49 protein-coding genes and 2 pseudogenes (1 of these 51 running past the window's edge) are annotated in these 57,671 nt (G+C 53.7%); 14 read left to right on the top strand and 37 right to left on the bottom strand.

Features of this window, described 5'->3' with window-relative positions; genetic code table 11:
• The 9 genes from J1D76_RS13165 to J1D76_RS13125 form a co-directional block, all read right to left on the bottom strand.
• A protein-coding gene (locus J1D76_RS13165) for an acyl-CoA thioesterase (RefSeq protein WP_421138725.1) crosses the window boundary here: on the bottom strand, positions 1-814 show its 5' portion. It extends 68 nt beyond the left edge of the window; the window shows 814 of its 882 coding nt (coding positions 1-814); it begins with the start codon at positions 812-814; the stop codon falls past the left edge of the window.
• Between the two features lie 37 nt (positions 815-851).
• Positions 852-1,697 carry an SDR family oxidoreductase gene (locus tag J1D76_RS13160; RefSeq protein WP_421138724.1) on the bottom strand — a complete coding sequence of 282 codons (846 nt, stop codon included), beginning with the start codon at positions 1,695-1,697 and terminating at the stop codon, positions 852-854.
• A gap of 42 nt (positions 1,698-1,739) precedes the next feature.
• Positions 1,740-2,087 (bottom strand): hypothetical protein, encoded by a 348-nt coding sequence (locus tag J1D76_RS13155; protein WP_421138723.1) that lies wholly within the window; start codon positions 2,085-2,087, stop codon positions 1,740-1,742.
• A gap of 15 nt (positions 2,088-2,102) precedes the next feature.
• Positions 2,103-3,164, bottom strand: coding sequence for an acyl-CoA dehydrogenase family protein (locus J1D76_RS13150; RefSeq protein ID WP_421138722.1), 1,062 nt, complete (start codon positions 3,162-3,164; stop codon positions 2,103-2,105).
• The gene (locus J1D76_RS13145; RefSeq protein ID WP_421138721.1) at positions 3,161-4,366 is read right to left on the bottom strand and encodes an acyl-CoA dehydrogenase family protein; all 1,206 of its coding nucleotides are present in this window, start codon (positions 4,364-4,366) and stop codon (positions 3,161-3,163) included. Before J1D76_RS13145 ends, J1D76_RS13150 begins: the two co-directional genes overlap by 4 nt.
• Before the next feature lie 12 nt (positions 4,367-4,378).
• Positions 4,379-5,671 carry an FAS1-like dehydratase domain-containing protein gene (locus J1D76_RS13140; protein ID WP_421138720.1) on the bottom strand — a complete coding sequence of 431 codons (1,293 nt, stop codon included), beginning with the start codon at positions 5,669-5,671 and terminating at the stop codon, positions 4,379-4,381.
• 32 nt (positions 5,672-5,703) lie between these two features.
• Complete coding sequence (locus J1D76_RS13135; RefSeq protein ID WP_421138719.1) at positions 5,704-6,540, bottom strand: enoyl-CoA hydratase; 837 nt, start codon at positions 6,538-6,540, stop codon at positions 5,704-5,706.
• On the bottom strand, positions 6,537-8,066 hold the full coding sequence (locus J1D76_RS13130) for a class I adenylate-forming enzyme family protein (RefSeq protein WP_421138718.1): 1,530 nt from the start codon (positions 8,064-8,066) through the stop codon (positions 6,537-6,539). Before J1D76_RS13130 ends, J1D76_RS13135 begins: the two co-directional genes overlap by 4 nt.
• 340 nt (positions 8,067-8,406) lie before the next feature.
• The gene (locus tag J1D76_RS13125) at positions 8,407-9,219 is read right to left on the bottom strand and encodes a FadR/GntR family transcriptional regulator (protein WP_421138717.1); all 813 of its coding nucleotides are present in this window, start codon (positions 9,217-9,219) and stop codon (positions 8,407-8,409) included.
• 269 nt (positions 9,220-9,488) lie between these two features.
• On the opposite strand from J1D76_RS13125, the gene J1D76_RS13120 reads away from it, so the two are divergent.
• Positions 9,489-10,595 carry an acyl-CoA dehydrogenase family protein gene (locus J1D76_RS13120; protein ID WP_421138716.1) on the top strand — a complete coding sequence of 369 codons (1,107 nt, stop codon included), beginning with the start codon at positions 9,489-9,491 and terminating at the stop codon, positions 10,593-10,595.
• 9 nt (positions 10,596-10,604) lie between these two features.
• Positions 10,605-11,792: an acyl-CoA dehydrogenase family protein gene (locus tag J1D76_RS13115; RefSeq protein WP_421138715.1), complete on the top strand. Its 1,188-nt coding sequence runs from the start codon at positions 10,605-10,607 to the stop codon at positions 11,790-11,792.
• Positions 11,793-11,954: 162 nt separating this feature from the next.
• Here the strand turns inward: J1D76_RS13115 and J1D76_RS13110 are convergent, their stop codons facing one another.
• The 6 genes from J1D76_RS13110 to J1D76_RS13085 all read right to left on the bottom strand — a co-directional run bounded on the left by J1D76_RS13110 (position 11,955) and on the right by J1D76_RS13085 (position 22,435).
• Complete coding sequence (locus J1D76_RS13110) at positions 11,955-13,319, bottom strand: aldehyde dehydrogenase family protein (RefSeq protein WP_421138714.1); 1,365 nt, start codon at positions 13,317-13,319, stop codon at positions 11,955-11,957.
• A gap of 272 nt (positions 13,320-13,591) precedes the next feature.
• A complete protein-coding gene (locus tag J1D76_RS13105; protein WP_421138713.1) occupies positions 13,592-14,701 on the bottom strand; it encodes an NAD(P)-dependent alcohol dehydrogenase in 1,110 nt (369 codons plus the stop codon).
• A gap of 59 nt (positions 14,702-14,760) precedes the next feature.
• Positions 14,761-16,119, bottom strand: a complete 1,359-nt coding sequence (locus J1D76_RS13100) for a DUF1329 domain-containing protein (protein WP_421138712.1) — start codon at positions 16,117-16,119, stop codon at positions 14,761-14,763.
• 250 nt (positions 16,120-16,369) lie between these two features.
• A complete protein-coding gene (locus J1D76_RS13095; protein WP_421138711.1) occupies positions 16,370-17,551 on the bottom strand; it encodes a multidrug effflux MFS transporter in 1,182 nt (393 codons plus the stop codon).
• A gap of 63 nt (positions 17,552-17,614) precedes the next feature.
• Positions 17,615-19,987: an enoyl-CoA hydratase-related protein gene (locus J1D76_RS13090; protein ID WP_421138710.1), complete on the bottom strand. Its 2,373-nt coding sequence runs from the start codon at positions 19,985-19,987 to the stop codon at positions 17,615-17,617.
• Positions 19,988-20,005: 18 nt separating this feature from the next.
• Positions 20,006-22,435: a CaiB/BaiF CoA transferase family protein gene (locus J1D76_RS13085; protein ID WP_421138709.1), complete on the bottom strand. Its 2,430-nt coding sequence runs from the start codon at positions 22,433-22,435 to the stop codon at positions 20,006-20,008.
• Positions 22,436-22,683: 248 nt separating this feature from the next.
• Between J1D76_RS13085 and J1D76_RS13080 the strand changes: the two genes are divergently transcribed.
• On the top strand, positions 22,684-24,102 hold the full coding sequence (locus J1D76_RS13080) for an MFS transporter (protein ID WP_421138708.1): 1,419 nt from the start codon (positions 22,684-22,686) through the stop codon (positions 24,100-24,102).
• A gap of 301 nt (positions 24,103-24,403) precedes the next feature.
• Here J1D76_RS13080 and J1D76_RS13075 read toward each other — a convergent pair whose 3' ends face one another.
• Entirely contained in the window at positions 24,404-25,201 is a 798-nt protein-coding gene (locus tag J1D76_RS13075; RefSeq protein ID WP_421138707.1) for a FadR/GntR family transcriptional regulator, read from the bottom strand.
• A gap of 94 nt (positions 25,202-25,295) precedes the next feature.
• Entirely contained in the window at positions 25,296-25,949 is a 654-nt protein-coding gene (locus J1D76_RS13070; RefSeq protein WP_421138706.1) for a TetR/AcrR family transcriptional regulator, read from the bottom strand.
• 1,288 nt (positions 25,950-27,237) lie between these two features.
• Here J1D76_RS13070 and J1D76_RS13065 point away from each other — a divergent pair.
• From J1D76_RS13065 to J1D76_RS13055, 3 genes are all read left to right on the top strand, one after another.
• On the top strand, positions 27,238-28,143 hold the full coding sequence (locus tag J1D76_RS13065; protein ID WP_421138705.1) for a LysR substrate-binding domain-containing protein: 906 nt from the start codon (positions 27,238-27,240) through the stop codon (positions 28,141-28,143).
• A gap of 115 nt (positions 28,144-28,258) precedes the next feature.
• Positions 28,259-29,440 carry a M20 aminoacylase family protein gene (locus tag J1D76_RS13060; protein ID WP_421138704.1) on the top strand — a complete coding sequence of 394 codons (1,182 nt, stop codon included), beginning with the start codon at positions 28,259-28,261 and terminating at the stop codon, positions 29,438-29,440.
• 49 nt (positions 29,441-29,489) lie between these two features.
• Positions 29,490-30,815 carry an MFS transporter gene (locus tag J1D76_RS13055; protein WP_421138703.1) on the top strand — a complete coding sequence of 442 codons (1,326 nt, stop codon included), beginning with the start codon at positions 29,490-29,492 and terminating at the stop codon, positions 30,813-30,815.
• A 1,487-nt stretch (positions 30,816-32,302) separates the two neighbouring features.
• Here J1D76_RS13055 and J1D76_RS13050 read toward each other — a convergent pair.
• Positions 32,303-32,725 carry a VOC family protein gene (locus J1D76_RS13050; protein ID WP_421138702.1) on the bottom strand — a complete coding sequence of 141 codons (423 nt, stop codon included), beginning with the start codon at positions 32,723-32,725 and terminating at the stop codon, positions 32,303-32,305.
• Positions 32,726-33,277: 552 nt separating this feature from the next.
• A complete protein-coding gene (ltrA, locus tag J1D76_RS13045; RefSeq protein ID WP_421138833.1) occupies positions 33,278-34,372 on the bottom strand; it encodes a group II intron reverse transcriptase/maturase in 1,095 nt (364 codons plus the stop codon).
• Between the two features lie 39 nt (positions 34,373-34,411).
• Here ltrA and J1D76_RS13040 point away from each other — a divergent pair.
• Positions 34,412-34,807: pseudogene (locus tag J1D76_RS13040) on the top strand (IS66 family transposase); the annotation flags it as partial.
• 33 nt (positions 34,808-34,840) lie between these two features.
• Here J1D76_RS13040 and J1D76_RS13035 read toward each other — a convergent pair.
• The gene (locus J1D76_RS13035; protein ID WP_421138701.1) at positions 34,841-35,008 is read right to left on the bottom strand and encodes a transposase; all 168 of its coding nucleotides are present in this window, start codon (positions 35,006-35,008) and stop codon (positions 34,841-34,843) included.
• 549 nt (positions 35,009-35,557) lie between these two features.
• Between J1D76_RS13035 and J1D76_RS13030 the strand changes: the two genes are divergently transcribed.
• Complete coding sequence (locus J1D76_RS13030) at positions 35,558-36,097, top strand: TetR/AcrR family transcriptional regulator C-terminal domain-containing protein (protein ID WP_421138700.1); 540 nt, start codon at positions 35,558-35,560, stop codon at positions 36,095-36,097.
• A 316-nt stretch (positions 36,098-36,413) separates the two neighbouring features.
• Here J1D76_RS13030 and J1D76_RS13025 read toward each other — a convergent pair whose 3' ends face one another.
• A complete protein-coding gene (locus J1D76_RS13025; RefSeq protein WP_421138699.1) occupies positions 36,414-37,910 on the bottom strand; it encodes a Fic family protein in 1,497 nt (498 codons plus the stop codon).
• Positions 37,911-38,242: 332 nt separating this feature from the next.
• Between J1D76_RS13025 and J1D76_RS13020 the strand changes: the two genes are divergently transcribed.
• Positions 38,243-38,692 (top strand): antitoxin Xre/MbcA/ParS toxin-binding domain-containing protein, encoded by a 450-nt coding sequence (locus J1D76_RS13020; RefSeq protein ID WP_421138698.1) that lies wholly within the window; start codon positions 38,243-38,245, stop codon positions 38,690-38,692.
• Between the two features lie 11 nt (positions 38,693-38,703).
• Here J1D76_RS13020 and J1D76_RS13015 read toward each other — a convergent pair.
• From J1D76_RS13015 to J1D76_RS12980, 8 genes and pseudogenes are all read right to left on the bottom strand, one after another.
• A pseudogene (locus J1D76_RS13015) lies at positions 38,704-38,988 on the bottom strand (inositol monophosphatase); the annotation flags it as partial.
• A 27-nt stretch (positions 38,989-39,015) separates the two neighbouring features.
• Entirely contained in the window at positions 39,016-39,489 is a 474-nt protein-coding gene (locus tag J1D76_RS13010) for a transposase domain-containing protein (protein ID WP_421138832.1), read from the bottom strand.
• A gap of 167 nt (positions 39,490-39,656) precedes the next feature.
• A complete protein-coding gene (gene tnpB / locus J1D76_RS13005; protein ID WP_421138697.1) occupies positions 39,657-39,992 on the bottom strand; it encodes an IS66 family insertion sequence element accessory protein TnpB in 336 nt (111 codons plus the stop codon).
• Positions 39,989-40,321 carry an IS66-like element accessory protein TnpA gene (gene tnpA / locus J1D76_RS13000; protein WP_421138696.1) on the bottom strand — a complete coding sequence of 111 codons (333 nt, stop codon included), beginning with the start codon at positions 40,319-40,321 and terminating at the stop codon, positions 39,989-39,991. Before tnpA ends, tnpB begins: the two co-directional genes overlap by 4 nt.
• A gap of 99 nt (positions 40,322-40,420) precedes the next feature.
• A complete protein-coding gene (locus J1D76_RS12995) occupies positions 40,421-40,810 on the bottom strand; it encodes an inositol monophosphatase family protein (RefSeq protein WP_421138831.1) in 390 nt (129 codons plus the stop codon).
• A complete protein-coding gene (locus J1D76_RS12990; protein ID WP_421138695.1) occupies positions 40,759-40,974 on the bottom strand; it encodes a hypothetical protein in 216 nt (71 codons plus the stop codon). Before J1D76_RS12990 ends, J1D76_RS12995 begins: the two co-directional genes overlap by 52 nt.
• A gap of 309 nt (positions 40,975-41,283) precedes the next feature.
• Positions 41,284-42,108, bottom strand: a complete 825-nt coding sequence (locus tag J1D76_RS12985; protein ID WP_421138694.1) for an inositol monophosphatase family protein — start codon at positions 42,106-42,108, stop codon at positions 41,284-41,286.
• Between the two features lie 282 nt (positions 42,109-42,390).
• Positions 42,391-42,540, bottom strand: coding sequence for a hypothetical protein (locus tag J1D76_RS12980; protein ID WP_421138693.1), 150 nt, complete (start codon positions 42,538-42,540; stop codon positions 42,391-42,393).
• Between the two features lie 838 nt (positions 42,541-43,378).
• Here J1D76_RS12980 and J1D76_RS12975 point away from each other — a divergent pair.
• Positions 43,379-43,753 carry a hypothetical protein gene (locus J1D76_RS12975; RefSeq protein WP_421138692.1) on the top strand — a complete coding sequence of 125 codons (375 nt, stop codon included), beginning with the start codon at positions 43,379-43,381 and terminating at the stop codon, positions 43,751-43,753.
• 614 nt (positions 43,754-44,367) lie between these two features.
• Here J1D76_RS12975 and J1D76_RS12970 read toward each other — a convergent pair.
• Positions 44,368-44,628, bottom strand: a complete 261-nt coding sequence (locus J1D76_RS12970) for a hypothetical protein (protein ID WP_421138691.1) — start codon at positions 44,626-44,628, stop codon at positions 44,368-44,370.
• Between the two features lie 747 nt (positions 44,629-45,375).
• On the opposite strand from J1D76_RS12970, the gene J1D76_RS12965 reads away from it, so the two are divergent.
• Positions 45,376-45,645: a helix-turn-helix domain-containing protein gene (locus J1D76_RS12965; protein ID WP_421138690.1), complete on the top strand. Its 270-nt coding sequence runs from the start codon at positions 45,376-45,378 to the stop codon at positions 45,643-45,645.
• Between the two features lie 478 nt (positions 45,646-46,123).
• Here J1D76_RS12965 and J1D76_RS12960 read toward each other — a convergent pair whose 3' ends face one another.
• From J1D76_RS12960 to J1D76_RS12935, 6 genes are all read right to left on the bottom strand, one after another.
• Entirely contained in the window at positions 46,124-46,549 is a 426-nt protein-coding gene (locus tag J1D76_RS12960) for a hypothetical protein (protein WP_421138689.1), read from the bottom strand.
• Positions 46,550-46,552: 3 nt separating this feature from the next.
• Entirely contained in the window at positions 46,553-48,535 is a 1,983-nt protein-coding gene (locus tag J1D76_RS12955) for an integrase (protein ID WP_421138688.1), read from the bottom strand.
• Entirely contained in the window at positions 48,528-50,096 is a 1,569-nt protein-coding gene (locus J1D76_RS12950; protein ID WP_421138687.1) for a site-specific integrase, read from the bottom strand. Before J1D76_RS12950 ends, J1D76_RS12955 begins: the two co-directional genes overlap by 8 nt.
• Positions 50,089-51,327 carry a tyrosine-type recombinase/integrase gene (locus tag J1D76_RS12945; RefSeq protein ID WP_421138686.1) on the bottom strand — a complete coding sequence of 413 codons (1,239 nt, stop codon included), beginning with the start codon at positions 51,325-51,327 and terminating at the stop codon, positions 50,089-50,091. Before J1D76_RS12945 ends, J1D76_RS12950 begins: the two co-directional genes overlap by 8 nt.
• A gap of 142 nt (positions 51,328-51,469) precedes the next feature.
• Entirely contained in the window at positions 51,470-52,255 is a 786-nt protein-coding gene (locus J1D76_RS12940; protein ID WP_421138685.1) for a sulfite exporter TauE/SafE family protein, read from the bottom strand.
• Positions 52,256-52,470: 215 nt separating this feature from the next.
• Positions 52,471-53,220: a hypothetical protein gene (locus J1D76_RS12935; protein ID WP_421138830.1), complete on the bottom strand. Its 750-nt coding sequence runs from the start codon at positions 53,218-53,220 to the stop codon at positions 52,471-52,473.
• Positions 53,221-53,429: 209 nt separating this feature from the next.
• On the opposite strand from J1D76_RS12935, the gene J1D76_RS12930 reads away from it, so the two are divergent.
• Complete coding sequence (locus J1D76_RS12930) at positions 53,430-53,936, top strand: aldo/keto reductase (protein ID WP_421138684.1); 507 nt, start codon at positions 53,430-53,432, stop codon at positions 53,934-53,936.
• 29 nt (positions 53,937-53,965) lie between these two features.
• Positions 53,966-54,436 carry a DUF1810 domain-containing protein gene (locus J1D76_RS12925; RefSeq protein ID WP_421138683.1) on the top strand — a complete coding sequence of 157 codons (471 nt, stop codon included), beginning with the start codon at positions 53,966-53,968 and terminating at the stop codon, positions 54,434-54,436.
• On the opposite strand, the gene J1D76_RS12920 is transcribed toward J1D76_RS12925, so the two are convergent.
• Entirely contained in the window at positions 54,401-56,761 is a 2,361-nt protein-coding gene (locus tag J1D76_RS12920) for a DNA polymerase II (RefSeq protein WP_421138682.1), read from the bottom strand. The genes J1D76_RS12925 and J1D76_RS12920 overlap by 36 nt on opposite strands.
• A gap of 331 nt (positions 56,762-57,092) precedes the next feature.
• On the opposite strand from J1D76_RS12920, the gene J1D76_RS12915 reads away from it, so the two are divergent.
• On the top strand, positions 57,093-57,533 hold the full coding sequence (locus J1D76_RS12915; protein WP_421138681.1) for a CBS domain-containing protein: 441 nt from the start codon (positions 57,093-57,095) through the stop codon (positions 57,531-57,533).
• Positions 57,534-57,671: the final 138 nt, after the last annotated feature.

The raw sequence follows: 57,671 nt of genomic DNA, 5'->3' as shown, positions 1-57,671 counted from the left end.
TCGCTAATATCAGCCCGGTTGCGCCATTCAACGCAGGGCTCTGCAGATCGAATAACAACCAGTCATCCGCTCTGAAATCATTATGCAACCAAAGATCATGGCTCAAAGTGGGGGAGTGAAACTCCCTTGCCAGCCGTGTGCTGACATGCGGTAACAGCATCGGGCTGTTGAACCAGGCGTCGGAAATGTACGCCAACGCCGCTTCGTGTAGACGGCTTACATCCATCAAAGGTTGTGAACTTTTTACCCAGAAACGTAAAGCGGGCTCGCGCGTCCCGCAGAACAGAAATTGCTCCGGGTCAATCGGTTTTACTTCGTGCAATTGGACTGCACTCAAAAGCCGCCGGTTTCCCTCACTGATTTGACCGGCGTAGATCACTGCCATTTCATGCAGACTGATGAGATCTTCAGGAGCTGGAACTTCGGGCATCACGAGGGCATGTTCCACGCCAACCTCAGGTGATTGAAAGCAAAGATCGGATCGGAAAATTTCTTTGCCATTTTCACCAGTTGCAACCTCGACATTACTGAAACTGCGACCCTCCATCACTGGGTTTACCCTGTAGCCAGGTGCCGGGGACATTAACTGCGGTCTCAGAAATCGTGCATGCAATGAGCGCAATCGACGATCGGGGGGAACGATTGATGCCGCGACAAGCACCGCTTGAGCCATCAGCTGTCCCCCGAAGATATGCCGGTTCAAATTTGCCTGGGCGCACAGGCTGACGTAGCGCTCTCCGTCTTTGGCGAACTGACCCAATGATGCAAAGTCCGCCGGCGGCTTGAGCAGCGCAAGAGTTGTGTTCTTTTCCATGGTCTCAATGTTATGTAGTGATCAACTGGGATGAAGGTCAATTCGACAGGTTGAGAAGCACCGCTGTAGCTCCGCCATCAATACGCAAATCGCATCCATTTATAAAGCTGGCGTGGCTTGACAGTAAGAACTCAACAGCTGCGGCAATATCCTGAGGAGTGCCCCATCGTCCGACCGGCGTGGATTTGACTACGGAGGCGGCAGCGGGATTTACGTCAACCTCGCGGCGCCCCATGGGTGTCCATATCGTACCCGGCGAGATCGTAACGATTCGGCCTCCTGCAAGGCCCCAGGTCGCAGCTCGCTGCTCACATAAGCGAATCATTGCTCGCTTGGAGAAGGCGTACGCGGGGGACGCTAGCGCATACTGGTCATTCGGAGATACATGTGCAGCAAGTCGCTGTTGCGCTCGCTCAAGAAAATCAGATTCGAATGGCTGCTCGAGAATCGTATCCAGGGTAGCGTCGCCAGCTGTCAGATGGCCCGCCATGGAGGAAATGAAAACTGCTGCCACTCCATCAAGTGGCCTTGCTTCTATTGCGTTCAGAATGCGCACCGTTGCCGTCACATTGGCCAACAGTATTTCATGCCAAGGCGCTAGTGCCGGCGAAAGTCCAGCAGTGTGGACTACACCATTTAAACGCCCGGCACCGTGGGCAAATGCGATCAGTTGTCCGGCAATCCCAGGCTGCGATAGATCACCCGCCAAGCTTCCTGCGACCGCATAACCTTCATCGCGCAATGTGTGGGCAAGCTCATCGAGTCTATCTTGATCCATATCACTCAAAACTATTTGGTGATCTAAACCAAGCCTTCTTGCGCATGCGCGCCCCATCCCCCCGCAAGCACCAGTGATCAATACAACCGGGAATTTTCGGGTCATAAATCAATTCCTTGGATCGCAAGAAATACTCATATGGTTCTACTATTCACCAAAACGCGGCTGTTTTCCCAATAGGATTTGGCGCATGTTGCCTTTGCAGGTAATGGTCAACAGGAATATATAGGCGATGCTGATCACCCCTCCCCCCAATACACAAGAAATGCTAAGGACAATGCCGAGAGCACTGAATCGATGACGCCACGCTACCCAAGCCGAGAAGAGAACGAGATGAACTAAGAAGTCGACGTTGAATTGTGAACGCCAGGACAAAGTTGTGATGTCCGCGACAAACTGCTCGCCAGCTATCAAGCCATCTTGGTTGAACGCAACGAAGCTGATGATAATGATTGCCAGCCAGCCCGCAATCAATGAAAGACGGAAGAAATTCAAGCTTATGCTCCTTAATTAAAGTCCGATACGTGCCCGTTGGGCGGATGAATTTCCCATCCAGGCAAAGTCAAACATGGCGCGTTTCAGATATATCTGTGCGTCACATTCCCAGGTGTATCCAATACCACCGTAAATTTCGACCGCGTCTCGTGCGACCTGCAAAAATCGATCGGCTAGGTGTGCCTTGGCCAGGGCGGCATATCGTGTTGCCTCCAGAGGAATATGATCAAACGCATGCGCGGCATACCAATAAAGGCCGCGAGCCGGTTCGATATCCACCGCCATGTTGGCCAACTGGTGTTTGATGGACTGAAACTGACCGATTGGCTGCCCGAATTGCTCGCGTATCTTGGCGTAGTCCACCGCCGCTTCCACACAACGCGAAGCCCCCCCAAACGCATCGGCCGACAACAACACCAGGCAGGCGTCACGCAATCGCTCGGCCACTCCTACATCATTGCGCAAGCGGTCGACAGGTGACAGTGAAAAAGTTACCTTCCCCATTGGGCGAGTGCGGTCAAGCACATCCTCATCTTCTACCGTTATTCCAGTGCCGGATCGCTTGACCAATCCAAGACCCCCGTTGGCAAGTCCAACCAGGATCAGGTCAGCCTGTTCGGCGAATGGCACATGCAACTTACAACCCGAGAGTTGACCGTCGTTGTCAGTCAACGTCCACTCTTGAGGCTGCCAGCCTGAAGTTTCAGCGAATGCGCATGTCGCCAATCGTTCACCACTGGCCAGCAGAGGGAGATAGTGAGCTTGCTGCTCTGGAGAACCTGCCCAAGCGATAGCCAGACCCGTCAGGATGTGGCCCATAAAGGGCACAGGCGCGGCTCTGGAACCGAGGGCTTGAGCCACCAGCGCCAGATCGATCATTTCCATCGCCGAGCCGCCGTAGGCCTCCGGCAACGCGATGCCGGCCACGCCCAACTCGACCAGGGACTGCCAAAGACTCGAGTCGTAACCGCCCCGATCGAAGAGCTCATGCAGACGGCTCGAAGGACAACGTTCATCGAGAAAACGGACAACCGTTTCCTGAAATTCGATCTGCTCTGGCGAGAGTAGAAAATTCATTGCGTCGTACTCTCTTGACCTTTGTCGCGCGGAAGACCGAGCCCGCGTTCGGCGATGATGTTGCGCTGGATATTCGACGCACCGCCAGCAATGGCTACGCCGAGCGATCCAAAAAACTGGTTATTCCATTTTTCCGAGCCAGAAAGACGCTCGCCCTGCAGCGACGGCGCAAGTAACAAGTTATCGCCCATCAAATCCCGGCCCAACTTCGCTACTTCGTGACCGATCTGAGTGGAGATCAGTTTGTTCATCAGACTGACGATGCCGGAGGACTGCCCATGCGCGGTCATTGAAAACTGCCGGTAGCTTGAGTAGACGTGTGAGGCAACATAGCCTTCGAGCACCAGCAAGCGTTCGCGGATCTGCGCATTTTCGATCGCCGGGCGACCATTCAGCTGCGTAGTACGCGCTAGCTCTTTTAACTTTTCGTACAACGCCTGAGAATTTGAGGCGTTGCCGATAAAGCTGCTGCGCTCATGGATTAGAGTGGTTTTTGAAACCGCCCAGCCTTTACCGCGCTCGCCGACAATCCAATCTGCCGGGGTACGGGCATCATCAAAGAACACCTCGCAAAACTCTTCACCCCCGGTGACTTGTTTCAACGGCCGGACAGTGACGCCAGGTTGCTTCAGATCCAGCAGCAAATAGGACAGCCCCTCATGCTTGGAAGCATTGGGTTCCGTGCGGACCAAAGCGAACATGAACCGCGCATATTGCGCGAAGGTACTCCAGACCTTTTGGCCATTGATCACCCACTCACCGTCTTGCAATACGCCTTTTGTGCGCACCGATGCCAGGTCGGATCCCGCGTTTGGTTCGCTGTAGCCTTGAGCCCACTGGTACTCACCCGTCAGCGTCTTGGCGATGAATTTATCTTTCTGCCATTGGGTGCCGCACTCCAACAAGGTGGGCACCAGCATGCCAACCCCCACACCAGAAACTTCCATGGGGGCCCGCCGCTTCGTAAATTCTTCCCTGATGACTTGCGCGCGCATGACATCCGGCGCCTGCTCGGAGCCGCCGTACTGACGTGGGATCGCACGGTACAAGAATCCTTGAGCAATCGCCCGGTGGCGAAACCTGGCTTCAGCTACAAGTTTATCAGCCTTGCTTAATGAGCTATCGGGATTCCAGGCATCGGCCAAGAAACCCTGCACCTCGGCGCGAAAAGCCTCGTACTCGGCGCCATAGACCAGGTCCATACTCGCCTCCGCTTATTTAACCGATTTGCCGGACATGAGTTCCCAGTGTCTGGCCATCATTTTGGCAGCTCGAACTTTGAGTTCGCGAGGTGGTTCCGGCAACACCACAGCGCCTTCTTCCCGGTTCGGTAACGCAATCGTGGCATCGCACAGCACGCTTTCTTCACCGCGTTGATTGGTCATCTTGACCTTCACATCCACCAGGTACAGGCCATTTTCTTCGCGCTTGCCCACCACTTCACCGGTGATGAACTGGGTATCGCCCATGTAGTTAAATTTGCGAATTTCGTCGTACTGTTTGTAAACCCAACCGTCGTCACCTGCCCAATCGCTGAGGAAGCGGTAGAGGTAGTTTTCGCGCATTACGCCATAGTCATAGGCCATCGGGTTGCCGATAGCTTTTGCCCAGGAACTGTCCCAATGCAGGCGTTGAGCAACGTCAGGGATGCCCTGATCGTTTTTCACGTAGAACGCCGAGATGCGGTTGCGGTTCTTATGCCACAGGCGTCCAGTGCGTAGACCATAAGGCACCCAGCCATAGCCACCACCGTGCCAGTTGACGACGTCAGTTACAGTTAACGGACCGGAAACACCTGGGCGCATAGCCTGGCCAACTTCGATGTCTTCCCAGTGCAAACGCTCGGCCCCGCGGGGTGCTTCGTTGGCATAGAGCTCGTCGATCTTTGCCATCTCGTCTTCTGTGTACGACGCGGGTTGCACCTCTGAGTACTTGCCCTTCTCACGGGCTTTTTTGCGTTCGGTCATGATCGCGCGATAGCGATAAACCGCTACTACTTCGCCACGTTGGTTGACCTTCACTTGGCTATTGAAGCGGGTAACCGAACGCCCCGCGAATTCCGATTGCTTGACTTCCAGACCATCTTCTCCGCCGAAGCTGTAGAGGCTGTCACCCGGGAAGATCGGCTTGAAAAAGGTCCATTCGCCGCCCGAAATAAACATGTGAATGCCGCGAAACAGGCTCTTGGTATTGGCCTTCACTTCCGGCGGCAGCGGATCGCCTTTCAACGGTTTATTGATGACTCCAGCCATCATCGCAGGTGCGATAACCGAGCCCCAGCGAGTGGTCTTGGCGTATTCAGGATTGCAATGAAGCGGATTGTCGTTGCCAGCAGCGAAGGCAAAAGAACGAATATTATCTTCGCTCGCGACGGTTATCTGCTCCTGATCACGACAGGCTAGGTCAACACCCAGGAGTAACCTAGCGCGCTCAATATCATGGTCAGTTAATTCGTACGCTGTTGCCTTCTCGAAATCTTCACTGAGTTTTTTTTCTTCTTGTGCCATGAGACGGGCTCCAATTCGATGCAGGATTTTTGTCAGGTTCCGCTGAACTGCGGTTTGCGTTTTTCCATGAAAGCCTTCACGGCTTCGCGCTGGTCGCTGGTCATTGACGACAGGACCATATGCGTGGCTTCCATATCGAGAATCTGTTCCAGGCTGCCCTCTACCGCAGCATTCAAATTCTTCTTCATAAACCGGTAAGTCAGCGGCGGCCCGTCAGCTAAACGTCGCGCCAACGCATACGTGCTGACTTCCAACTCCGAGTCAGGTACCAGTTGGGTAACTAGGCCAATCCGTTCGGCAGCCTGAGCATCGAGCTTGTCCGACAGGAGCATTAGTTCGCGGGCCTTGGCACTTCCCAGCAAACGTGTCAGGAAATAGCTGGCACCGTAGTCGCCGGAAAAACCTACCTTGGCAAAGCCTGTTGTGAACGAGGCTGTTTCGGACACCACCCTAAAGTCGCAGGCGGCTGCCAGGGACATACCAACACTCACGGTGGCGCCACGAATCATCGCGATTGTCGGTTTGTCCATCTGATACAGGATCTTCACTGCTTCCATGTTTCCACGCAGCCATTCAATGCGCGTGGCTACATTGTCGGGTGCGCGTTTTTTCTCGCTCGGGGCGGCCTCGCCAAGCGACTCTTCAGGCTTTTTGTCCGGCTTTCCCGAAATATCTCCGCCGGCGCAGAACGCTCGCCCGGCACCCGCAACTACCACAACACGCGCTTCATAATTACGCGCGGCGCGCTCCATGCCCTCACGCAACGCTCGTAGCAAAGGCGGATTCAGCGCATTAAGACGGTCAGGGCGGTTGAGTGTCAGCGTCAATACGCCATCATCCAGGTGCTCAAGGAGCAGCGACTCACTCATGATTTTGCGTCCTCACCGGTATGGGCGAACATTGCCTTGACCTCATGCTGGCTGACTTTGAGCGAAGGCGTGCGAGGCATCACCTTGACGAACCTCAAATCAACCGGAACCTGATAGGAGACCAACTGTTCCCGAGCGAAGCTCAAAAGATCGGCACTGCTAATTGGCTCTGCATCATCTCGCAGCTGCACTGCGACCACAGGTACCGCGCCGAGGCGCGCATCCGGTAGCCCAACTACGCACACTTCTTTGACGCTGGGGTGTTCACGAAACCTGCTCTCCACTTCACGGGGTAGTATCTTGAAACCACCGCGAATGATCGCGTCGTCGGCGCGTCCCCGAATAAAGAGAAATCCGTCGGCGTCGAGCTCAGCGAGATCGGTAGTGCGTAGCCATGTGTTGGAGTCAATCTGCGCCGACTTCACTTCCAGCAAACCGCAAATGGAAGGCGTAAGCGGCTTCCCGCTTTCCAGGTCGACTACGCGAAGCTCACAGCCCGGTTGTGCGCGACCGACAGAACCGCGCTTTTCCTTCCCGAACGCCTTGTAGTCGCGCAAAGTCCAGCCAGCCACCGCTCCGGCAAACTCCGTTGCGCCATAAGTATCCAATACAGGGCAGCTATAAGTCTGTTCGAACTCCTCAGCCATCACCGGATCCAGCGGAGAACTTCCGGTACGAATTGCCAGTAGGCTGGAGAGCATGTCAGGGGCGACCTTCGCGTCCAGAATCATTCGGATAGCGGTCGGCGGCAGCATGACGGTCCTGGGCTTATACGTTTGCACCGCCTTGGCCCATTCTTCTACATTGAATTTTTCCAGGATTGCCAAGGGCCGAGCCCCCACAATCGCAAGAACTGCCGCATACATGCCGCCGATATGCACTAGCGGGGTCGCCAATAATGCAGCCGAGTCCTTGAGCTTCAGCTCCTCGCTACCATTGCGCGATTCGTAATGCACCGCGTCGAACAGCGACCGCTCAAAGTTCCTGTATGGCAACTGGATTCGTTTGGCAGGGCCGGTGGTGCCGCTGGTGAGCATCAAAATACAAACGTCCGGGAGCGGCGCAGCGTAACTCACACCGTCGTGAAGTTTGTCCAGCCCTTCGACAATTGACACTTTCAACCCAACAGTGGACGAAATTGAAATACCCAGGGTACCCGACGTCACCGCAGCTTCGTGCAGCTCGCAAATGCGCCAGTCTTCCTCATCAGCGATTAGCGCTGGCAACTCCAGTTTCACCAAGTCGGCCGCAATCTTTGCCGGAGACTGAAACGGGTTGAGTGCCACTACGCAACGCTTGGAAGCCAATACCTGAAGGATCGCCGCCACGTGAGCCGGGCGGTTGCGCAGAAGAATACCCACTGGGGCTCCGGCACCCAGACCCGCGTCTGAAAGCAACGTTTCTATCTTTTCGATCGTCGCGGCAACATTTCGCCACGAGTGCCATGCTCCCTTGAATTCAAAGGCTCCCTTGTCTGGCTCAAGCGCCAGTACGGCCTTGATCCGCTCATCCAGCGCTGTCGCCATCGGATACTCCTCAGAAAATATGGGCTGTTGCCAACAATCAATTGAATCATATTAATCCTATATATGATTAAAGGCAAATCCCTGATAGTTCCTCCAGATGGCTCTAGCACGCGGCTAAGTTAGATTCACATGATAATTAACGAATTTTTTTTCCCGCTCGGGATCTGCGAGTCGTCTTTTTGTAAAAAAATCCAAGCATGGGCGTGCATTTTTGTACCCACTTGTACGCGTTGAAACCCATAGATCGCCCGTGCCGTATAAAGCCGGAAGGAGTGTTAACGCGGGAACAAAAAAGGGCGCTGAAACTGGCTCAGCGCCCTTGAGGCCCATGTTCAAACGCCTAGTAATCCCGAAATAATTCAAGAATCCGCATTGTTTCGTAGCCGGTAACCCAGACCTTGTTCGCGCGCACCATATGCTTGCGCCAATGAGATTCTGCCAAGTCAGTCTCGCCCTCCTCTATCAACTGGATCAGTTTTTCCTGAGAACGCAAGCCGCTTTTAGCCGCCATCATTGCAGCCTCTAGGCTGCCTCCGCGACGCTGCACAGAAACCACCAACGCCTGATGCCGCTCGATGACATCATGCAGCGCCGCCCAAAGATGAATCAGGGGACGGTTGCCTGCCAGCTCAACCAATGCCCGGTGGAACCGTGCTACACCGGCCGCAAATGCAACGGGATCGCCGAACTGCAGCTTTTCGCTTTCCAGCACCTCGCGCAACACTGCAGGGGCAATCTTCGCCGAATTCTCAACGACCAGGCGCACCGCCGAAGGCTCGAAAGCGAGGCGGGCCTCGTAAATTTCTGCAATGGTAGTGCCTTCGGATTGCAAAACCATCAACGCGTAGCTGGCAATCAGATTAGGACTCGGCGCATGAATTGTTGCCCCTCCCCTTGCGCCGCGAGAAACGCTGATCAAGCGTTCCGCTTCAAGTATGCGAAAAGCTTCGCGAATGGTAGGCCGGGAGACACCGAACTCCTCCATCAGCCTGCCTTCGGCTGGCAAGGTGTCACCCTCCCTCAAATGGCCATTCACGATTTGCTTTTTGATTCGTTCCGCCACGATTTGCGGTGCCTTCGGAATGTGTAAGGCCTGGCGCCGCAAATAAGGCTCGCCCTTGCTCATAATGGTGAGATCAATCACGTCGGTCATAGTTACCTCAACAGCTAAACTCCAAGAGCGCGGACAGCCAACGCTAAGTCAACCGTCAGTGTAGCTAAAAATTACGTCTCAATCATACATATCTTTATTGAGCTTTTAGAAGACTGATCATTTTTTGCAGATACCCGCCGCCGGAGCGTGGCCCGCAGAATGTGCCAACGAAGGACAGATGACTCTTGCGATAAAACCATGGGCCATGGCACATTATACCTATGTATCTTTAATATGTTTATTTATGGAAACCGTTTTAGAGAGGCGCTATGAATTTTGAATTTTCAGATGATCAGCGGATGCTTCGCGATCACGCTCGTCGCTTTCTTGGCGATGCTTGCAGTTTCCATTCGCTGCGAACGGCGCTCAACGACCCGAAGCAATATGACTCAGGGTTATGGCAGCAGATGGTTGAGCAAGGCTGGATGGGCGTGGCAATCCCGGAAGCTTGCGGAGGTATGGAGCTTGGGCTTTTGGAATTGTGCGTATTGTCCGAAGAGCTAGGGCGTTGCGTCGCTGCTGTCCCCTTCTTCGCCACTGTCGGACTTGGCGCTGAAATTCTTAAACAATGCTCCACGCCTGCCACTGAGGACCTACTCACCCGCATCTTGGCAGGGGAAGCTATCTTTGCTGTGCAACTAGTCACGCCTGACCTGGCGTGGTCCAGTAATTTGACCCTGGAAAATGGGCGAGTGTCCGGCACCGTGCCGGTACTCGCATACGCCGCACAAGCAGATTTCGCCATAGTGCCCGCCACTGAAAATACCGAGAACGTTCTTGTGCTGGTTGATCTCCATCAACCAAACGTACAGCGACAATCGCTAGTCGCAATGGATCACACCGTAGCGCATGGTCAACTACAACTCGATGACGTTGCATGCCAGACGCTCTGTCGCGGTGAGCAGGCCCGCGCCATCATGACTAAAACGGTTGATCGAGCCTCGATCCTTATGGCTTTCGAGCAGGTAGGTGCCGCCGAAGCTGCCATGGAAATGGCGCGCAATTACGCGCTCGAGCGTTACACGTTTGGCCGGCCCATCGGCAGCTATCAAGCGGTAAAACACAAGCTTGCGGACATGGCTGTAAAAATCGAACTTGCGCGTTCCAATGCCTATTATGGTGCCTGGGCACTGACCGCTGGGAGCGAAGATGAATTGGCCGTCGCCGCAGCCGCCGCGCATTTGACCGCTAGCGAAGCCCTTGAATACTGCGCGGAGGAATGCCTCCATTTGCATGGCGGCATTGGCTATACCTGGGAGGCTGACTGTCACTTCTTTTACAACCGGGCGCGATTGCTGGCGGTTTCGCTGGGCAATCGCAGCGCCTGGATAGATCGTTTATTAGCCGAAAAATCGCTGCAAGCCCTGTTTGCCTGAGGACATATCATGGATTTCAATGACTCGCCACAAGAAGCCGAATTCCGCCAAGAAGCACGCCGATGGCTGCAGGAAAACGCTCCTCGATTTAACAATCAGGAGCAGACCCATGACGTAAAAGCCTACGTCGCACTGGCCCGGGAATGGCAAAAGTGCAAGGCAGACAAAGGTTATGCGGCCATCCGCTGGCCGCGCGAGGAAGGCGGCCTCGATGGCACGCCGATGCAAGAAGTGATCTTCCAGGATGAAGAGGCCAAATACCCGCTGCCTGTCGGCCCCCTGGTAACGATTGGCACTCAGTTGGCAGTCCCTACGATACGTAAACACGGCACTGCAGAACAAATCGAACAATTCACTCGTCCAACCCTTCATGGCGACACGCTCTGGTGCCAGTTATTTTCGGAACCATCGGCGGGTTCCGACTTGGCCAATATCCGGACTCGCGCCGTCAAAGACGGAGACGATTGGGTCATTAATGGACAGAAAGTCTGGACGTCGTGGGCTCATATATCTGACTGGGGTATTCTGATTGCTCGCACCGACCCTTCGCTGACCAAGCACAAAGGACTGACGTACTTTTTGGTGGACATGCGCAGCGCGGGGATCGATGTCCGTCCTATTCGTCAGATTTCGGGCGAGTCAGAATTCAACGAGGTTTTCTTTACCGATTTGCGTATCCCGGATGCTTGCCGGATCGGAGCTGTCGGTGAGGGCTGGAAATGCGCGATGACAACCCTGATGAATGAGCGCGTCAGTGTAGGGGGCGAAAGCCAAGACCTACCGCGCGTGGAAGAACTTATTCAGCAGGTTCAGCGCTCTGGCCAGCACCCGGACCGCCACCGCATCGCGCAGATGTTGACCCAGGAGTTGGGGTTGCGCAATTTCAGGTTCCGGTTGTTGACCTCGCTTTCCAAGGGAGAAACACCTGGGCCGATCGCGGCAATGAGCAAACTGGTGTATGCCAACTTGCTTCAGGACCTATCCGCGATGGGGCTGGACTCTGCGGGGATGAATGGTGTATGCGCGACCACAGATCCTCTGCTGAAAAAGTTTCAGCATGGCTATACTTGGAGCGCTGCTTTGCGTATCGCCGGTGGCACGGACGAGATCTTGCGTAACCAGATCGCTGAACGCGTGCTGGGTATGCCCGGAGAAATTCGCGTCGACAAAGACATCCCTTTTACACAATGCCGCTAAAACCACAAAGCCCGACTCAGGTCCTTCAACGGTACTGAGTTGGGCTTTTACCTGACTGACAACTTGACAGATAAATATGAAGAAGGAGCGGTTCGATTTGGCTGAACTACTCCCGCCTGAAGCAATTAATTAGATAGGACGTATCGCCAACGGTGAACGCGTTCAAGGCTGAATGAAAACAGAGCGCGCATTGGACAGTTCGCGAAAACCGTATTGTCCCTTGTATCGCCCCATCCCGCTCTGATTCACACCACCAAATGGCAAGCGAATTTCCTGGTAATGTCTCAAAACATCATTGACGGTGACGCCACCTGAAGAAGTATTGAGTAGCACCTGTTCAACAAACTCTGGCCGCTGGCTGAATACATAAACCGCCAATGGCTTGCCTGTTGCATCAATGTGTTCGAAAACGTCTTGCACATTTGTATAGGTCATCACAGGAAGGATTGGCCCGAAAATTTCCTCTTGCATCAATTTGGCGTGTAAAGGGACGTCGACTAGAACAGTAGGGTGGAAGGTCAGGTCCTCCGGCTCAACCTGGCCGCCTATTACCACGGTCGCACCCAGTTCCATGGCATTGGCCAGGGTAGACTCCAGCCGTGCCATATTGCGGGAGTCAACGATTCGTGCCAGCCCGGATTTGTCGAGTTTCCCAGTGGGATAAAAGGCCTGGCCAATGATAGAGCGCAAAATCCCAACAAACTCATCCCGGCGTTCAACAGGCAGCCATACATGATCGCAGGCAAGGCATAACTGGCCCGCGTTGAAAAAACGAGCCCCAACAATTTTGCTTGCAAGTACTTTCAAATCAGTACTGTCATCAGCAATGACTGGGCATTTCCCCCCCAGCTCGAGTGTAACACTGCTGAGATTTTGAGCCGCTGCTTGCATTACACGCTTGCCGACTGTCGGGCTTCCGGTAAAAAAAACATGGTCGAACGGCAAGGTAAGCAGCAGCTCAGCGAGCGGCACCCCCCCCTCAAAAACGACCACTTCGTTTTCATCAAACACCTGACTTAGCAACCGAGCAATTAACCTGCTTGTGGCAGGCTGCAGCTCATTAGGCTTGATGATGACCGCGTTACCGGCAGCAATCATCGGCACCAATGGTGCCAACGTCAGGGCGAATGGAAAATTCCACGCTCCGAAGAGTAAGCAGACACCCTTGGGTTCATGGCGTATCTCGGCCTTACCGCCGGCATTTCGATCAGATACCGCGACCCTCTCGGGCGCCATCCAGATTGCCAGCTCTGCTATCGCAAGATCAATTTCCTCTAGCACCGAGATGAGTTCAAAGTGCTGATCGCCCATACGCGGCTTGCGCAGGTCATCAAAAAGCGCCTGGTCAATATCATGGGCGTGATCGGTTAATACATTGCGCAGGCGCTCTAATCTTTGCTTTCGCTCATCAGCGGTGGACGCCTTGAGCTGGCTTCTTTGCTCACGCTGTGCATGAAAGATTCGTTGAATTTCAGACTTTGTCTGCGTGTCAATCGAATCAAATAGATAGTTAGCTTTGGTAACCATGCGGCCCTCTTATCATAGAACTCCAGCGGCGCGACAATAACCTGTTGCACCGTTGATCAGATCGGAAATAAAGGTGAAGGAGATAGGGTAGAGGGTTAGTTTCTTAAATACGGTGCCAATGCCATAGCAGCAGGCAGACACCAAGCAACACACTGGCAATTGCCAGTGCGTTTCACCATGGTTGTTGTCTGACGTTTTCCCACACCAACAATACCTGTGAGATTAACAACGCAAAACAATGCAGCACCCCATGGAACCTTCTCCCTGTCCCATTAGGACATCCTGACGACGGCTTTTATGACTTCACCTTTACATGAGTCGGCCACAGCCTTATTGATCGCATCAAACTCATAAAATCTAATCAGCTTTTCCAAAGGAAAAAGACCTTCGCGGTAATAAGTTATCAATTGGGGTATGAACACCGCAGGAACGCAATCGCCCTCGACGCAAGACTTGATCGTGCGCCCTCCGCCCAAGGTATTCATGTCCAATTCAACCTTGCTGCCTCTAGGTGCCGCGCCTAATAACGCAACACTACCGGCCAACCGGACTGATTGGAGGGCATTGGCCATTACTTGGCCAACACCGCTGGCTTCCACTGCATATTCGGCGCCTTGGCCTTCAGTCAGCGCTTTGATCCGCTCGACCGGGGATTCACGAAGCGCATTGATGACATGATGAGCCCCCAACTCTAATGCTAGGTCTAGGCGATTATCGTGAATATCGACTGCAATGATCATCGCGCAGCCCGCAATCCGGGCCGCCATCAGAGCCGCGGCACCAACCGCCCCCACACCAAAAATCACCAGACTGCTCCCAACGGCAGGCTTTAGAAAGTTGAGTACTGCGCCGGCACCGGTCTGAAAACCGCAACCCAAAGGTCCCAGCAGCTCCAGAGGAATGTCCTTGTCCACTTTGATTAAATTTCGTTGATCCACAATAGCGTGGTCAGCGAATGAAGACTGTCCAAAGAAGCACCCACACACGTTTTCGTGTGTCTGGGGACTGTACAAGGTAGATGAACCATCCTCGCGAGTGCCGGAGAAGTTTTGGGTAAAAAACTTACGACAATAGGACGGCTTCTGATCAAGGCATCGATCACATTGTCCACAAGATGCAAATGACAAAACCACGTGATCGCCGGCCACTACGTTTGTAACTGACTGTCCCACCTGAAGGACAATACCTGCGCCTTCATGACCTAGTACACATGGAAGTTTAGTAATTGGCACGTGACCATCACGTGTTATTACATCCGTATGGCATACACCTGTCGCGACAATTTTTACCAGTACTTCATGGTCGCGCGGTGCATCCAGTTTAAGCGTTTCAAAGCCGAATGGTTGACCCACTTCTCGATGGACGGCAGCTTTTATCAACATAAAATTATCCTAAGCCAGGCCCGGTAGATATACCGGACCTCTCCGGGGGAGATAAGGGATTAACGGATCCCTCTACCTGCGATGGATTCTGGATTCAATTCACGCTCAGGTTTTGCAGCGACATAAAAAATCTTGCCATCGGAGTAGTCCGACTGACGCGAGTACATTCCCTTGTTAAAGTCATAAATAGTGAACGACGGTGCGAATACTGCGGGCACGTTATACGCTTGGATAGAATATTGAACGGCAGTGCGATACAACGTGCCCGCCTGGTCCCAGCCATCCATCAACCCAGCGGTGAAGTTATCCTCGTCAAGGTAATAGGTTCGCTTGCTGTAGACGTGGCGCATCCCAGGTTTCAAGGTTGATTCAATCACCCAAACTCGATGGAGCTCCCAACGTTCACATTCGGGATTGACGGTGTTAGCCTTGGCCCATTTTGCCACCTTGCAATCTGCTAGCTTGTAGTTGTTATAGGGGATATACATCTCCTTTTTTCCTACCAACTTGAAGTCAAAGCGGTCCATCAGGCCAGAAAATAGAAAAATTTCGTCATACAGCATTATCCCTCCGGTCGTTGATACAGGAGTGTCATAGCTAAACTCAGGTGCCATTTTGATACGGCGCTGCCCGGGCGCATAGCTCCAAGCTTTACGCGGTGACGAACCCGGATCGAGGAAATCCGCGTAGCCAGTCGCTTCGCCCGCCTTGCGTGACGGCGCGTCGGTAACACTGTAAATGCGCACAGCCATATTAGTGTTACGATCGGGGCTATTAACTTGCCAGAAGGGCTTTTCCGAATAACTCCGAATCTCTGACGTCATAACTGGCGCGCCACTTGGGGAAATCATCCAGCTTCTAACACCACTCCCCTGAAAGCCACCCGCTCCCGAAAAGGCCAATAGCTTATTCCACATGACCTCATAACCGGTTTTAGGAATCGGAAAAGGCACGCCACCACGGCAATCTTGAGCAACACCGAGTTGCTCGTCGGTAGTCTTGCAGGTCGTAGCATTTTTGATGCTAGCGTCGAGCACCGCTTGCGGATACGCCGTGCTGCGGTGAGTAGGATAGATATCCAGATAGTAGTCACTGTTAGTCTTTAACAGATGTTTCATGCCATCGGTAAGCTTCGCTGAATACTGATCCATATTGGCCGCTGTGATACGTGCGACTGGCTTTTCCGAAGCGTATGGGTCCGTCCAACGACCGGATTTTGGGTCGAAGTCCGTGGGTGGAGTGCTCAAACCTCCGGTGTATGCCGGAATAGTGTTATCCGCGTTTCCTGCCTTGATTGCACCAAAGGGCGTGAGCTCACCACCGAGCTGCTTAGCCTCTTCGGCAGTAACAGCAGCGAGCGCAGCAGCGCCCCAGATGGCCGAAAAAGCCCCAACCGCTATCATCGCTGGAATTTTCATTATTTTTATTTCCTGGTCGCTAGTGAACATTTATCGGGCACGTTTGGCAGCCCGCCTTGACCGCTAGTTTATGATCTCACACCTATCAAAGCGTGCGCCTCACAATCAGATTAATCATATGTATAATTAAACTCTTTATTTGGTCTTTGACAAGCCCCTAAGAAAAATTTGTGACCGAGAGGTCTGATCATCCGGTTTCCAGCTCGCGCCCGTAGGTTCGCGTAACAGGGCCTCCTTGGTCAGATTTCGTTCAGAACTCAAGCGTAGAGCGGTGGATTCTTCCCGAGGTATAAAAACTTATCGTCAGCGTCGCCAACGCGCAGCCAAATATCACAATACCCATCGGTCGCGCGGTGCCATCGTGTAGCGCACCGACCATCGCCGAGGCACTCGCCGCAACTCCAAATTGCAGGAACCCAAGCATTGCCGACGCAACTCCAGCATTGGCCCCCTGATCAGCCATGGCACAAGCCGTTGCATTTGGAAGAATGCAGGACAGGCTAGCAGTCGACACGAACAGAGGTATCAGGATGGGCCAAAGCTCTGCTGGCTGGGCAAGCGTCACACTCAGTAATGCGACTGACGCCAGGACATACACCCAAACCGCTCGTTGAAGCCAATAAGCTGGGCCGTGGTGACGCAAGAGAAAGGAGTTGAGCTGAGCGGTAAAGATGAATCCTGCGGCATTAGCGCCAAAAAGCCATCCATATTTGGAAGGCGAAACGCCGTACAGCTCGATAAAAACAAAGGGCGAGGCCGCGATGTAAACGAACATGCCTGCAATACCCAAGCCACCTGCCAATCCATACCCTATCAATGCAGGATCATTCAAGAGCGCAATGTAGCGTCGGAGTGCGCCTGCCATCGGTTGCTGACTGGTCCCTGCGGTCTCTGGTAGCCACCGCCAAATGCAGTAAAGGCAGATAACACCAAAGATGAAGAGTACGAGGAAAATTGATCGCCAACCGAACGCCCCGAGCAACCAACCACCAATCAACGGCGCGAGTATCGGCGCCAATCCGACGATCAGCATCAGTTGAGAAAACACCTTCGCCGATTCCAATGGAGTGCAAAGGTCCCGAACAATTGCCCTGGATATCACCATGCCCGCGCAACCGCCAAGTGCCTGCACAAACCGGGCAGCAATCAACCACGCAAGGTTCGGAGCATAGGCGCAGACTGCAGAGGCCAGAGTGAAGATACTGGCTCCTACCAACAGTGGAATCTGTCGCCCGTACCGATCAGCTACAGGCCCATAGATCAATTGACCGATCGCTAGACCAACGAAATAGGCCCCCAGTGACAGTTGTACCTCTTTGACACTGACGCCAAATGCTGTAGCTAACGTAGGAAAACTCGGAAGATAGAGATCGATAGCCATTGGCCCGAACGCCGATAGCAGTCCCAGCACAAGCAGTATCCGAAACGTCATGAGAATACCTGTCCCAAGTTGAGCCAGGGCAGCCCACCAGCTGCTCCTGGGTGGTAAGGACCCTCAGCGATTTTTCCACTGCGGCGTGCGCTTTTGAGCGAAGGCAGTAATGCCTTCGATAAAGTCATCGCTTGCTACCAACTTGTCGGTGGCAGCGTATGCCTGGCGGACAGAATCCTCCTCACTCGCGTAACGGGATTGATCATTGAGCAATTCCTTAGTGAAGCGAATTGAAGTTGGCGAACCTTCCAGCAATTGCTCAGCAAGTAACCGGGCACCGTCCAGCGCAGCTCCTGCTGGAACGACTCGATTGATGAAGCCCAGAGAGAAACCTTCAGCAGCGCGCACTCGTCGCCCAGTGAGGATCATATCCATGGCTTGTTTATAAGGAATCTGACGAGTCAGACGCTGCAAACCACCTGCCCCAGCGATAAGTCCGACGCGTACCTCGCTCAAGGCAAACTGCGCAGACTCATCAGCAACTATCAGGTCACACGCCAGGGCGATTTCGAAGCCTCCTCCCATCGCATAACCATTCACTGCGCAAATGACGGGCTTGACCCGACCTGGCCGGGCCGTAAGCCCCGCAAATCCTGTGAGAGGCGCCCAGATTCTGCGACCGCTCGCCGTGGCTTTCAGGTCGTTACCTGTGCAGAAAGCCTTAGTCCCGGCGCCGCTAATTATTGCGATCCACAAAGACTCATCGGCCTCGAATGCATCGAATATTTGTGCTAGCTCGTCATTGGCTTCGGGAATGAGCGCGTTGTTCACTTCCGGGCGATTGATGAGCACTTCCAGTACATGGTCCCGACGCTCCACTGACACATGCTCGTAATGATCGAGCAACTGTTTGCCTGGACGAGGAATCAAAGCTTCAAACACGCGCAAGTCCGATGCAAAGCGGTTGATACCCTGATGCCAACGAACAAAGATTCGCTGGCCCAAGCCGTCAGCGTCGACAAACGATGCCAAAGTGTTGGCGTCATTCTCTATCGAAGTCGCAATGAAACGTTCTCCGCTAGACTCCAAACGTCCAACGACAATGACTGAGCGAGGCCCTTGCTTGTCATGAGTAACCGTATAGGTTTCGACACGCCCCCATCCAGATGGACGAGTCGTGAATGCCGGTGCTGGCAAAGTATTGATACGGTCCTGCAAAGAGGAACTGTCACATAACTGGAAAGGCTTGTAGCGGGTCGAATACACCCCCACTGCATGGGTGCTCATGAAACCGCCATTTGCGCCAACCATGGCGTAAGTGCCAGGGTCGGCGCGAAGACGCACAACCATTTCGGCGAGCGCGTGCATCGAGTAATTGTTGCCCGGCCCGCCGAAGAACGGCAATCCTCCGGTCAATGTCAGACCGCGTGGATCGTCAGCGTGCAGGCCAAGCGTATCCAATGCGGCGAAGACTGCAATTGGGAAGCAGCTGTAGAGATCAAAATAGCGGACATCCTCAAGCTCGACACCTGCGGTTTCAAGTGCTTGGCGATAGCAGCCTGCCATTGCTGCAGAGGCGCCTAGATCCTCCCGCTCCAGCACCGGCCGCTCGTCGGCAGAGCTGTAACCATGCAGAAAAACCCAGCGGCTTTGGTCGATGCCCAATGTTTGCGCTGTACCCACAGTCGTCAGCAACAGGGCCGCGCCAAGGTTTACCTGGTCACGTGCCACCATTGCTCGAGTGTGCGGATCGGCGATCAGTCTATTACTTTCGGTGACCTCGGTAATGGAGCTGGCGCTTTGAGCTTTCCTACTGGCGGCAAATGGATTACGTGACGCAACGTCCGAAAACCCGCTGAGTAGCTGCCCCATTTGCGCACTGTAAGATTCTCTCGATTCGCCTAATCGCGCACGTCGGGCGTGCTCAAGCAAAGGATAAATGTTAGTGGGCATGGTCAGGCCATGCTCGCCCATATGGCGAGTTCGCAGGATGCTGGTGCCTCGACGATTGTCGCATTTCACCTCACAGGCTTCGCTCCAGTCCAGCTTGTTTCCTGCTGCTTGCACTGCTCTTTGTGTGGACTCCGCCTCTGCGCCGCACACAAGCGCCATACGCAGCTCACCCGCATAGAGACGCTCGCATAATTCACTGACCAGTTTCTGCGGCTCATCACCGCATGCCGGTGAGTAGACCAGGGTTCGAGCGTCAGCACCGATGCGCGCAGCGATCGCCGCGGGAACGTTATCGGGTGTACCGAAAGGAGCCCGCTGAGCACGCATCATGGCGGGAACAGAGTCGGCAACAGTTCGCACAGCAAATATAGCGTCCACCTGGGAAGCTAGAGCGACATCCGAGCCGGAATCCAGCAGTGCCAATGTCGCAGCCTCTGCTGCAAGATCGGTAGGCGAGAGTTGACGGTAAGCTGGATCCCCCAAGCGATCGACAACTTGACCGGCACCAACAAGAATCGGCGTATTCGGGTCAATAGCACTCATCATTTTATCCTTTTATTCTCAGGAGTGTTTCGTCGGCGCCCGTGATACTTCCAAGTCACCTGATGCGAGCAGCTCATCTATTTGTAAGTCACTCAGTTTCAGCAACTCAATCGCAATCTCGCGGCTATGTTCGGATACATAAGGGGCCGGACGCAGTTCTGGATCCAACATATGTAAAGAATTCACGATGCGATTTTCAGCCGGCAACGGTAGAGGCAGTCCCTCGTGGCAGAGGGTTCGAATGAAGTCACGGGACTGGAATTGTGGATCGTCACGATACTCAGTCAGCCGCTGCATGAATCCCGCGGGCACCTGTACCTCTTGTAGCCGCTTTGTTAGCTCGTGAGGGGCATGGTTGCGGCTAAACGAGGTCACCAATTCGTCTAGCTCCGAACGCCTGAGTCGACGCCCCTTCAGGTTGGAAAGCTCCGGGTCTTTCAAAAGATCCGGCCGTCCTATGACATTCAGCAAGGATTTGAACTGCTCATCGGTTTCTATCGAAATGGCGCACCATTGATCGTCACCAGCACAGGGATACACACCCTCCGGAACTCGGTCATCGGATTGATTGCCTCGAGCAATGAAACTCCCTGGCTGAAGCGATTCGCGCAGGAAATGCTCGGCGTTACCGTTCAGGAATATTTCCGCTTGTGAAATGCTAACGCAGCCACCGTGACCAGTGCGCTCTCGCCTGATCAGCAACGCCAAGACGCCAAGTGCAGCAATCCTTCCCGCAACATGGTCCGGATAAACGGTAACACCATCACTGAATGATCCTTCGATATCAGGGTACCGCCATACTGAAGTCAGGCCCGCAGCTGCTCGAACCAATGGGCCATAGCCCATGCTGCGACTGCGTGGACCGGTATTACCCAGCGCGCTGCTATCCATCATTACGAGCCTGGGGTTGAGCGCTAATAGAACATCTGTTCCCAATCCTAAAGATGCCAAGGTGCCAGGTTTGAAGTTGGACAGAATAACGTCTGACTGCGCTACCAATCTCTTGAACAGCTCGAGTCCTTTTTCCTGGCGCAGGTTGATGCCAATGCTGCGCTTGTTTCGGTGGCCCAGCGCTACAGAGGGAGTCATAAGGTCACCTGACATCGATTGGCGCCCGCCATCTGGAAAAGCATTGTTCTCGACTTTGATGACATCTGCACCCTGGTCTGCAAGCAGCCGCCCTGCTTCAGCACCGGCGACTATGACGCCTAGATCGAGTACGCGCACACCTGCGAGTGGCCGAATTCGATTATCTGGAATGTCGACTGCGGTTACCCTTGGGTTAAACCACGCAGCCGAAAATCCATCCGACTGACCTAACGTTGGTGCTGCCCGTCGAATGCCCATCCTGACGCCATCTATTTCTAAATAACCAGATGGCACTTGACCAGTAATACCCGGGGAAACTTCCAGTGGCATGAATGCCTTTCTTGCCTGGAAGTGCTCATCGTGGAGAACCTCACCGGGTGTTAGCAACGCAGCGATAGGAACCCCCCTTTTCTGCCCTTCCAATACCAATTCTTGCTTGGAATAGCCGACGAACAGTCGGCCTATCTCGGCATTGATTCCCGCCACCTCAGTCATGCGCTGCCCAATTTGGGCGAAAGCCGGATCACGATATGGATGCTCCGCACCCAGCCAGTCACTCATTGCACTCCATTGACGGGGATTAAGCACGCACAGACGTACATGGCCATCCAGACAAGGGATGATCGGGTATAGAGGCATAGGCTGCGGACGTCCAGCCGGGGTAGTGTCGAGCGCTGATTTACCGCCATTTGCGCTACCCGTGGCGCCCAGCCCAGGATCGATGGTTTGAGCAACAGCTTCATGAATCGAAAAATCGAGATGATCACCTCGACCATTTTGCAGTCTTTGCCAATAAGCCAGCATGCCAGCGAAAGCTGCCTGAATGGCTGCTGCCTCCCAGGCCAATGACCCAGGCGGCATCAACGGTGTCAAACCCGGCATACCGGATCGAGAAAGAACGCCTGCCATTGCGGTATGCACGATTTGACTGGCGCTATAGTTCCTATAGGGACCTGTCAGACCAAAATCAGTGATTGATAACATTGCCATCTCTGGCCTGCGTTGCTTAAGGGTCTCACCCCCCCCATCCAACTTATCCAAAACACTTGGCCGTGAACTGTCTATGAGCAGGTCACACGTCTCGATCAGAGACAGGAACCGCTCGATCCCTGCGGCTGTCGTCAGGTCAATTACCACGCTGTGCTTGTTAGCGTGATGCGTCGCAAAGTACAAACTTTGATCCTGATGCATCGAAGGCAGGCGTCGCACCGCAGAGCCCTCGGGGGGCTCTATTAGAAGCACTTCAGCCCCCAGATCCGCTAGCAGCCTGCCGGCCATATCCGTCTTGCCATTGCTCAGCTCAATGACTCGCATTCCTGAGAGAGGCAACACCGGATCAAAGTCTGTTTTCTGCGACATATCGGATTCCTGAGTATGTAAAAACAACCGCTCTATCGTTCGATCGTCAGCTGCATTTAGGATGGAGTCTCAAAGCTGCTGACAAGCGAATTCAAGGACCAGGCGAGCTGAAAATCGATGGCTTGCTAATCATATAAATGATTGTACTATATTGAAAGGCTTTTCCTGCCAACAGCATCCGATATCCAATAAAAAGACGGGAATCACTGATGACTTCGACGCGATCTACCGTGCCCGTATGGGCCCTCATGGCAGCATTGATTCTGGCTGAAATCAGCAGCACATTCGAAGCCAGCATGGCTTTTGTAGCCTTGCCGGCGCTGTCGATACATTTTGCCAATCCGATCGGTGCAAGCTGGACTATCACCGCGTTTTTCGTTGTATCAGCAGGCACCGCAGCACTTTTTTCCAGGCTCGGAGACATATATGGCCGGCGTAGATTGCTGATCCTGGTTCTGCTGATTGCGGCCAGCGGTTCGCTATTAAGTGCCCTTTCTGAAACACTGACAGGCGTGATCGCCGGGCGTACGCTTCAAGGTGCCACGGGGGCTGTACTCCCCCTCTGCCTTGGTTTGATGCGAGAAAACCTCCCTCCCAGCAAACTCTCATTCAACATTGGCATTATGGGCGGAGTAGTCGGAGTGAGTGCCGGCTTAGCCTTTCTCTTAGCGGGCTACTTGCTGGATCACGTCGAATGGCATGGCTTGTTTTTATGTAGCTTCGCTATCGCGATCGCTGGAGCAGCCACCGTCTCGCTAGTGGTCCCGCGCTCTAAACCCGCACCTGACAGTAGACGTTTGGATATATGGGGGGGGATTCTCTTCGTGCCCGCTATCAGTAGCTTGATGCTGGCACTCACGCTTGGGCGGGGAGGCTGGATCCAATGGCAGGTACTGACAACGTTCATCGCAGGATTGCTGCTACTTATCTTCTGGGCCCGGCATGAATGGCGACACCGGAATCCGCTTATCGATATCAGGCTCTTCGCCGATCGTAGGATATGCCTGGCAAATCTTGTTTTTGCGTCAGCGGCGATAGGTCCAATGCTCTATCCCCAGGTTATTCTCAGCCTCGCTCAACAGCCGGTTCTGACCGGAGTCGGCCTCGGCCTCAGTGCAACGGCCGCGGGCATGCTAAAGCAACCTGGAACGCTTATGGGATTTATTGCTGGGCCACTCGGAGGGCGAATTGCAGAGCGATGGGGTAGCAGGCAAGCGATTCTTTTAGGAGCAGGCACACTCGCACTCGGCTGGATCCCACCCCTTCTTGAGATGAATTCATTCGGTGTGCTACTTGGCACAGTCTGTATGCAAAGTTTTGGGATGGTCGTCCTTTACGGTGCGGTGAGCAATCAAATCGTCGAAGCTGCTCCACTGTTACGGACGAGCGAGGCGCTGGGCTTGGCCCAAACCACCCGTAGCACCTTTACTGCGATCGGAAGTCAAATCATTGCGGCAGCACTTGCTTACTCAACGGTGACTGCAGGCGAGTCTTCCAATGCCGCGTACCCTTCGTCATCCGCATACACCATGGCCTTCGTATTCCTCCTTTGCGCAAGCACCGCTGCATTCATTGCGGCTTGGTTACTACCCCGGAGCGGGCCAATTCCAACAGAACCAGTCGCACCGGCGCTAAGGCCGAATGAACAGATGACCGTAGAGAGCTGATTGCAATATGAGTAGCAGGCGCCAATGGGAATGTTGCGACACGCCAACCCGACCAGCGGTGCACTTTTATCATTGACCTTAATCATACAAATGATTAATCTGATTTTACTCCCACAACAATAAATCATAGGGTGTAATTATGATCATTCGTGTGATAACGATGTCTCTAATTCTCGTAGGCGCTGCTTGCTCGGACCATAGCAAATACATAGCAACCAACGACGTTCAGAAATGCCGTATCGAAAATCTGGTCAGCAGCACTCCAACTTATTCGCCGTCATGGCAAACCAGTTTTCACTGATCAATCGCGAGTAATATCGGAGATCTTCATGTCTTCGTAGCCGACAACCCAGACCTTATAAGCTGCCTGCATATGCTTGCGCCAATGCACTTCAGCCTCTTCCTCATTACCAGCCTCAATGAGTTTGAGGAGCTTTTCCTGCGATTTAATCCCCAATGCTGCAAAGGCGATTGCCTCTTCCCGAGGCTGGTTACGCCGATAAACCGCAACCACCATAGCTTGATGTTGTTCCACTACCGAATGAATCGCCTGCCAAAGATAGATTAATGGACGGTTTCCTGACAGCTCCACCAGAACCTGGTGAAAATTAGACACAGCCTGCCCAAATGCCGACGCATCGGCCATTACCTTACGCTCAGCCTCAATCGCAGCTCTCAAGGGTGCAGGGGCTATTTTGCGAGCGTTCTTGGCCACGAGTCGTACGGCTGCCGGCTCGAACGCCATGCGCGCCTGATATACCTCGGCTACGGTAGTACCTTCGGTCTGCAATACCATGAGTGCATAGTTCGAAATTAGACCAGGATCCGGCGCGTGGACCACGGCTCCGCCTTTCGCCCCACGGGCCACGCTCACCAGTCGCTCGGCCTCTAGGATCCGATAAGCCTCACGTAACGTCGGCCGCGAAATACCGAACTCTTCCATTAGCTTGCTTTCAGCAGGCAACATATCGCCCGCCTTCAGCTCACCGGAGATGATTCTCTTTTTGATGCGTGTGGCGACGATCTCGGGAGCTTTGGGAATGTGAAGAGGTTGCTTGGTCGTGGCAGTATGTTGATTCATAGAAAATTGCACGTCCATATCGGGTCGGTTGAGGGGTCGTAAAAAAGCCGCGCGTTTTGCGCATCCTCAATAGTAGCAAAGACTCAAATGATATAGGTCATTAACTCGCCGACTAGCTACCTTCTCCCAGCATGCGTGCCAGGACCCACGCTTCCGCGTTAATTAGGTCCTGCGTACTCAAATCGCTACGTGGCGCTACATGAACCCTGAAGATTGCGGCAAGGCGCTCTAGGCTGCCCATGATGACTGCTGCGCCCGCTAGAGGATTCAAGGGCGAATTTCTGGACTGGCATCCCCTCCCTATTTTTTCCGCCAGGCACTCCAATATTGGGACTAAGCAGCTGTGGCGCAATTCTATCATTCGCTCATCGCCCTGGTCGGCTGTCAAATTGCGAATGTGCAGGAGGTGGTAGCGCTCTTCCCAATATTTGACGTACCCGGATACAAACAACCGCGAATAATGAAGGGCTTGATCACTTGGCCACTCGTCTCTCAGTAATGCATCCAGCTCGGCTGGTATCTCCTGGTTTAAGCGAATGGATTCGAATACGAGATCCTGGACATCCTTAAAATAAAGATAAAAGGTACCGGGTGCCGTACTCGCCTCGCGGCATATATCCAGCACACGAATTTCTGGAAGGGGTCGGTGCTTTAGCAACTCAGCAACAGTTTCGATGAGCCGTAACCTTGTGAGCTGACCTTTACGTCCTATTGCCTGGCCCTGCAAGTTATGGGTAGGCGCTTTTGTCACCTGTTCAAGAGACATGCGTTTACTCGATATGGGAAATTAGAATTACCGTATCCGGTCCTGCATACGCGACCTTCAACAAGCAACTCACTATTGAATGTGTTGGCAGTAGAGCTCAACGCCACCAGCAGAGTTTTAACGTAAGTGAGCATGGGGGGCATCCGCCAGGCACTCGTTTTGCCCAGATTGATCTAAAAAATATCCGAACTGCTTCGCAATGATTGGACCCATCTGACAGGCTGCAAACATTCACGCTCGAGATACAGCGATGCTCGGAATGTCTATTTGGACCTGGGGCTGAATCTAAGCATAGCTATACAGCACAACATAACCTATCGCTTGCGAATTTGATTTAATTTTCTCATTAATTTACAGCCTTTCTGCCTCCGCCCAGCTAAAACAAAGGCGTAAATCAGCATATGGTGCTCCTCGCAGGCTTTCAACCATTGCCCGAGGATCCGTAACATACATGATTATAAACCGCTATCACGTTATCGGACAGGATTAGTCTCGCTGGCCCCTCAGCATGCAAGCGAAGTAGGCGAAATTTTCACGTCGAAGGGGGGCATCCATATTTGCAAATACGGTCAATGGCCACCTCGACTGAACTTATACATAAAAGTGTAGCCGACGCCGCTTACCCAAAGGGATCACCCTTGCTCCGCTCGTAAAATTACGCAGTACTTTATATCGTTCATGTGAACTATGATAATGTAGATTCACCGATGCCTAGTGCCCTCTGGATTGACATTGCGGCGCGCAAACGAAGACGCCAATATCTCATGGATCATTACACAGATAACGACCAGTGACTTCGAGCCACCTTTCCCTGAATTTGAGTACCCCGCGTATACCCGCGTACTGAAAAAAGAGCGACCCCGTTGACGACAGTCATCGTCCGTACTTTAAATCAAAGAAACGAGATGCAAAGCAAGCCAGACATGCGTCACGGAGGCTAATGTCACGAACTCGAAATATGCCACTGCACAATCAGCAACCATGCCATCTGGATTGCATATCTGATCGTCGAAAAACTTAACTTAATAGTGGCCTCCTTCCTAGGCGTTCCTTAAATTATCAACCGCCACCATACCGACCAGCCCCGGGATAACGGGGCTTGATGGAATTACGCTGCCGAAAGGTATCAACCTTTGGCTATGCAGGACTCCTCCATTCGTCCTAAAAAAGTTATTCTACGCGCTCGTCTCACACTGAGACGCTGAACGCTGCCACCTAGGCAGCACTTGGTCCGTTTTGAATTCAACGAGCGCTTTGCGAAGCGCCGCAAAAATACATTGGAGCCGCCATGAAACATCACCAACTCCGCGCGCTGTTAGTAATCTGCGAAAGTGGAAGTATTCAAGAGGCATCAAGGATGCTCCACATATCTCAACCCTCCTTGTCTCGAAGCATCAAAGAACTGGAGTCCGAACTTGGGGTGAATCTCCTGGTGCGTTCCAACAGAGGTATAACCTTGACGATTTATGGTGAGCATTTACTAATCCGAGCACGATTGATTCTCGAAGAAGCGCGGAGAGCCAAGGATGAAATTAATACACTTAAAGGATCCATGGGGGGGCATGTGACAATTGGCGTATCTCCCGTCACGCCCAGTTCTCGCTTCGTCCAATGTTTGACAAAATTTAATGCGCGCAACCCAAAAGTCACAATACGCATCGAAGAACTGCGTCCCGCGAAACTTATCGAAGGTCTCCGAGAAGGACGTTTGGATTTGGTCATCACTTCTCACGGAGGAACTGGTCAATTGGAAGGATTTCGCGCTTTAGAGCTATATCAACAGCCTGGCGCTCTGGCAGTGCGCAAAGGCCATCCTTACAGTAGTCTTAACACGCTTTTAGAGTTGCGGGAGTTGCCGTGGGTACTCCCAGACGAATTCAAAGATTCTCCTGTTAGCAATCTATTCCATCAAACCAAGCTAGCGCCACCAGACAACGTCATGGTTTGCTCTTCACTCGTCATATACCTAGAGCTAGCTGCAACCACAGACGCTGTCAGCTTCTGGTCGATGCGTCACCTGACGCTAAGCAATCTTGCTGAAAAGCTTGATGTGGTGAAGGTTGCTGAACAGGTGCCTAGCTTCGCTATCTCTCTCATCAGTCGAGAAGCGGCAGCTTTGACACGAGAGGCCAGCATGCTGGCCGAAGACATAATTTATGAGTTCCACGGCACGCGCTCTGCAATTTCTCGTTAGCTCGGGACCCTGAAGACTACTAAAAAAGGTATGGGTATGCCTATAGACCATTATTCCTATCAGAAATATTTTGTCATGCTGGAAGTCATCGAATGGTCCATAAGGATAAAAACTAATGACTTCGTCACCCAATCTCGTCCCCGAAATCGAAGCCCTGCATGCAGAGTTCATTCAGATCCGCCACCATATACATCAGCACCCGGAATTGGGCTTCGAAGAAATCGGAACCAGTAAACTAATCGCCGGTTACTTACGCCAATGGGGATATGACATCCACGAGGGCATTGGGGGAACGGGTGTGGTTGGCGTGCTCAAGCTAGGCGATGGAGCACGCACTATTGGACTGCGTGCGGACATGGACGCACTGCCTATTGAGGAAAACAATAGCCTACTGCACCAGAGCACACATGCTGGAAAAATGCATGCTTGCGGCCATGATGGCCACACTGCGATATTACTTTGCGCAGCCAAATATTTAGCAGAAAGTAAGTGCTTCAACGGCACCCTGAATCTTATTTTCCAGCCCGCTGAGGAGACACTGGTGGGCGCTTTAAGGATGATGAACGATGGGCTATTCGAGCGCTTTCCATGCGATGCTGTTTATGCCTTGCACAACGCCCCCGGACTACCTATTGGTTATTTTGTAGCAGCAGCTGGCACCATGGGTGCATCTGCCGATGAGGTGACGATTCGTTTAATTGGACAAGGTGGGCATGGGGCGATGCCGCACCTTACCAAAGATCCGGTGGTCGCTGCCGCTGAAACCATTCTAGCCTTGCAAACAATTGTCGCGCGCAATGTACCGGCAAGGGATACGGCGGTCCTTACTGTCGGTATGGTTTCAGCCGGCCACGCTCCGAATGTCATACCTGCCGATGCAACTTTGAAATTGAGCGTTCGTTCAACCTCCCCCGAGGTACGTCTATTGCTAGAAAAGCGCATCGGAGAGGTTGTCCGCGGCGTCGCCTTAGCCCACGACATGCAAGTCGAATACGATTTCCGGCCTTTGGTTTCAACACTCTTCAACAGCGAGGCAGAAACAACCTTGGCCAAACAGGTAATCAGTGGCTTAGTTGGGCCGCATAACATTGTCTCTCCCGGTAGCAATGGAGGCTTGGGCAGCGAAGACTTCGCGTGGATGCTTGACCGTCTCCCTGGTTGCTATGTTGGGCTAGGCAATGGAAATAGTGGCCCTACAGGATGTTCCTTGCATAATCCAGGGTATGACTTTAATGATTTGGCGATACCCTATGGTGCCAGCTATTGGGCCAAGTTAGTTCAAACCTACCTCGTTTGAACCAAGTCATTTTCGGTTTCCGCTAACGACCTGATTATGAGATTAAACCATGCCTGAAATCACCAGAAATCGAAACGTAGTTATGGCTTTGCTCTTGACCGTCACAATTATTAGCACCTTTGATAAATTAATTTTTGCATTCGCTGGCGTACAGATCATCGAGGAGTTGAAGCTAACGCCCGAACAGTTTGGTTTTGTAGGTAGCTCGTTCTTCTTTCTATACTCACTATCCGGTGTTCTGGTCGGGTTTCTCGCCAACAGAATAGCAACACGCCGGATATTAGTGGGTATGTCACTAGTTTGGATTTCCGCGCAAATGCTGGCGGCGTTTAGCCACGGACTTTTAACATTGGTATGTAGTCGACTCTTACTTGGCATCGGTACGGGACCAGCGACTGCGGTCACGCAGCATGCATCCTTCAAGTGGTTCCCGCCGAAAGAGCGGATGCTGCCTTCTTCGCTTATTTATAGTTCGATCATGTTCGGTGGAATACTTGGGGCGCTTACGCTTCCCTATGCCATTCAGTACTTAGGATGGCGCATTACTTCTTTAAGTCTGGCTCTCATTGGTATCATCTGGATTATACTCTGGATGAAGCTTGGGCGTGAAGGAAATCAAAAAATTGATGCGGAGGATGTTACGAGTGAGGTCGAGCATGAGATTTCCCATAAGGCACTTCTGTTCAATCCCACTTTCATTTGCATCACGTTGCTAGCTTTTTTTTGCTATGTACCCAGTGCGTTGGGAGTCAGTTGGACAATCGTTTACCTAAAAAACGGAATGAATTTGAGCACGCTACAATCTGGCTATTTCATGTTGGCTGTGACGGTGTTAGCCATGATTACTGTATTGACGGTTTCTAGTCTTGCTCAAAGGGCTTTAAAGCGCGGTGGAAGCCTTTTCTGGACGATGATTGTTCCACCACTTGCGTGCTGCGCGATCGGCGGGTTTCTATTTTCGCTCATCGGCATTTCTAGTAATAAGCACCTGGTTATATTGTCATTGATGTTCACTGGAACAGCTCTAATCAGCGTACTTCCCAGCTTCAGCATGACCATAACCTCACACTTCACCCCGGTTCACCAACGTGCCTCGGTACTCGCCATTCACAACGCACTACAGACATCGGCAGGCGTGCTCGTTCCATTCCTTGTAGGCCAACTTATTGCTTGGAATGGAAATAACGTTTCCGCGGGATTTGAATTGACTATTTCTGGCTTTGGGATAGCAACGTTTACCTGTGCAATAGCAGGGTTTTGGTTGGTCAACCCAGAGAGTGTCCGGCTTCGGCTCCAAGCTCAATCAATTCAATACCAGCTGGGCCGTACGATCGATTGTATCCACGCTAAAAGGCTGCTGAATCCGGGCACCTGAAGCATCCAAAATTTCTGCTAATCGAATGCATCATCCTAATGAAGAATACGGTGCCCTCCAACTTTGCCATTTTGATGTCGCGCATCCGCGGCCAAATCGTGAGTTTATGACCAAGAAATCTTACGTGATTTTGGCAGCCAACATCCTCAGCAGCGGAGGTTCGCCGCGCTCGCTCAAAAACTCAAGGCATTTCCATATAGATGATAGTTCGTATGTGCCTGATGCAGAGAATGCTAACGGCAAATACCAATGTGTTTCGGCCCAACCACACTACTCACGACCTGGAGTTGTCTCCATCAGCGAAATCTAACTGCGCTCGAGAGGTTAGCGATGTAGCCCTTTCCATGTTTGTAAACGAAGGCTACGCAAACGTTAGTTTGCGCCACTTTTTCATCCGGCTAGGAGTCCAGGTAGGTTCGCCCGATCCCGATACCGCTTCGAAAGCGAACAGGCGCTGCTATTCGACTTTATTCGCGAGCAATTGGAGAGCTTGGTAGAAACAGTTGGTCATCTGATAAGTAAATGCACAAGCCTCCAAGATAAGCTGAAATTTTCGTGCGTATCCATCTGGAATTTCAGATCCAGCAAAAAGCCAACTCTAAGTTGATGAGGCTCGAGTCGCAAAGTTATATAAAGTCGAGGTTAAAGTCTTGCTATCACGATATCGAAGAATCCTCAGCGACATCATTACCGCGCGGATCCTCTAGGGCAGCACTCCAAACCAGGACGCGCCCTCCAGCACTGACGCAGTGCTAGGCATGCTTTGCAGCGTTTCGCTCAGGTTTCACAAAGGGCAGCCACAGCCTTCAAAACAACTGACTCAACAAAAAAGCGATTATGGTCAATTTGGCATCTGTGCACCGATTCGATCTCATTGGCCTCGTAAGTTGTTGATGCTGTGGGCATGCATTGCCTAGTTGGCTACTCTGCGCAATGGCAATCGTCTAAGACGACAGCACATTTCCTTCCTGGCATGTAAACAGGTACTCATTGAATCGGGTACCGGCCAGCACGGTCCGATTGGTCCTGCTCCGAGCGGCTGGCAAGAGGCCAATGCATTCTGCCGTCGTCCGCGCTTGATCGGATCGCAGTAGGTACGGCAGTTACCTGCCGCCCTCCGCGTAGATCCGTACGTGCGGAGAACTACCGCATGCGGCTCCCGCCTCGGGAATGTGATGCAAAGAATGTCTGCTCCAGAGGGCCAAATAAGAGCATGGCAAGTTTTCGATTCCGGACAGTCGATTTCCATTTCGAAGAGACTTGAAATTGACTGTATGGTAAATCGAACCAAAAGCACCACACATCAAGGACGGGCATCAAAGTTAGACCGATTTTTATTTAGGGCTGATGAGACGAAATATTTCATTAATGATACCTGTCTGTCGGCGCTGATTGAAAACTGACAGCCTTTACTGGGTCAGTTTTCAGTCGGCAGAACAGCCTTTAATGGGTCAGTTTTCGGTCAGCGGCAACTGTCGGCCTTGGGTTTAATTCAAGACAAACGCGCCCTCAGTGTCAATTTGCAAATGAGGGCTCCAAACAAGCTCCCAACCATTGCCTTCAGGATCCGCGAAATATCCGGAATATAAACCTCCGTCACGTTCGCGGACAGCGCTAGTCACTGTGGCCCCGGCCTTAATAGCTTTTGCAAATTGGGTGTCCACTTCGCTCTTCGACGAGACAAATGTCGCCCACACCGATTTGGGCGCATTAGCGGCAGTTATACCGCTTTCGGCAAAAAGGTACTCCGCTGGCATTAGTACTAAGACAGATTGCCCTATCTTGTACATAACAGATGTAGCCGATGGCGTTTGTCCCAAAGGCACCCATCCTAGCCCATGTTCGTAAAACTCCCGTAATATTGCGATATCGGTGACGCCTACCATAATCATGTTGACTCGCTGGTCCATGGTATACCCCTTGTCAATTGACATTTTTAGCCTGCACGTCCAAGCGCACAATCATATGTATGATTTTTAATATAAGCAATCGACGGATTCAAGCCCCAATTTGAGTAAATCGGCATATTCACCCGCTGGGATCGTTACTGAGACGAGGGTAGTTACGCTGAAACCAATTATCGTTCCATACCTTGATCAAAAATCCAAAGAGTAAAGCATGGTGCGAACCTACGTTACGGCGGCCAATGTGACGGACGCATAATATGCCACTCATGATCAGCAAACACGCCGTGTGGATTGGTTACGAAGCGCTCGACGTAGCCACCAAAGGCGGTGGGCATTCGAGGGGTGTGGAATATGAAATTTGGGCATCCAGCCAAATGCGCCCGGCTGTCTACCATGTATATAGCGATCTACATTTTGCCGCAGAGGTCGCGGTAGGGATGGCAGTTACCTGCCGCCCCCCGCACAGATCCGTACGTGCGGAACTACCGCATACGGCTCCTGCCTCAGGTATGTGACGCGAAGCGATCCTCAGGGTAAGGATGTGCATTCCTAGGTCTAGGTATGTAGAGGTCGGCAAAGGCGTCCGTAGCGTGACCATTGAAGCCTATTACGCTGGCTGTGCCGTTTGAGGGCTTGCCGCCATAGACGGCAGACCGCTGAACGAAAACCACCAAGACATATCAGGTTTCCCGGCACCGCGTCGTAATTGAAGTAGCCCCTGACCACCCAATTAAGCCACTGCCCTTGAGCCCGGATGGGCTCATGACGTCGGCGCTTCAGCTCATCCCGAATAGCCAGCAGCGTCGTACGCATTCGCTTCTTGACCGTCAGTCGCAGTATTTGAAAACCACCGCTTCTGTTGGTACTGCAACAGTGCGTGAAGCCCAGGAAGTCAAACATTTCCGGTTTACCTAACCCTCGCTTCCTACGATTCCTCGCAGCAAAACGACCAAACTCAATCAGCCGTGTCTTCGAGGCGTTGAGGGATAAACCGAACCTGGCCAAGCGCTCCTGCAACTGCACCAGAAACTGCTGAGCCTGCCACTGCGTCCTGAAACCCACCACGTTGTCGTCCGCGTATCGCACAACAATCACATCGCCACGGGCATGCCGCTGGCGCCACTGCCTTGCCCACAGATCCAGCACGTAGTGAAGATAGATATTCGCCAACAATGGCGATATCACTGCGCCTTGGGAAGTCCCCTTGGTCATAACCACCCTACTGCCATCCTCCATAACACCCGCTTGGAGCCATTTGCAGATAAGCCCGAGCAGGCGCCAGTCTGCAATCCGGTGTTCCACAAACATCAGCATCCATTCATGGTCGATCTCATCAAAGAACGACGTGATATCCGCATCCACTATCCAGTTCACCTTCTGGCCCTTCAGCGCGACCGTCAACGCATCCAACGCATCATGCTGGCTGCGTCCCGGCCGAAACCCGTACGAGAATCCCAGAAAGTCCTCTTCATAGATCACATTCAGAACGGTAACGACTGCCTGCTGTACGATCTTGTCCTCCAGAGAGGCAATGCCCAACGGGCGTTGCCTGCCATCGGCTTTGGGAATGTAGACCCGCCGCGATGGCGTTGCCCGATAGGCTCCACTGTGGAGCCTTGCGTGCAAATCGGTTAGCGAATTCTTTTTCATGAAGATCAAGAGTGTCTTTCCCGGTAATCCGTGAAGAACCAAGAAAAAGCCGTACCGGTGATGGATAGGCTGCATGCCTGGATGATCGCCCAGCGTGATCTTGTGCCCGAAGGCTCGGCCATCAGCAGAGCACTCGATTACAGCCTGAAACGCTGGGCGGCGCTGTCGCGCTACCTCGATGACGGGGCCGTACCCATTGATAATAACTGGGCGGAGAACCAGATCCGACCATGGGCTCTTGGACGCAAGAGCTGGCTCTTCGCCGGCTCGCTACGCAGCGGAAAACGGGCGGCGGCGATCATGAGCTTGATCCAGTCTGCGCGGCTGAATGGTCATGACCCGTATGCCTATCTAAAGGATGTTCTCACGCGCTTGCCGACACAGCGGGCGAGTGAAATCGAGCAGTTGCTTCCGCATAAGTGGCAGCCGGTTTAATTACGCAAGGCGTGATGCCCGGACGCATACGGTTTACAGCGCCAGAGTTTTCTGCGCATGCAACCGAATCCATTTATGGACTAGGTTGGCGTTGAGGTTGTGGGTCAAAGCGACATTGGCAATCGAGGTGTCAGGCGCCGCATATTCGGCAATGACTTGGGCCTTGAAGGACTTGGAATAGGAACGACGTTCTTGTGGCATGGGCGTCTGCTTAAAAAGGCTAAAAAAGGTGTCCACTTAGGTGGACACCATCGCCTTAAGCGATGGCATCAGGAAGGTGTGTTGCCCGGACGGTTACGCCGCAGATGCTAACGACGCCCCCCACACCCAACGCGCCAAACAAGCGGGTATGAGCATCGAAAACCAACCCGTCGGAACAGGCCGCCAATCAGCAGACCTTCTACGCTGCAGTCGAGTGGAAGCCCCCTCGAAAGAAGTACGCAATCGTCGCTGTAAGTATCATCGCGCGACGATTGGAAACGCACTGTTCAAGCCTTTTGCATAGACCTGTAAAGGGGGCACCCCGACCGTCATAGCGCAGAGCCACTGGAATCCGTAACAAAAAAGGAGCGGCGTTGTAATTCGAGCACAATCATATATATGATATTCACGTATAACTCCTTATGGATATGTATCCCATTGCCAAATACCAGCCCGCTTCAGCCCCAGAACCCCGCGCATGTCCAGATGGCTTCGGGCCCACCAGCGAGATTTAATCGCACTCAACAGGTTAGAGATATAGCCCTTTCAATGTTTGTAAGCGAGGGCTACGCGAACGTCAGTCTGCGCCACTTGGGCAGTCGGGTAGGAATGCAGGCCGGTTCGCTCTATAACCACATCGAAAACAAACAGACACTGTTGTTTGACTTAATCCACGAGCACCTTGAGGGCCTGGTACAAACAGTTGTCTATCGAATAAGCAAAAGTACCAGTCCTCAAGACAAGCTAAGCATTTTCGTGCGTAACCATCTGGAGTTTCAGATCCGGGAACAAGCCAGCGCCAAGTTAATGGGCCTCGAATCGAGAAGCCTGGATGACGTACATAAAGTGGAGATTAAAACCTTGCTATCACGATACCGGGGCCTCCTCTACGACATCATTGCTACCGGGATCCGCTCAGGCAGCTTTCCAAACCAGCATGTTCGCTCAAGCACTGACGCAGTGCTAGGCATGCTTTACAGCGTTGCTTTCTGGTTTCACGAGGGGCATCCACAGTCTTTAAAACAACTGACTCAACAGATAACGGTCATGGTCCACGGTGCACTTTGCGCAACGATTCGATCTCGCTGACCTCGCACTTGTTGCCGATTCTGTTGAAAAAGTAGAGCTCCTGCCTGGCCTGCTTGAGCTATGAAATAAAGTCTGTCGGGAATAAATGGAGTCTGTCGCAGACTGCTGATTGCTTTGATCAGCGCCTGTTACAGACTTGAGGTATTCCAGTGACGGACACGTGGGTGAACGACCGCACGCTTTGGGCCTTTTCAAAGCTGAGGAGTTTGAAAGGTTGGGCCGCCTAATAGCTAGTGGAGATGGCGGGACTGAGATGGCCATGGCTTCACCCAGGGGATCTGCCACCGGTCAATCAACCGCCTAGGTCGCTAGACTATTAGTCGTCGGGCTCTGCGTAGGCTTCTGCCAAAAGGGCCTGGGCGTGACCTTCTAGGAAGTCGAAAACCTCCTCTTGGATATACCCGTTATATTGCTTCCGCCGGCCCTTTGATACGACTCCATTCTGGTCTAAGCACTGCATTATCAGCTTGCTCAAGAGGCTGCCGCGCACGTCGTAGTTGTCATTAACCACCTTGAGCAACGTGTCGTATCGTTGCAGATACTCGGTTTCTTCCCTCAGTTCAATTTCCAATGCCCGCTTGGCCATTTCCAGCGTGAAGGCCACACATTCAGTCGCATCCCAGTAGCGATAGAGGCTTGGGTCGCCGGTGAAGTTAAGCGACATGTTGTCGGCATCGATCCAACGAACGTCCCAGAATTGCCGGGCAGGTTTCGAGAAGCTCTGCAGAGCTTCAAGGTAGCGTTGCTCCTCTCGCTTCATGGCAACGGAGACAGGGATTAACAAACCGTTCTCCAGCGCACCGCTGCAGCACAATGCCTGGTGTATCAAGAAGCGCGACAGTCGGCCATTCCCATCCATGAAGGGATGCAAGAACACGAACCCGAATGAGGCAATGCCGGCGGCCACCAGCGGGTCAAGCTCTAACGGTGCGCGGTTTGCGAAGGCCATGAGTTCGAACATCAGATCCCGGCAAAGGTCTGGAGGTGGGGGGATATAGGTGACCCCTGCCGCTCCTCGAAAGGAGTTGGTGAGGTGGTTTTGTTCATGCCGGAAGGCCACCGCCCATTCAATCGGTTGGGAAATTGCATTGTTTTGCAGAGAGACCAAGTAGTCTTCGGTAAGCGGCTGGCGGTCATGTGCCTGGCGCAGCAACTGAACGAAACGCTCTGACTTCTGCTGGCTTGGTGATTCCTTTTCAATCGCAAATGAGGAATCTGTCTCGCTCAGGTACGCCCAGTTGATGGCGCGATCCATCATTTCCTTAGGCAAGGATGCAATGAACTCTTTCGAGCGCCCTAGAATGTCGTATTCAAGCAGGGCTTGGACCTCAGGCGTGCGCTCTACCGTAGCGCAATATTGGAGTGTCCCCAGCCCATTGAAGTCCACGCGCCAGCGGTTGTTTCGCACCGATGGGCCAGTGATGTACCGCTCTGGATCAAAAAGGAGGACGCCGGGGCCCCGAGGCTTGTCCGTGTAGTCCAGTAAAGCGCCGGAGTAGACTTCCCAAAGGAAGCAGACTTTGCGCAGATAGCCACTGCAGGGGGATTGGGTTATGGCCTCGACAAGGAGTTGACCTTCAATGTGAGGCAGAGCCTGAGCCAAAATAGAGAGATTGACGCCCTCATGTTTGAGCGCAAAGATGATCTGGGCGAGAAAATCCCCAGCCTCCGGTGCAACCGCTTGCGGCACTGCAAGCGCGCCGTTGATCCGCTCAATGCGGGTGACGGGTTGAACGAGTGCGGGCGTCTTTACCCCGATAGCCTTCAGCCCCATCGCATTGATCAAATGGGCGTAACCCACTAGATTTCCCATTTTTTCCCTTTCGTTGGCTAGATTTTTTTAACCGAGCCAAGATTTTCTTAAAATACGCGCCCAACACTCAGAAAATATTAACCGAAAATGGCCGCGTAACCACTATTTTTGAGCGTTCTGATTTTCGGCGCGCCGGGAATCTGTGCAGTGATTGTCGTGTGTTGTTCTGTTGGCCGTATGACGGCCCCGGACTCTCAGCGTGGCAGCCTGAAGGTAGGCTCATCGCCTTTAAATCGATACCGTGTGAATGACTGACAACATAGCGGTTCAAGTTGAGCGAATTGAATCGCCAGATTAGTTTTTTCGATTGCTGCCCTCCAAAGGTGACTACCGTGATTACTGGCAATATGCGCGAAGATGCTTACCATGATTATCGGGTGCGGTTAGAACTGATCCTTCACATCCCCACCAACGCTTCAGAGCAAGAAATTCACAATCTCATTGAGGCTGGGTTCTTAGCTGATAGAGTCATAGCTCTTTTCGACTTAGGCGCGATAACCCCATCCGAACGCAATCAAATTATTCCGTTCAAAACCCTCAAAGCTCGGTTGGCAACAAATGAGCGACTCACGCTGCACGAGAGTAATCGACTGTTCAGATTTGCTCACATCATAGCCATGGCTGTGACGCTGTTCGGGAGCAATGAGAAGGCGAAGCGTTGGCTCTCTAAACCCAAGAGTCGATTCGTGAGAAAGGCTCCATTTGCGATGCTCTCCACGTATCTAGGCACTCGACTAGTTGAGGAGATGCTGATTCAGGCAGCGGAAGGCTTTGCATTTTAATCCCGCAACGGTCAGTTGGAGATTTCTGTGAAAATAAGATCCCATTCACGAACCAGCAAATCGCGGCACGCCGCCACTGCTCCCCCGAAACAGCGTCTTGATACTGTTTGCATATTGGCCTCCGTAACGTATGTAATTGTTTGACCTTGCCCATCGATTAAAACGCCTCCTGCTCCTCTCAATAGCGCGTGGCCTGCGACCACATCATGTGCAGAAACTGGATAAAGAGAGACACCACAGACGCCCTCCCCCACCGCGACCTTGGCGAGCCTATAGGCAATGGATGGCATTGCGTAAGCGTCCGCCCAACACACCTTGTGTGATTAAACGGGCGCCCACCTGTGCGGCAACAGCGCGGTAATCTCACTCGCACGCTGCGTCGGCAGGCGTGTAAGAACATCCTTCAAGTAAGCATACGGATCATGCCCGTTGAGCCGTGCCGACTGGATCAAACTCATGATCGCCGCCGCACGTTTACCGCTGCGTAACGAGCCCGCGAACAGCCAGTTCGAGCGCCCAAGAGCCCACGGCCGGATCTGATTCTCGCACCAGTTATTATCGATGGGCACAGCGCGCTTGGGTTGCTGGCGCACTTTGGCTTCGACAGGTGCCGGTTGCAGCGCCTCAAGTTCGGCTTCGATAGCGGCGATATCCGTATCGATCAAGTCGTCGAGCAGGCTGGCTTGATTCGGGCTCAACTGCTCGCTGCGCTTGGCAAACTTGAAGCGTTTGAGCAGTGCGATCTCGTGGGCCAGTTTCTCGTTGACCGACTTGTGATGAGTGATTTGCTTGTCCATCGTCTCGACGCGCTGGATCAACTGCGCCGCCAAGGCGCGCAGTTCTTCAGGGTTTAATTGATCGAGATTCGGATGCGAGGTCATGCCACCGATTTTGCCAGAGAGGGCTAGTGGCGGCGATAGACGGATGGGCCAATTGCGCTGGCAAGCGCGCCATGACAGACAAGTTAGAGCACCGTGATGGCTCCTCCGGAACCGACGCGTTGCCAAGGTAAACCGAGCACCAAGGCCTGAAGTTGCTCGGCATCCAACTCGACTTCGGAGCCGTGTCGTACACCCGGCCAGAAGAAGCGTCCTTGATTCAAACGCCGGGCGGCAAGCCAAATCCCCACGCCGTCATGCACCAGAATTTTCATGCGATTGGCGCGGCGGTTGGCGAACAGATAGGCACAGTGCGGCTTCGCCGCACCGAACACCGCCACGACCCGCGCCAGCGCGGTTTCAGTGCCGGCGCGCATGTCCATGGGCTCGGTGGCGAGCCAGATGGAGTCGATGCGGATCATCGCAGCAGGTCTCGCAGGAAAGCAGAACACCCCGCTGCATTTTCTGCCGGCCAACTCACCACAACTACGCCTTTTGAATGCGGCACTTCGATTCGGATCGTGGCAGGATGGGCCTGATGCATCGGCACCGGCGGCGATGTCTTGACCGGGATGAAGGCGGTTTGAAGTGTCAGGTTTTTCTGCGCATGCACGCGTATCCATTTATGGACGAGGTTGGCGTTGAGATTGTGGGTCAACGCGACATTGGCGATCGAGGTGTCAGGCTGCGCGCATTCGGCGATGACCTGGGCCTTGAAGGACTTGGAATAGGAACGGCGTTCTTGTGGCATAGGCGTCCGCTTAAAAAGGCTAAAAATGGTGTCCACTTAAATTTAGGTGGACACCATCGCCTCAAGCGACGGTGTCAGGAAGGTGTGTTGCCCGGACGGTTACGGCATTGCCACAAAAGTGCTGGGTTGGCAGAGCTCACTGTTAAGTTCAGGCTTATTGATCGCCGCGGCACTGACCATCACGAACTCGTCGCTCGACAATGTTTTGGTAGAAAGCTGCGACAGGACTGACTGCCCATTGCGGCTCACCGCGGCCATCCCTTCGGCCCAAGCAATGCAATCAGGCGTTCCCTCGATGGTGACAGGGGCATACACCACACCTAATACCGGCGTTTGTTTGTGCAACAGACCGATGGAAAGGGCTGAGCCTTTGAGCCCGTTGAGGAAGTCCGTGGTCCCGTCGTTCGGGTCAACGACCCAGCACCAGGGATGGCCGGTCAGACGATGTCCGGTTTCCTCTCCCCAGAAGTCGCAAGGAAGAAGCTGCAGCAGGTGCTGACGTAAGAACTGTTCGTTTCTTCGTCGACGGCAGCCTTATCACCTTGACCCCGTGGTCCGTCAACTCTCGCCCACTCGGCAATCAGTAACTGGCCGGCGCGAATAACGACCTCAACGGTCTGGGTGAGCAGTTGTTCGAGGTTGGGGGTTTGCATGAAGTGGGCTGTCCTAATGTTGGGTCGCGTAATGCGATGGTCCTCGACCATGGGACGACGCGAGTCCCCTTCAGCCGTCCCAGAGACGGTCAGGCAAACGGGCCACGCCACTTCTTAAAATCGGTGCGTGCCCATCTTGGCTGTTTCCGCAGGACTCGATGGGCTTCGCCTTCGATCTACGCCTGCACTGACGGTTGATGGCTGATTAGTGTACGCGCAGTGCAGGGCTTGCGCGGCCTTCAACAGTGCGCAGTTAGCGGCCAACGAGATGACGATGCGGGTTGCTCGAATCGGGTCCGACAACTGCTCTCAGTTGGAAACGTCCGTAAAAATGCGATCCCATTCTCGGGCGAGCAGGGTCCGGCACGCCGACACTGAACCCCCGAAGCAGCGTTGTGAGACCGTTTGCATAGTGGCCTCAGTTACATAGGTAATCGTTTGCCCACGCTCATCGAGTAAAACGCCGCCTGCTCCTCGCAAAAGCGCGTGGCCTGCGACAACGTCATGTGCAGAAACCGGATAAAGCGAGATGCCACAGACCCCCTCACCGGCGGCGACCTTAGCGAGCCTGTAGGCAATGGATGGCATTGCGACAAAGGTGCTGGGTTGGCAAAGGGCGCTGTTAAGTTCAGGTTTGTGGATCGCCGCGGCACTGACCATCACGAACTCGTCGCTCGACAAGATTTTGGTAGAAAGCTGAGACGGCACCGATTGTCCGTTGCGGCTCACCTCGGCCATGCCTTCTGCCCAAGCAATGCAATCAGGCGCGCCCTCAACGGTGACGGGGGCATACACCACACCTAATACCGGCGTTTGTCTGTGCAACAGACCGATGGACAGGGCTGAGCCTTTGAGTCCGTTGAGGAAGTCCGTGGTCCCGTCGTTCGGGTCAACGACCCAGCACCATGGATGGCCGGTTAGACGATGTCCGGTTTCCTCTCCCCAGAAGTCGCAAGGAAAAAGCTGCAGCAGATGCTGACGCAAAAACTGTTCGATTTCTTCGTCTACGGCTGCCTTGTCACCTTGACCTCGTGGTCCGTCAACTCTCGCCCACTCGGCAATCAGCAACTGGCCGGCGCGAATAACGAACTCAATGGTCTGGGTGAGCAGCGGCTTAAGGTTGGTCTTTTGCACGAAATGGGATGCCTTGAAGTTGGGTGGGGTAATACGAGGGTCCTCGACTGAGGCGCGCAGCGAGTCGCCCCTCAGCCGTCTTAGCAGCTGTCAGCCAGACGGGCAACTGCATCGCTCAAAATTCGTGTGCGCCACTCTGCCTCTTCCCGCAGGACGACAATTGGCCTCGCTCTCCATCAACGCCTGCACTGCTGCTGTTACCTGATCACGTATCCGCTGTGAAAGGGTTGCGTTGACTCAAGCTAAAACATCTTTGAGGGTTGAGGATTGTCGAGTCACTGTTCAATGTGCACGCCCTTGTGCCTCGACCTGTACCAGTAAGCAAGCCGCTTTGCCATGCTGGGTGATGACGAAAGCATGTCCTTGCGCAACTAACACCAGCAGGCGACGCATCCGCCGGCGAGCCTGGCTTTTGCTGTAGATGGTACGCATGGCCGATCCCCCTGACTGTATCCTCGATATAGCGTAGCCTTTTCACTCCATGCTGCGACCTCAACGCATGCACGCCACCTCAATACTTGGGTTGGCGACAACGAGTTCAAGAGTTAATAACGTCCGGGATTCTAGGCGCTACACGGTTAAGCCTGTCGCTGTGCCTAAAATCCTAGGCATTCGCTCAACGAAGTGTCGGGTTGCCCGATGGTCGGATTGCCGCGAAAACGGCTGGAAGCCCGCAGACATTTCGGACATTCATGCCCCCTGAAACGACCGCTCTCGCTCGGTGAATTTACGACGCACGCACTGCTTCGAAAGCGCCACACCCTTCATGTGTTATTTCACCTGTTGTTCTGACCACGCTACAGTAACTGCAGGTCTTAAGGCCAGCGTGCACCACTGGTAAGATTCAAGGCCTTCGCCTTTTGTTGCCGGCTCTTGAGCGAAAAAACGCATCGCCCTGCTCCACGACAGGCCAATACGCCCCCAACGCCCATTTTCTCGTCAACCCTCATGCGCCAGCAAAGTGGCCAAGAGGCAGGAGTCCAATGCGACGATTGATGTAGACGTTCAGCGCAGCTCGGACCAAACGCCCTCCGGCCATTGCCACGGCGTCAGCGAACGGGTACGCGCAGATCGATAATAAGCGGCGTCAGTTGGACAGAGACAAGAAGAGCGTTATGAACGCGACTTAAGCAGTAACATCCATAGACGCATTCCCCGAGCGGCTTTGGCCTTGGTCGACCTTGCGACAGCACCAACGCCCCTTGGTCGGCAAAACGCCAATCGTGCGATACGAACGGTAAACCTTATCGCTGGCTTTCGAGGAGGCTGTATGTCTGCTAAGAACATCAAGATCTACCGCGGCTCAGACCGGCACGCGCCGAGGTCTGAACAGGCGGATGGCATTCACCTCCGCATCGAACTGCCCAAAATGAGCGGGCACGCAACAGACGTGTACCTCGATTGCCTCGAAGTCTTGAACCGTGTGTTTCTTGGCGCCCTGCCCCAGGCAGCCGATTCAGAGGAGTCCGCCTCTAGCCGTAGCGCTCCCAGCACGCTGAATCCGCGCATTTTGTTCAGGGAGGCGGCCATGTTGGCGGAGGCGCGGCGGTTGATCCTGCAAGACGGCAACTGGGTCACTGCGGCGGGCTTGTCCCAACTCACCGGGCTTGAACATGCAGCTCTCGCGGCAGGGCTCCGGGCGTGACTGAACGACGGCTCGCTCATCAGCGTGAGTGACCGGAGCCAAGAGTACTTCCCGTTGTTCGCCTTTGGTGACGCAACAGAGCAGCGGCCCACCGCCGAATTCAGCGCCGTGATCAACGTGCTGAGGGAAAAAAAAGGATGACTGGGGCATGGCGTTCTGGTTCGCTTCGAGCAATCACTGCTCCTGAATCGCCTCGGTGCTCATTGGACCATTGACGAACTGATCAATCAGCTCCTTCGGGGTCGACGGAAGCTCGGGGTTGGCCTCCGAGGCCTCAAGGTGTTGGGTGCGATGATCTGGCTGATCTCAGCCGCGCAGACGATACCTTCATCACTGAGACGTTTGATACTTCGCGCCGGAAAACCCGCGGCGATCGCTTGGATCAACCACCCAACACCCAAAGTGCCCCACAGACGATGATCGGTTTCCTCGTTCCAGAAGTCTTTCGTAAAAAAGCCCCAGTATTTGCTGCCGCAGCATTCGATTTCAACGTCTACGTCCCTTGCCTCCCTGTGCGTTTGCTCCATCTCTCCTTGCTGACTCGGTATTCAGCAACTGGCGTACATCGACACAGATCTCAATTTCCGGATGAGTGATCCTGAAGGGCATGAGGCTTATTCAGCACCTGCTGCCATATTACGTTTGAGCGGGGGCTTGCGATCGTCGCGGCCACCTGAGTCGCCAGCCAGCCGACCAATCGGTTCAAAATCTCTTCCGAACGCAAGGGCGGCATCCAGAAATCGTTGTGCGCTTTTCACTGATCTCTTGGAAAGCGTGCGCTTCGCTTCGACTTCAAACTGAGCTCGCAACAACCACTTTTTGCCTATGTCTTTACGTCTACCCTTCATCATTGCCTCCAGAAGAATTATTAGCATGGCTGCCTAGCCTGACCTAAACGAGCGGCAGGCGCACAGGGATCTCTTTAACTGCAGCCTGGGGCGCGACCGAAGGAAATGCGACCGAGCAAATATTGCTATAGCATATATAATTTTTCCCTTCACCAATAATGGCCCTTTGGGCACCACACCGGAGCACTCAGTGATATTCCTTTTCGACCGTAAGCATAGTGAGGTACGAACTTGGACTCATTGTGAAATTGAAGGGCTGTGCTTCCTTATCACCATCACCTCGATGAGAACGGGGCAACGGAACCGCGCCGCAGTGGTCGAGTGTGCGTATGAGCTTCGGCACTACCTGTTAACAGCCAAAGATGTACAGGTGAGACACGTTCACATGATGTGCCCTCCATCCATAAGCGGACGCAGCGCCTGGGCGATGGAAGAGCTTGAGAGCATCGTGGCTTACACGGGAGCAGACATCGATCAAAGCGCAATTCTGTATAGGACATCGGCTGCCTGTTACAAGCTAGGCGACTTGGACCTTCGGAAAAAAAAGCACTCACGAGTTCTGTTCACTACTCGCCAGCTTGAGCAGCATTCTCCAGAAATTTCAGACGTACCGCACCAAGATACCTATCCGCAAATGCTCGCCCCGATCTGGGTTCGCTGACCTTCGCAAGAAGGGCATCAGGTCATTTGCCACAAGAAAATCGCAAATATTGCTATAGCGTATAGCTCTTTGATCCGCAGCAAGGCTTTATCGTGCCTTTTGTGGATCAGCAAATGGATCTCAGAGAATCCTTCGGGGTTACCGTTAAAACTATTCGTCGCGCCAAAGGGCTATCACAAAATGCAGTCGGTATAAATCAAGGGTACGTGAGTGAACTTGAGAATGGCCTGAAAACACCCTCACTGCCTAAAATGGCGGCCATTGCAAAAAATCTGGGGATCCACCCTCTCACCCTGCTTGCAGCGGTTTACAGCAATATGGGCCCGGAAGATACGGACCAGCTTCTGGCCAGGGTTATCAGCGAGCTTGAGAGCCTGAAGTAAATTGATGCAACAGGCGGGGCCCCGCGCTGAACGTCTGTTTCTGTCGCAACTCATTCAAACGCATGGCCGGTTCAGACCACCTGGCCAAGGCCTAAAAAGTCTGTTGGGCCTATGAACGAAGATGATTCCGGCAAGGTGAGCCCCTACACTCCGAATGCACGGACTACGCTCTGGCACCCAGTCGTCGAAACACAAGAGTCGAAGATCTTCGCTCCACAAGCGATGCCCTCGCTTAGACATGGCAGAACATTTGCTCAGTTGATCGCAGCCAATTCTAGGCTTGCTCAGCCTGCAAATATGACAAGCTCGCGCGCGGTTGCCAGAACCCTCTCGGGTAATAAGGTCAAAATACGATGTAACTCCAGGCGACCAAATTGAGCGCCATCTAAGCAGCCCGTTACCGAAGGTGTTTGGGGTCGTGGCTGAATCAAATAATTGCAACACCTCAATCCAGCGTCAGGACTTCAAACGTCACGCTCTAGTCCCCTGCCTGCTGAACTTTGGTACGCTCACGATCAATCTCGGGGAGCGGTAACGTCAACTGAGATTCTTTTAGACCATGTCGGTAAGCGTTGTACTGAATCACCACGAATTGCTCGAGCAGCATTTGGTTCTGCCTTTTTAGATCCGCGATTTCCGCTTCCAACCGCCGGATACGTTGCGAGGCGATGCTCAAACTCGCAGGTTTGGAATAAATCGATTGGGCATTACGCGCCTCTTTTTTGCGGCTGGTGTAAGCGGACAAAATGGCCGCATGACTGCTCAAGGATTGACGGGTGGGGCGTTTCCCAACCAATGGCGCGACACCATCACATATTTTTTCCCAGTTCAGGAGCGCCACTTCCAGGCCATAAATAAAATTGACGATCGCTTTAAGATCTGACACCGATAAGTGTTTAGCCATTTTTTATGCCTTCAAGATTAATTTATTGGAAGCACTCGACAATGCCCGTTGGATATGACTAAAGTCGCTGCCGGCCAAGCGCACCAACGATCCATCGGGTAGTTGCTCATTGCTCAGATGACCAATCAATTCCTCTAAATGCGTAATGGTTTTTTGGTGATGAGTGATCCAACGATCACTGCCCACTGCCGGCTCTTCAGCCTCCGCCATGGCCAGCGCTAACACGGTTTTCAACCGGCTCAATCGGAGCTTGAGACGATCTAACTTTGCCTGATCGCCTTTGACACAAATCTGTTCCGTGCAGTTTATACAGTCCCGATACTTGACGCAGGGCATGATCACAAAGTCGTGAACACAAAACCCAAACTCAGTCACATGAACCGCGGGAATCCGATTACTGAGAAATTGCTCAGCCGACACCGGCGAGTTATTTAACTTTACGACTTCGACGGAGGGGGGAGGACTGGCTGATTGCAGTTGATCACGTATAACACTAATGGTTTCGGCATCGCTCAGATGGTTATAAACACGATTCTGCGCCGGGTTGGCACGTCCAGACCACTTGGCTATCTCATCCTGTGGCAAGCCTCCGCGTTGAGCACTCGTATTCAGCAGATGCCTTGGTTGATGAGTCGTCAGCCTTAAGCGTTGGCCATCGCCACCAACATAACCGTGTCGATCAAAGATACTTTGGTGCCCGCCGCTTTTTGACGGCGCCAACTCATTCAAAAAGAAATAAAGTTTGAGTATTCTAAACTCCACTGGATTCGTTACTCGGCATGATTCGGCTTGACTTTTTAGTGAGCAAAACAAGGCTTCACTAAAACGAACGCGTCTCTCTTTATCAAGCCACGGAAAATCCTTGGGTAACCGCGACATCACATAGCTCCAGAGTGATCGCAGAGTATGAGCGCCGTTATGGGTCGCAAGTCCGCGACCAGCCAAATACTTAGGAACATCGTATTGACAAGAATCTGGGTTAAAACCCAGCGCCATCGCTGCCTGTACTTTCGTCAATGGTTGGTCTTCATCTACGTCAGGGCATGTATCATGCCGATAGAATTTATTTGGATTGTTTTCGACCCACTTTGCCAATTGGCGGCCAGGCTCAGTGAGTTCCTTGATGCGGTTGAATGCGGTCTTCGCAATCTCTACCATCGACTCCGGAATCCACTTGATATCGCCCTCAAAGTTTTTCGCGGAATAAAACCGCCAACCGTAAGGAGTTGGACCATCTTCTTTCCAATCTACCCCCAGATCCCCTGGTCCGACTTCGGCGGTTATGGGAAGCGAAAGAATCTCTGAACCGCGAGATGGTGCACACATAAGCATGGCTACAAACGAAGTTGTAAGGATGTCACGGGGTGATTGGGGATTGCCAGCAAATATTTCAGCCACTGCATATAAAGCAGCATCTTTAGGGAGACGCTTGTTGCGATGGGCATTGCCATCTTCACCTAATTGAATACCGCGTTGCTCATAACGTGGTATTGGGCTGCGCCAGTCTTTTAGATTGTCCTTGGCCAATCGATGCGAAGAAAGAAAATCTGCAAATTGCTCAAGTACCAGACCTCCGCTGTAAGCAGTTGAATGGCTAAAATTATTTCTTACAATAATCGCTGCGTCGTCCATAACTCTGATATTACAGCGCCAGATCTCCGCCGTAGTTGTGCTCTCTAGCAATGCCCTCTCCACTGCCCTGAGCGCCAGCATTTCATAAGTATACATTTTTTTGGGGCGATGCACTTGCCTATAGCTGATCCATGATTTCGCAAAATCGACAAAGTCATCAGAGAGTCGAGCTTCCCCGAGGTTGACCAATCTAGGATAGGTACCCAGTTTTGAGAAGCTAATTCCCGGCCAATGTAAAGACGACCACTCCTCACTGCTGCCAGGAAAATGCGAACGACAGAGTTCAATAAAATCACTGACGTTTTGCCGTGCGGTCAGGCCGCTACGAGCAGCGAAATGAAATATTTCAGTCATGAGTCGATCTCCCACGCTGCTGGCGTAATTGCTCTTTTCGGAGCGCACAGGCCTGGATAACCTCGGCGACTGCCAAGATGGTTCGATCTAGAACTGCGGCAACCTCCATTTCGGCGGTGACGTCGGCCACCTCATGCCTTTCTTCAATCAGACGAGCGTAAATCAGCTCATGTGGCCCCTCAAGCCAAGGTTGAAAATGAGGGCAGGTATAGCAAGGGACCGGCACATTGGCATTGCAGACACCCCCATGACCACAAGTACCCGTCCCCTTACCCGAGAAGTCACGGATATCACTGCCAGGTAAAGCTCCGCGACGGGCTTGTTGTTTGGTATCCACCAGCACACCGGCGAACGCCTTTGCATAGGGTGCCAACTGATACCCGACCGCGTCATCGATCCGCGCGGCGTACTCTGGGACGTTAAGTGTGTACACATGGGCGTTCTGGGTGTCTGAATGGTCCAACAGTTCTGCAATCACCAGTACCCCGTAACCGGCACGCGCAGCTCGAGTACCCAAGGTGTAACGCAGGCGCGTGGTAGTCATATGCAACAATTTGCCAGTGCGCTCGGAATATACTTCTGCGTATTTAGCCGTGCTTTTCAGTAGTGACGTAACGGTATCAGAGTGCATGTGAAAAAAATCACCGGAATTCAGCTGATCAAATTCCTTAGGCACATCTTTTCCCTTTAATATTTGCGCATTAAAAAACAAAGGTAATTCACGAATAGAGTCTTGGGTAAAGTCTCGATTCAGATACCGAGAAAAAGCTTTTATGGAAAACTCCTTCTGGATATTTAAAACGTCCCATAGCTCCTCGGTGATTTCTAGTTCCCGAAAACTGCTTCTAAACATTTCACCTTGTTTGGCGCGCGGTAGATTTACAATATAATGACTGGAACCATCTTTTCCTACACGATCGTAGAGGTCTCTTATCTTCAAGGAAGACAGTTGTATCGGACGGCGAGCACTGGCGGCCGCTAACATTGTTAACGCAGTTTCCGTGATACTTACAATCCCAGCTTCGTATGCCAGCACGGTTTTTTCAAGCAGCCCCTGGAGCTCGATATTTGACAACGGACCTTTATCAAGGTCCAGCCGTTTTACCGCATCACCTTTTATATTTCCTTTTATCCGCCAATCAACCAACATGTCGACGACATCATGATCAACTCCAGCGTTCCCGAGTGCACGCCACCTGTTAAATAGCGCTCTTAGCGGCAGCAAATAGTATTCATTATTAGCTCCTAGATGCTTACGATAAGCAATAACGTTTGTTGTATCTACTGCAACACCGCCAGCAAAACGAAGCAAATTCATATAATGCCAGTGCATATTATTAATATAATGCGCAGAGGAGTCAGCGGCAAAATTCGCAAGAGTCGAAACATACCCTTTGAAAAAAGCCACAGGAAGTATTTTCTTTATTCCACCAAAGCATATAATAACATCTTTACTTAACCGCCAGGAGGCGTCATCAATACTAAATGTTCCTCCATCTAAAGCAATGAATGAGCTGCTGCCTATATCGGCATTTTTTGACTCGACGTTTGGGCTACTCATGATCCTCACCCTCGGCCCGTGCCGATCGCTGAAGATCCAAACTTGCCTGACGCGCTTTCTCAACGATGAACCGCCGATTATAGCGAGACGCCGTGCCAGAACCGGGCTGCCAGCCCATCAGCTGCGAACGCATGGCTTCCTGCTTGGCTTCGCTAACCGGTGGTACTTGCTTGTCCATTGTTTCCGAAAAGCGGCCGTTCCACGAATGACGCAATCGATGGCCGGTTACTTGGCGCAGTAGCAATGAAGATTGCTGAAGCGTTGCCCACATCTTGTTGTAACTGGAAATCGACAGCGCCTGGCCACAGGTGGGTCCCGCCTTGCAGGTGACAAACAGGTAGGACGTTTTTTTGGCGTTGGGAACTGCGCGTCGGTCACCCAGAACATATCGATGGATTTCGGCCACCAGCCAATCACTCAACACCAATTCGCGGTCCAAGGTCTTGACCAGCGGTTGGCGCAGCCGTGGGTCATCCGCCTGATCGGCACGACGAATGATGAGCAGGATGTTTTGAGCGAAATTAATATCCTCGATCCGGATATTGAGTAATTCACCGCCACGAATACCCAACTCATATTCCATCAACACCATCAAGCGATTGCGCGAGCGCACCGATAGATCGAACGGATTGCTGGGGCCATCGACTTCGATCACGGAGAGCAACAAATCCGCCTCAGACTCGGACAGTGCTCTGTTCACCAAGCCCCGATTACGCCCCTTAAAAGACGGCCGTCTGGCCTTGATCGCCTTGGCCATGGTTTTCAGCCCAGGCGGTTCGATTTGCAAGTGATCAAAGTATTGCCGACCAAGCCACAGCAGATAGTCGGCAGTGACCGTGAGTCGAACGTATTGGGTTTCCTTGGTTACACGGGGCTGGGATTCCAACAACTCTTCCAGGCTGAACATCGGCGGCTGTGCCATCCACAGCAGCCAATCATTGAACCGGTACGAACTGAAATCACGGAGGCTGTCGATTTCCGCATCAACCAGAAATTGCCGGGTCATCAAGCGCGACGTGAGATCAATGTGACGTATCAGGCAAAACCGGTGCAGGACAAGCAAGTGGCTGGCATACGCCGACAGCGCGGCATGCGAGAGGCTGGCATTGCGCACCTGGCTGGTGAGATACAGATTGGGTGCGTAGACCGGTACGCCTGTCAGGCGATCAACGAGCAGGCTGTAGCGCTCCCCGGAACGCATGACAAAAGCCCGGATTTTCAGATCGTTCATCCTACCCCCTAATTCTTTACGAAAATTCGAGGTGACAAATAAAACGATAGCTCAAGAAAAAACTTGTATGCAAAAATAATAAAAAAGCCCTGAATATCAGGGCTTTAATATCTATTTTTTACATTTAAACCTGTGGTACACCCTAGAACGCCAGCTTGTAACCGATCAGCAACAGCATGGTCGCCAGGCACGGGCGCAGGAGTTCGTCGGAGATGCGGCCGGTCAGGTGGCTGCCCAGGTAAATCCCCGGCAACGAGCCCACCAGCAGGTAACCCAACACGTGCCAGTCCATGTTGCCCATGCTCGCGTGGCCGAGGCCGGCGACCAGGGTCAATGGCACGGCGTGGGCGATTTCCGTGCCCACCAGGCGGCGGGTTGGCAGCAGGGGATAGAGAATGAACAGGGCCACGGTGCCCAGTGCTCCGGCGCCAATCGACGTCAGCGCGACCATGGTGCCAAGGACCAGCCCGGTAATCACCGTCATCACATTAAGGCGCGAGCCGCTGGGGTTGTAGTGGCCGCCCGCACGTTTGTGGGCGAAATCGAGCAGGCGCTTCTTGAACAGGATGGCCAGCGCCGTGGCAAACAACACAAAGCCCAGCGCCTGCTTGATGATCGCGTTCATCGCCTCGGGGGCGCTGTGCAGGGTGCTGAGAAACCACAACGTCAATACCACCGCCGGTACGCTACCCAGGGTAAGCCAACCGGTGATCGCCCAGTCGATGTTGTTGTTCTTTTTGTGAACCAGCACGCCGCTGGATTTGGTGATGGCGGCGTACAACAGATCGGTACCGACCGCGGTCGCCGGGTTGATGCCGAACCACAGCAGGATCGGCGTCATGAGCGACCCGCCGCCCACACCGGTCATGCCGACGATGAAGCCCACGACCAAACCGGCAACGACCAACCCGATGTTCACTAAATCCATGAATACGTCCACAACGATCGCAGGGAAAATCTGGCCCGCAGCATAGCGAGAATTCTTATAACCAGTTATATCGATGCGATCTATATTTATATCTGAATTGTCATATCACCCTGTGGGAGTGAGCCTGCTCGCGATAGCGGCCTGTCAGTCACCTCTATTTCGACTGAGACGCCCTCATCGCGAGCAGGCTTGCTCCTACAGGGGGCGCGGCGAATTCACTGGACGGGAAGGAAGTTCAGGAACAGCAGGCTTTGCGCATAGTTCAGGCCGATGCGTCGATAGCGTTCGTCGAGCATCTGGGTCAGCAGGTCCAGCCGGGCGACGATTTTGCCGAATTCGACGGCAAAGCTCAGGTTGCTGCCCTCCTCCGAGATTTCGTTGGAGAACAACAAGGGTTGGCCTTCTTTGTTCTGCCTTTGGCTGAGGATCCAGGTGGCGATCTCGATGTTGCGCGCCGCGTTGCTGACAAACACCGGGTTGATCGAATCGGTCATGTAGAACTCGATCCGATTACCATGAGCGGTCACCAGCATGCTGCCGATGGCGTAAATGAACGCCCCGACCCGGTCGCCGAGAAATTCCGGGCTCATGGCAAAACGCAGGGCCGCGAGGTCTTTTTTGCTTCCAAGAGTTGGTAATGGCTGCTGCATTTCAATGGCCATGCGTACCTGCTTGCTGGCCGTGCGGGCGTCGAGGAAACCGGATTTCTTCAGCTCATCGGGGTTACGCAGGTAGAGCTTGCTCATCAGCAGGTAAAGGCTGTTGAGGTTGTCGCGCATGGTCAGGGTGGCCATGCGGTCGACGCTGGTTTGCAGGAATTCCTGGGGTTTGCCCTCGCGCATCTGGTTGAAGATGTCGCCGCCCTGCTGCTGACTGCAACCGCTGGCGAATACCATCGACAGGCCTGCCAGCAGCAAGCAATGACAGCTTTTTTGGGTAACGATCCGGGGTAAAACTCGAGCCATGGGTTCTTGGACTTGGGCATGGGCCGGCGGTGGGGATCGCCGCAGGCTGCCATGGATAGAGCCGGGCATTTGAAAAAAGTGCAGTGCCGGTGCACAGCAATCGATCACCGGCAGGCTGGCGCTCAGCAGATCGCCGAGGGCGAGGCGGAACCGATGGACTATTCTGCTGCCCACTGAAATAACCATCGATAGGCATGAAGGAGGTTGGCATGCGCACGCTTGAACTGGCAGGCGCCAGGGTCCCGGCGATTGGCCAGGGAACGTGGCAAATGGGCGAAGATCGCTCCCGGCGCGGTCGTTGGGGCGTGTCCAATTTCGACCTCGACGATTTACAGGAACTCGATGCCCCGGCCTGTGCAGCCAATCAGGTGCTCTATAATCTGCAACAACGCGGCATAGAATTTGACTTGTTGCCCTGGAGCCAACAGCAGCGGCTACCCGTGATGGCCTACTGCCCGATCGGTCAGGGAGGCAAAATGCTCGCCGACGCCACGCTCAAGCAGGTGGCCGCCCGTCACCACGTCACACCAGCGCAGGTCGCGCTGGCATGGATTCTGCGTCAGGACGGCGTGATCGCCATCCCCAGGGCGGTCCGCCCCGAACATGTGCAACTCAACGCCCAAGCGGCGCGTGTGCAGCTTGAACCCGGGGATCTGGAGGCGCTGGACCAAGCGTTTCACGCGCCACAACACAAGCAGCGACTGGCCATGGTCTGAGCCATCGCAGTGTGTCAGAGGATTTCGGCATGAGAAGTACCGATCCGCTAGACGCCTTTAATCTGCAACGCTTCATCCAGGCCCAGGACCCGGTGTTCGACCGGGTCCAGGCGGAATTGAGTGCCGGTCACAAGCGCAGTCACTGGATGTGGTTCATCTTTCCGCAGTTTGCCGGCCTGGGTGGAAGCGAGATATCTCGACATTTCGCCATCCGCTCCAGGGAAGAAGCCGAGGCCTATCTGCACCATCCCTTGCTCGGTGCCCGGCTTCGCACCTGCACTCAGGAAGTGTTGAACATTGAGCAGCGCTCGGTGGCGGCGATCTTCGGCCACCCTGACGACTTGAAATTTCACTCGTCGATGACCCTGTTCGCCCAGGTTGCCACCGACGACAGCATTTTCCAGCAAGCCTTGAACCACTACTTCCACGGCATTCTCGACGACTGGACCTTGTCGCTGATGGACTCAAAACAGGCCCAGTTGCCCACCAACCAGCGTTGAGAAGTCGTCGTTCACAAATGGCAGGATCGCGTCCGCCACCGGTTGCAGCTGCTTGGTAATGTAGTGGTCGTAGTCGATGGGCGCGCTGCGCACTTCCAGCGGCTCGGGGCCGGCAACGGTGATCACGTAGCTGATCCAGCCGCCGTTCTGGTATTGCCGCGGGCGGCCCTTGCGGTCGTTGTACTCGTCGGCCAGACGCGCTGCGCGCACATGGGGCGGCACGTTGCGCTGATAGTCATCGAGGGTACGGCGCAGGCGTTTGCGGTAAATCAGACGGTCATCGAATTCACCGGCCAGGGTCTGGCGCACGTAGTCACGCACATAATCCTGATAGGGCTTGCGCAGGAAAATCCGCGAATACAGCTCCTGCTGGAATTGCCGGGCCAGCGGCGACCAGTCGGTGCGCACGGTTTCCAGGCCTTTGTAGACCATTTCGTCGCTGCCGTCCTCGCGGGTGACCAGCCCGGCATAGCGCTTCTTGCTGCCCTCTTCGGCGCCGCGAATGGTCGGCATCAAAAAACGCTTGTAGTGGGTTTCGAACTGCAATTGGAGCACGCTTTGCAGCCCGTACTCTTGCTGCACATGCTCGCGCCACCATTGGTTGACGTGCGCCACCAGCGCCTGGCCGATCTGCGCCGCTTCGTGCTGGCCGTGGGCGCGGCGCAGCCAGACGAATGTCGAATCGGTGTCGCCATAGATCACCGCGTGCCCCTGGGCTTCGATCAACTGGCGGGTGCGCAGCATGATCTCATGCCCGCGCAAGGTGATGGACGAGGCCAGGCGCGTGTCGAAGAAGCGGCAACCGCTGGAGCCGAGCACCCCGTAGAACGCATTCATGATGATCTTCAGCGCCTGGGACAGCGGTGCATTGTGTTCGCGCTTGGCGGTTTCCCGGCCTTCGGCGACCCGGGCGACGATGGAGGGCAGGCAATGCCGGGTGCGGGAAAAACGCGCCCCGCGAAAACCCGGCACCGACGCGTCGTCGTCCGGGTGCTTGAGCCCTTCGATCAGCCCGACCGGGTCGATCAGGAAGGTGCGGATGATCGACGGGTAAAGACTTTTGTAGTCGAGCACCAGCACCGACTCGTAGAGACCGGGCTGCGAATCCATGACAAAACCGCCGGGGCTGGCTTGCGGCGGTTTGCCGCCGAGGTTCGGTGCAACGAAACCCTGGCGGTGCATCAGCGGCATGTACAGGTGCGTGAACGCCGCCACCGAACCGCCCATGCGATCGACCGGCAACCCGGTGACGCTGGCCCGTTCCAGCAGGAAGGTGAGCAACTCGGTCTTGGCGAAGATCCGCGTGACCAGCTCGCAGTCCTTGAGGTTGTAGATGGCCAGCGCTGGCTTGTCCTCGGCAAACATGCGATTGATTTCGTCCATGCGCTGGTACGGGGTGGCGATGGACTTGCCCTCGCCAAGCAGGGTTTGCGCGACGTTTTCCAGGCTGAACGAAGGGAAACTCCAGGTCGCCGAACGCAGGGCCTCGATGCCGTCGATGATCAGACGGCCGGCCGCTGACGCGAAGTAATGATTGCCGCTGCCGTGTTCGCGCCACTGCATTTCCTCGCCGCCACGCCCCAGCTTCAACGGCACCGCCAGGCGTCTTGCGTGTTCGTGAAGCACGCGCAGGTCGAACTGCACGACGTTCCAGCCGATGATTGCGTCGGGGTCGAAACGGGCAAACCAATCGTTGAGTTTTTTCAGCTGCACGGTGCGTGAGTCGCAGTATTCGAGCTGGAAGTCCACCTGGCTGGCGTCGCCATTGGGCGGACCGAGCATGTACACCTGACGCTCGCCGCAGCCTTCCAGGGCGATGGAATACAACTCGCCCTGGGCGGTGGTCTCGATGTCCAGGGACACCAGCTTCAGGCTCGGCCGGTATTCGGGGTCGGGTTTCATCTGGGCATCGAGCAGCAGGCCCTCGGCATTCGGCGTGCCACTGAAGCGCACTGGCGCGGTGATGAAACGCTCCATCAGGTAGCGCTCCGGCGGGCGCACGTCGGCTTCGAACACTTCGACCCCGGCCCGGCGCAGGGCGGTTTCCAGGCGCATCATCTGGCCATGTTGCTGGCAATAAAGTCCGAGGACCGGGCGGTGTTCGAAATCCAGCAGGGCCAGGGGGCGCAGCTCGACGTGTTTCTCGTCGTGCAGGAGGGTTTCGGCCTGCTCGCGCTGCTCTGCCGGGATGAACGCCACGGACGGCTGATGAGGCAGACGCAGGCGTCGGGGACCGCTGTCGGTCGCCAGCCAGAACTCGACTTCCGTACCGGCCGGGGTGTCGCGCCAATGCCGGGTCAGGACGAAGCCCTGCTGTAGATCCACCACTGCAAACCTCAACGTTGATTCAGAGGGGGATTCTACCCGTCATCGGCCGCGATAGCGCGTTTGTCAGGCAGATACCAACCCCTGTAGGAGCGGGCTTGCCCCGGGCGGCGTTCCGACGACGGGCCGGGACATTCAACATTGATGTTGGCCGGCCGGACGCCTTCGCTGGCAAGCCAGCTCCTACAGGGTTCTCGGCGGCGAAACCGGGGTTTGCCGAACTAAAACCGTCGAATGACGTTTTTTGCGTGTTATCTGCCGCTTTCGCCCTTGCCCTCGACGCTTGCGTCTACGATTCTTCAATAACAACGACAACGCCCGAGTAACCACCATGAAAACCGTCGCCCAACTGCTCAAGCTCAAAGATCAGAAGAATCAGGAAGTGCACCAGATCAAGCCCGACCACATGGTGCTCGAAGCGCTGATGAAGATGGCCGAGAAAAACGTCGGCGCCTTGCTGGTGGTGGAGAACGATGAAGTGCTGGGCATCATCAGCGAACGGGACTATGCGCGCAAACTGGTGCTGCACGGCCGCTCTTCGGTGGGCACGCCGGTGCGCGACATCATGGTGTCGCCGGTGATTACCGTCGACACCCATCAAACCGTCGATACGTGCCTGGGCATCATGTCCGAGAGACGCCTGCGCCACCTGCCGGTGGTGGAAGGCGGAAAGTTGATTGGCTTGCTGTCGATCGGTGACCTGGTCAAGGAAGCCATTGCCGAACAGGCAGAGCTGATCAAGCAGTTGGAGCAGTACATTCGCGGGGACTGACCCCGTACAACCTGTAGATACTCTGTTCACGGTCAAGCTTTCGCGAGATGTTTTTCGCTGAAAAGCTTGGCCGTATCAAATTCTTTTCCAGAACGCATGCACGCCCATAACCCGGTCAGGTATTTGCGCATCACCGCT

Source organism: Pseudomonas sp. NFX15 (assembly GCF_049132105.1).
Classification (GTDB): domain Bacteria; phylum Pseudomonadota; class Gammaproteobacteria; order Pseudomonadales; family Pseudomonadaceae; genus Aquipseudomonas.
Note: the sequence above shows the minus strand (reverse complement) of the source record. Positions and strands in the feature narration are given on the sequence as shown.

Excerpts from the sequence above, each read along its gene's own strand:
- J1D76_RS13160 (WP_421138724.1), bottom strand. The coding sequence starts at position 1,697 with ATGACCCGAAAATTCCCGGTTGTATTGATCACTGGTGCTTGCGGGGGG.
- J1D76_RS13150 (WP_421138722.1), bottom strand. The coding sequence starts at position 3,164 with ATGAATTTTCTACTCTCGCCAGAGCAGATCGAATTTCAGGAAACGGTT.
- J1D76_RS13145 (WP_421138721.1), bottom strand. The coding sequence starts at position 4,366 with ATGGACCTGGTCTATGGCGCCGAGTACGAGGCTTTTCGCGCCGAGGTG.
- J1D76_RS13140 (WP_421138720.1), bottom strand. The coding sequence starts at position 5,671 with ATGGCACAAGAAGAAAAAAAACTCAGTGAAGATTTCGAGAAGGCAACA.
- J1D76_RS13135 (WP_421138719.1), bottom strand. The coding sequence starts at position 6,540 with ATGAGTGAGTCGCTGCTCCTTGAGCACCTGGATGATGGCGTATTGACG.
- J1D76_RS13130 (WP_421138718.1), bottom strand. The coding sequence starts at position 8,066 with ATGGCGACAGCGCTGGATGAGCGGATCAAGGCCGTACTGGCGCTTGAG.
- J1D76_RS13125 (WP_421138717.1), bottom strand. The coding sequence starts at position 9,219 with ATGACCGACGTGATTGATCTCACCATTATGAGCAAGGGCGAGCCTTAT.
- J1D76_RS13120 (WP_421138716.1), top strand. The coding sequence starts at position 9,489 with ATGAATTTTGAATTTTCAGATGATCAGCGGATGCTTCGCGATCACGCT.
- J1D76_RS13115 (WP_421138715.1), top strand. The coding sequence starts at position 10,605 with ATGGATTTCAATGACTCGCCACAAGAAGCCGAATTCCGCCAAGAAGCA.
- J1D76_RS13110 (WP_421138714.1), bottom strand. The coding sequence starts at position 13,319 with ATGGTTACCAAAGCTAACTATCTATTTGATTCGATTGACACGCAGACA.
- J1D76_RS13105 (WP_421138713.1), bottom strand. The coding sequence starts at position 14,701 with ATGTTGATAAAAGCTGCCGTCCATCGAGAAGTGGGTCAACCATTCGGC.
- J1D76_RS13100 (WP_421138712.1), bottom strand. The coding sequence starts at position 16,119 with ATGAAAATTCCAGCGATGATAGCGGTTGGGGCTTTTTCGGCCATCTGG.
- J1D76_RS13095 (WP_421138711.1), bottom strand. The coding sequence starts at position 17,551 with ATGACGTTTCGGATACTGCTTGTGCTGGGACTGCTATCGGCGTTCGGG.
- J1D76_RS13090 (WP_421138710.1), bottom strand. The coding sequence starts at position 19,987 with ATGAGTGCTATTGACCCGAATACGCCGATTCTTGTTGGTGCCGGTCAA.
- J1D76_RS13085 (WP_421138709.1), bottom strand. The coding sequence starts at position 22,435 with ATGTCGCAGAAAACAGACTTTGATCCGGTGTTGCCTCTCTCAGGAATG.
- J1D76_RS13080 (WP_421138708.1), top strand. The coding sequence starts at position 22,684 with ATGGCAGCATTGATTCTGGCTGAAATCAGCAGCACATTCGAAGCCAGC.
- J1D76_RS13075 (WP_421138707.1), bottom strand. The coding sequence starts at position 25,201 with ATGGACGTGCAATTTTCTATGAATCAACATACTGCCACGACCAAGCAA.
- J1D76_RS13070 (WP_421138706.1), bottom strand. The coding sequence starts at position 25,949 with ATGTCTCTTGAACAGGTGACAAAAGCGCCTACCCATAACTTGCAGGGC.
- J1D76_RS13065 (WP_421138705.1), top strand. The coding sequence starts at position 27,238 with ATGAAACATCACCAACTCCGCGCGCTGTTAGTAATCTGCGAAAGTGGA.
- J1D76_RS13060 (WP_421138704.1), top strand. The coding sequence starts at position 28,259 with ATGACTTCGTCACCCAATCTCGTCCCCGAAATCGAAGCCCTGCATGCA.
- J1D76_RS13055 (WP_421138703.1), top strand. The coding sequence starts at position 29,490 with ATGCCTGAAATCACCAGAAATCGAAACGTAGTTATGGCTTTGCTCTTG.
- J1D76_RS13050 (WP_421138702.1), bottom strand. The coding sequence starts at position 32,725 with ATGGACCAGCGAGTCAACATGATTATGGTAGGCGTCACCGATATCGCA.
- ltrA (WP_421138833.1), bottom strand. The coding sequence starts at position 34,372 with ATGAAAAAGAATTCGCTAACCGATTTGCACGCAAGGCTCCACAGTGGA.
- J1D76_RS13035 (WP_421138701.1), bottom strand. The coding sequence starts at position 35,008 with ATGCCACAAGAACGTCGTTCCTATTCCAAGTCCTTCAAGGCCCAAGTC.
- J1D76_RS13030 (WP_421138700.1), top strand. The coding sequence starts at position 35,558 with ATGTTTGTAAGCGAGGGCTACGCGAACGTCAGTCTGCGCCACTTGGGC.
- J1D76_RS13025 (WP_421138699.1), bottom strand. The coding sequence starts at position 37,910 with ATGGGAAATCTAGTGGGTTACGCCCATTTGATCAATGCGATGGGGCTG.
- J1D76_RS13010 (WP_421138832.1), bottom strand. The coding sequence starts at position 39,489 with ATGGACAAGCAAATCACTCATCACAAGTCGGTCAACGAGAAACTGGCC.
- tnpB (WP_421138697.1), bottom strand. The coding sequence starts at position 39,992 with ATGATCCGCATCGACTCCATCTGGCTCGCCACCGAGCCCATGGACATG.
- tnpA (WP_421138696.1), bottom strand. The coding sequence starts at position 40,321 with ATGCCACAAGAACGCCGTTCCTATTCCAAGTCCTTCAAGGCCCAGGTC.
- J1D76_RS12990 (WP_421138695.1), bottom strand. The coding sequence starts at position 40,974 with ATGCAAACCCCCAACCTCGAACAACTGCTCACCCAGACCGTTGAGGTC.
- J1D76_RS12980 (WP_421138693.1), bottom strand. The coding sequence starts at position 42,540 with ATGCGTACCATCTACAGCAAAAGCCAGGCTCGCCGGCGGATGCGTCGC.
- J1D76_RS12975 (WP_421138692.1), top strand. The coding sequence starts at position 43,379 with ATGTCTGCTAAGAACATCAAGATCTACCGCGGCTCAGACCGGCACGCG.
- J1D76_RS12970 (WP_421138691.1), bottom strand. The coding sequence starts at position 44,628 with ATGCTAATAATTCTTCTGGAGGCAATGATGAAGGGTAGACGTAAAGAC.
- J1D76_RS12965 (WP_421138690.1), top strand. The coding sequence starts at position 45,376 with ATGGATCTCAGAGAATCCTTCGGGGTTACCGTTAAAACTATTCGTCGC.
- J1D76_RS12960 (WP_421138689.1), bottom strand. The coding sequence starts at position 46,549 with ATGGCTAAACACTTATCGGTGTCAGATCTTAAAGCGATCGTCAATTTT.
- J1D76_RS12955 (WP_421138688.1), bottom strand. The coding sequence starts at position 48,535 with ATGACTGAAATATTTCATTTCGCTGCTCGTAGCGGCCTGACCGCACGG.
- J1D76_RS12950 (WP_421138687.1), bottom strand. The coding sequence starts at position 50,096 with ATGAGTAGCCCAAACGTCGAGTCAAAAAATGCCGATATAGGCAGCAGC.
- J1D76_RS12945 (WP_421138686.1), bottom strand. The coding sequence starts at position 51,327 with ATGAACGATCTGAAAATCCGGGCTTTTGTCATGCGTTCCGGGGAGCGC.
- J1D76_RS12940 (WP_421138685.1), bottom strand. The coding sequence starts at position 52,255 with ATGGATTTAGTGAACATCGGGTTGGTCGTTGCCGGTTTGGTCGTGGGC.
- J1D76_RS12935 (WP_421138830.1), bottom strand. The coding sequence starts at position 53,220 with ATGGCTCGAGTTTTACCCCGGATCGTTACCCAAAAAAGCTGTCATTGC.
- J1D76_RS12930 (WP_421138684.1), top strand. The coding sequence starts at position 53,430 with ATGCGCACGCTTGAACTGGCAGGCGCCAGGGTCCCGGCGATTGGCCAG.
- J1D76_RS12925 (WP_421138683.1), top strand. The coding sequence starts at position 53,966 with ATGAGAAGTACCGATCCGCTAGACGCCTTTAATCTGCAACGCTTCATC.
- J1D76_RS12915 (WP_421138681.1), top strand. The coding sequence starts at position 57,093 with ATGAAAACCGTCGCCCAACTGCTCAAGCTCAAAGATCAGAAGAATCAG.